The 57,671-nt window shown below is 46.4% G+C and carries 50 protein-coding genes and 2 pseudogenes (1 of these 52 running past the window's edge); 17 read left to right on the top strand and 35 right to left on the bottom strand.

The window, feature by feature from the left end; genetic code table 11:
• The 3 genes and pseudogenes from ACVA54_RS14310 to ACVA54_RS14300 all read right to left on the bottom strand — a co-directional run.
• On the bottom strand, nucleotides 1-1,556 hold the 5' portion of the coding sequence (locus ACVA54_RS14310; RefSeq protein WP_446642507.1) for an integrase. It extends 856 nt beyond the left edge of the window; the window shows 1,556 of its 2,412 coding nt (coding positions 1-1,556); the start codon lies at nucleotides 1,554-1,556; its stop codon lies beyond the left edge, outside the window.
• Nucleotides 1,550-3,895 (bottom strand): hypothetical protein, encoded by a 2,346-nt coding sequence (locus ACVA54_RS14305; protein ID WP_446642506.1) that lies wholly within the window; start codon nucleotides 3,893-3,895, stop codon nucleotides 1,550-1,552. The genes ACVA54_RS14310 and ACVA54_RS14305 overlap by 7 nt, the downstream gene beginning before the upstream one ends.
• Nucleotides 3,896-4,043: 148 nt before the next feature.
• Nucleotides 4,044-4,958, bottom strand: a pseudogene (locus tag ACVA54_RS14300) (YifB family Mg chelatase-like AAA ATPase); the annotation flags it as partial.
• Nucleotides 4,959-5,420: 462 nt separating this feature from the next.
• On the opposite strand from ACVA54_RS14300, the gene ilvG reads away from it, so the two are divergent.
• Genes ilvG through ilvA form a run of 5 tightly spaced genes read left to right on the top strand, consistent with a single transcriptional unit; the run spans nucleotide 5,421 to nucleotide 11,720 of the window.
• Entirely contained in the window at nucleotides 5,421-7,067 is a 1,647-nt protein-coding gene (gene ilvG / locus ACVA54_RS14295) for an acetolactate synthase 2 catalytic subunit (protein WP_099080474.1), read from the top strand.
• Nucleotides 7,068-7,078: 11 nt separating this feature from the next.
• Entirely contained in the window at nucleotides 7,079-7,363 is a 285-nt protein-coding gene (gene ilvM, locus ACVA54_RS14290; RefSeq protein WP_099080475.1) for an acetolactate synthase 2 small subunit, read from the top strand.
• Between the two features lie 12 nt (nucleotides 7,364-7,375).
• Nucleotides 7,376-8,314, top strand: a complete 939-nt coding sequence (gene ilvE, locus ACVA54_RS14285; protein ID WP_099080476.1) for a branched-chain-amino-acid transaminase — start codon at nucleotides 7,376-7,378, stop codon at nucleotides 8,312-8,314.
• A 13-nt stretch (nucleotides 8,315-8,327) separates the two neighbouring features.
• Nucleotides 8,328-10,169, top strand: a complete 1,842-nt coding sequence (gene ilvD / locus ACVA54_RS14280; protein ID WP_099080477.1) for a dihydroxy-acid dehydratase — start codon at nucleotides 8,328-8,330, stop codon at nucleotides 10,167-10,169.
• A 3-nt stretch (nucleotides 10,170-10,172) separates the two neighbouring features.
• A complete protein-coding gene (gene ilvA / locus ACVA54_RS14275; RefSeq protein WP_119464600.1) occupies nucleotides 10,173-11,720 on the top strand; it encodes a threonine ammonia-lyase, biosynthetic in 1,548 nt (515 codons plus the stop codon).
• Nucleotides 11,721-11,757: 37 nt separating this feature from the next.
• On the opposite strand, the pseudogene ACVA54_RS14270 reads toward ilvA, so the two are convergent.
• The 24 genes and pseudogenes from ACVA54_RS14270 to ACVA54_RS14155 all read right to left on the bottom strand — a co-directional run.
• Nucleotides 11,758-11,991 (bottom strand): annotated as a pseudogene (locus ACVA54_RS14270) (LysR substrate-binding domain-containing protein); the annotation flags it as partial.
• 111 nt (nucleotides 11,992-12,102) lie between these two features.
• A complete protein-coding gene (glmU, locus tag ACVA54_RS14265; protein ID WP_446649703.1) occupies nucleotides 12,103-13,464 on the bottom strand; it encodes a bifunctional UDP-N-acetylglucosamine diphosphorylase/glucosamine-1-phosphate N-acetyltransferase GlmU in 1,362 nt (453 codons plus the stop codon).
• A 147-nt stretch (nucleotides 13,465-13,611) separates the two neighbouring features.
• Entirely contained in the window at nucleotides 13,612-14,034 is a 423-nt protein-coding gene (locus tag ACVA54_RS14260; protein ID WP_099080480.1) for a F0F1 ATP synthase subunit epsilon, read from the bottom strand.
• 18 nt (nucleotides 14,035-14,052) lie between these two features.
• Nucleotides 14,053-15,456: a F0F1 ATP synthase subunit beta gene (gene atpD / locus ACVA54_RS14255; protein WP_099080481.1), complete on the bottom strand. Its 1,404-nt coding sequence runs from the start codon at nucleotides 15,454-15,456 to the stop codon at nucleotides 14,053-14,055.
• A 35-nt stretch (nucleotides 15,457-15,491) separates the two neighbouring features.
• Nucleotides 15,492-16,358: a F0F1 ATP synthase subunit gamma gene (gene atpG, locus ACVA54_RS14250; RefSeq protein ID WP_099080482.1), complete on the bottom strand. Its 867-nt coding sequence runs from the start codon at nucleotides 16,356-16,358 to the stop codon at nucleotides 15,492-15,494.
• A 44-nt stretch (nucleotides 16,359-16,402) separates the two neighbouring features.
• Complete coding sequence (gene atpA, locus ACVA54_RS14245) at nucleotides 16,403-17,944, bottom strand: F0F1 ATP synthase subunit alpha (RefSeq protein ID WP_099080483.1); 1,542 nt, start codon at nucleotides 17,942-17,944, stop codon at nucleotides 16,403-16,405.
• 13 nt (nucleotides 17,945-17,957) lie between these two features.
• Entirely contained in the window at nucleotides 17,958-18,491 is a 534-nt protein-coding gene (atpH, locus tag ACVA54_RS14240) for a F0F1 ATP synthase subunit delta (RefSeq protein ID WP_099080484.1), read from the bottom strand.
• 14 nt (nucleotides 18,492-18,505) lie between these two features.
• The gene (gene atpF / locus ACVA54_RS14235) at nucleotides 18,506-18,976 is read right to left on the bottom strand and encodes a F0F1 ATP synthase subunit B (protein WP_099080485.1); all 471 of its coding nucleotides are present in this window, start codon (nucleotides 18,974-18,976) and stop codon (nucleotides 18,506-18,508) included.
• 56 nt (nucleotides 18,977-19,032) lie between these two features.
• Entirely contained in the window at nucleotides 19,033-19,290 is a 258-nt protein-coding gene (gene atpE, locus ACVA54_RS14230) for a F0F1 ATP synthase subunit C (RefSeq protein WP_005372317.1), read from the bottom strand.
• Between the two features lie 55 nt (nucleotides 19,291-19,345).
• A complete protein-coding gene (atpB, locus tag ACVA54_RS14225) occupies nucleotides 19,346-20,158 on the bottom strand; it encodes a F0F1 ATP synthase subunit A (RefSeq protein ID WP_010444751.1) in 813 nt (270 codons plus the stop codon).
• Nucleotides 20,159-20,166: 8 nt separating this feature from the next.
• A complete protein-coding gene (locus ACVA54_RS14220; RefSeq protein ID WP_099080486.1) occupies nucleotides 20,167-20,556 on the bottom strand; it encodes a F0F1 ATP synthase subunit I in 390 nt (129 codons plus the stop codon).
• Between the two features lie 190 nt (nucleotides 20,557-20,746).
• Nucleotides 20,747-21,628, bottom strand: a complete 882-nt coding sequence (locus tag ACVA54_RS14215; protein ID WP_099080487.1) for a ParB/RepB/Spo0J family partition protein — start codon at nucleotides 21,626-21,628, stop codon at nucleotides 20,747-20,749.
• 23 nt (nucleotides 21,629-21,651) lie between these two features.
• Nucleotides 21,652-22,425, bottom strand: a complete 774-nt coding sequence (locus ACVA54_RS14210; protein WP_099080488.1) for a ParA family protein — start codon at nucleotides 22,423-22,425, stop codon at nucleotides 21,652-21,654.
• Nucleotides 22,426-22,435: 10 nt separating this feature from the next.
• Nucleotides 22,436-23,071: a 16S rRNA (guanine(527)-N(7))-methyltransferase RsmG gene (rsmG, locus tag ACVA54_RS14205; protein ID WP_099080489.1), complete on the bottom strand. Its 636-nt coding sequence runs from the start codon at nucleotides 23,069-23,071 to the stop codon at nucleotides 22,436-22,438.
• A complete protein-coding gene (gene mnmG, locus ACVA54_RS14200; protein WP_099080490.1) occupies nucleotides 23,071-24,966 on the bottom strand; it encodes a tRNA uridine-5-carboxymethylaminomethyl(34) synthesis enzyme MnmG in 1,896 nt (631 codons plus the stop codon). Before mnmG ends, rsmG begins: the two co-directional genes overlap by 1 nt.
• A gap of 476 nt (nucleotides 24,967-25,442) precedes the next feature.
• Nucleotides 25,443-25,877: an FMN-binding protein MioC gene (gene mioC / locus ACVA54_RS14195; protein WP_099080491.1), complete on the bottom strand. Its 435-nt coding sequence runs from the start codon at nucleotides 25,875-25,877 to the stop codon at nucleotides 25,443-25,445.
• Nucleotides 25,878-25,982: 105 nt separating this feature from the next.
• On the bottom strand, nucleotides 25,983-27,344 hold the full coding sequence (gene mnmE, locus ACVA54_RS14190; RefSeq protein ID WP_099080492.1) for a tRNA uridine-5-carboxymethylaminomethyl(34) synthesis GTPase MnmE: 1,362 nt from the start codon (nucleotides 27,342-27,344) through the stop codon (nucleotides 25,983-25,985).
• 133 nt (nucleotides 27,345-27,477) lie between these two features.
• Complete coding sequence (yidC, locus tag ACVA54_RS14185) at nucleotides 27,478-29,100, bottom strand: membrane protein insertase YidC (RefSeq protein ID WP_099080493.1); 1,623 nt, start codon at nucleotides 29,098-29,100, stop codon at nucleotides 27,478-27,480.
• Between the two features lie 2 nt (nucleotides 29,101-29,102).
• On the bottom strand, nucleotides 29,103-29,360 hold the full coding sequence (gene yidD, locus ACVA54_RS14180) for a membrane protein insertion efficiency factor YidD (protein ID WP_099080494.1): 258 nt from the start codon (nucleotides 29,358-29,360) through the stop codon (nucleotides 29,103-29,105).
• The gene (gene rnpA / locus ACVA54_RS14175; protein WP_241214344.1) at nucleotides 29,327-29,650 is read right to left on the bottom strand and encodes a ribonuclease P protein component; all 324 of its coding nucleotides are present in this window, start codon (nucleotides 29,648-29,650) and stop codon (nucleotides 29,327-29,329) included. The genes yidD and rnpA overlap by 34 nt, the downstream gene beginning before the upstream one ends.
• A 46-nt stretch (nucleotides 29,651-29,696) precedes the next feature.
• A complete protein-coding gene (rpmH, locus tag ACVA54_RS14170; protein WP_005378825.1) occupies nucleotides 29,697-29,831 on the bottom strand; it encodes a 50S ribosomal protein L34 in 135 nt (44 codons plus the stop codon).
• Nucleotides 29,832-30,074: 243 nt separating this feature from the next.
• Nucleotides 30,075-30,812 (bottom strand): amino acid ABC transporter ATP-binding protein, encoded by a 738-nt coding sequence (locus ACVA54_RS14165; RefSeq protein WP_446645841.1) that lies wholly within the window; start codon nucleotides 30,810-30,812, stop codon nucleotides 30,075-30,077.
• Nucleotides 30,809-31,480, bottom strand: a complete 672-nt coding sequence (locus ACVA54_RS14160; protein ID WP_099080497.1) for an amino acid ABC transporter permease — start codon at nucleotides 31,478-31,480, stop codon at nucleotides 30,809-30,811. The genes ACVA54_RS14165 and ACVA54_RS14160 overlap by 4 nt, the downstream gene beginning before the upstream one ends.
• Nucleotides 31,481-31,583: 103 nt before the next feature.
• On the bottom strand, nucleotides 31,584-32,345 hold the full coding sequence (locus ACVA54_RS14155; protein WP_099080498.1) for an amino acid ABC transporter substrate-binding protein: 762 nt from the start codon (nucleotides 32,343-32,345) through the stop codon (nucleotides 31,584-31,586).
• Nucleotides 32,346-32,790: 445 nt separating this feature from the next.
• Here ACVA54_RS14155 and dnaA point away from each other — a divergent pair, with 445 nt between their 5' ends.
• From dnaA to ACVA54_RS14130, 5 genes are all read left to right on the top strand, one after another.
• Nucleotides 32,791-34,197, top strand: a complete 1,407-nt coding sequence (dnaA, locus tag ACVA54_RS14150) for a chromosomal replication initiator protein DnaA (RefSeq protein ID WP_099080500.1) — start codon at nucleotides 32,791-32,793, stop codon at nucleotides 34,195-34,197.
• A gap of 63 nt (nucleotides 34,198-34,260) precedes the next feature.
• Entirely contained in the window at nucleotides 34,261-35,361 is a 1,101-nt protein-coding gene (dnaN, locus tag ACVA54_RS14145) for a DNA polymerase III subunit beta (protein ID WP_099080501.1), read from the top strand.
• A gap of 9 nt (nucleotides 35,362-35,370) precedes the next feature.
• Nucleotides 35,371-36,450 (top strand): DNA replication/repair protein RecF, encoded by a 1,080-nt coding sequence (gene recF, locus ACVA54_RS14140; protein WP_099080502.1) that lies wholly within the window; start codon nucleotides 35,371-35,373, stop codon nucleotides 36,448-36,450.
• Between the two features lie 13 nt (nucleotides 36,451-36,463).
• Nucleotides 36,464-38,881 carry a DNA topoisomerase (ATP-hydrolyzing) subunit B gene (gyrB, locus tag ACVA54_RS14135; protein WP_099080503.1) on the top strand — a complete coding sequence of 806 codons (2,418 nt, stop codon included), beginning with the start codon at nucleotides 36,464-36,466 and terminating at the stop codon, nucleotides 38,879-38,881.
• 523 nt (nucleotides 38,882-39,404) lie between these two features.
• Nucleotides 39,405-39,842, top strand: coding sequence for an Hsp20 family protein (locus tag ACVA54_RS14130; protein WP_099080504.1), 438 nt, complete (start codon nucleotides 39,405-39,407; stop codon nucleotides 39,840-39,842).
• Between the two features lie 122 nt (nucleotides 39,843-39,964).
• Here ACVA54_RS14130 and ACVA54_RS14125 read toward each other — a convergent pair whose 3' ends face one another.
• The 4 genes from ACVA54_RS14125 to glyQ form a co-directional block, all read right to left on the bottom strand.
• Nucleotides 39,965-41,218 (bottom strand): valine--pyruvate transaminase, encoded by a 1,254-nt coding sequence (locus ACVA54_RS14125; protein WP_099080505.1) that lies wholly within the window; start codon nucleotides 41,216-41,218, stop codon nucleotides 39,965-39,967.
• A gap of 229 nt (nucleotides 41,219-41,447) precedes the next feature.
• Nucleotides 41,448-43,532 (bottom strand): alpha-amylase, encoded by a 2,085-nt coding sequence (locus ACVA54_RS14120; protein WP_446649702.1) that lies wholly within the window; start codon nucleotides 43,530-43,532, stop codon nucleotides 41,448-41,450.
• Between the two features lie 218 nt (nucleotides 43,533-43,750).
• Complete coding sequence (glyS, locus tag ACVA54_RS14115; RefSeq protein WP_119464605.1) at nucleotides 43,751-45,817, bottom strand: glycine--tRNA ligase subunit beta; 2,067 nt, start codon at nucleotides 45,815-45,817, stop codon at nucleotides 43,751-43,753.
• A 13-nt stretch (nucleotides 45,818-45,830) separates the two neighbouring features.
• Nucleotides 45,831-46,748, bottom strand: coding sequence for a glycine--tRNA ligase subunit alpha (glyQ, locus tag ACVA54_RS14110; RefSeq protein ID WP_099080508.1), 918 nt, complete (start codon nucleotides 46,746-46,748; stop codon nucleotides 45,831-45,833).
• 483 nt (nucleotides 46,749-47,231) lie between these two features.
• On the opposite strand from glyQ, the gene ACVA54_RS14105 reads away from it, so the two are divergent.
• Both ACVA54_RS14105 and ACVA54_RS14100 read left to right on the top strand, forming a co-directional pair.
• Nucleotides 47,232-47,786 (top strand): TMEM165/GDT1 family protein, encoded by a 555-nt coding sequence (locus tag ACVA54_RS14105; RefSeq protein ID WP_099080509.1) that lies wholly within the window; start codon nucleotides 47,232-47,234, stop codon nucleotides 47,784-47,786.
• A gap of 159 nt (nucleotides 47,787-47,945) precedes the next feature.
• Nucleotides 47,946-48,206: a hypothetical protein gene (locus ACVA54_RS14100; RefSeq protein WP_099080510.1), complete on the top strand. Its 261-nt coding sequence runs from the start codon at nucleotides 47,946-47,948 to the stop codon at nucleotides 48,204-48,206.
• Nucleotides 48,207-48,256: 50 nt separating this feature from the next.
• Here ACVA54_RS14100 and tusA read toward each other — a convergent pair whose 3' ends face one another.
• Nucleotides 48,257-48,505, bottom strand: a complete 249-nt coding sequence (gene tusA / locus ACVA54_RS14095; RefSeq protein ID WP_099080511.1) for a sulfurtransferase TusA — start codon at nucleotides 48,503-48,505, stop codon at nucleotides 48,257-48,259.
• A 132-nt stretch (nucleotides 48,506-48,637) separates the two neighbouring features.
• On the opposite strand from tusA, the gene ACVA54_RS14090 reads away from it, so the two are divergent.
• Together ACVA54_RS14090 and ACVA54_RS14085 are read left to right on the top strand one after the other, a co-directional pair.
• Complete coding sequence (locus ACVA54_RS14090) at nucleotides 48,638-48,820, top strand: hypothetical protein (RefSeq protein WP_005458692.1); 183 nt, start codon at nucleotides 48,638-48,640, stop codon at nucleotides 48,818-48,820.
• Nucleotides 48,821-48,986: 166 nt separating this feature from the next.
• Nucleotides 48,987-49,928: a LysR family transcriptional regulator gene (locus ACVA54_RS14085; RefSeq protein WP_099080512.1), complete on the top strand. Its 942-nt coding sequence runs from the start codon at nucleotides 48,987-48,989 to the stop codon at nucleotides 49,926-49,928.
• 87 nt (nucleotides 49,929-50,015) lie between these two features.
• Here the strand turns inward: ACVA54_RS14085 and acuI are convergent, their stop codons facing one another.
• The 3 genes from acuI to fadB all read right to left on the bottom strand — a co-directional run bounded on the left by acuI (nucleotide 50,016) and on the right by fadB (nucleotide 54,615).
• The gene (gene acuI, locus ACVA54_RS14080) at nucleotides 50,016-50,996 is read right to left on the bottom strand and encodes an acrylyl-CoA reductase (NADPH) (RefSeq protein ID WP_099080513.1); all 981 of its coding nucleotides are present in this window, start codon (nucleotides 50,994-50,996) and stop codon (nucleotides 50,016-50,018) included.
• A 257-nt stretch (nucleotides 50,997-51,253) separates the two neighbouring features.
• Nucleotides 51,254-52,429, bottom strand: a complete 1,176-nt coding sequence (gene fadA / locus ACVA54_RS14075) for an acetyl-CoA C-acyltransferase FadA (RefSeq protein ID WP_099080514.1) — start codon at nucleotides 52,427-52,429, stop codon at nucleotides 51,254-51,256.
• A 14-nt stretch (nucleotides 52,430-52,443) separates the two neighbouring features.
• Nucleotides 52,444-54,615, bottom strand: a complete 2,172-nt coding sequence (gene fadB, locus ACVA54_RS14070; RefSeq protein ID WP_446649701.1) for a fatty acid oxidation complex subunit alpha FadB — start codon at nucleotides 54,613-54,615, stop codon at nucleotides 52,444-52,446.
• 267 nt (nucleotides 54,616-54,882) lie between these two features.
• Here fadB and ACVA54_RS14065 point away from each other — a divergent pair, with 267 nt between their 5' ends.
• Genes ACVA54_RS14065 through hemG form a run of 3 tightly spaced genes read left to right on the top strand, consistent with a single transcriptional unit; the run spans nucleotide 54,883 to nucleotide 57,547 of the window.
• The gene (locus ACVA54_RS14065; RefSeq protein WP_099080516.1) at nucleotides 54,883-55,506 is read left to right on the top strand and encodes a YigZ family protein; all 624 of its coding nucleotides are present in this window, start codon (nucleotides 54,883-54,885) and stop codon (nucleotides 55,504-55,506) included.
• Between the two features lie 46 nt (nucleotides 55,507-55,552).
• Nucleotides 55,553-57,010, top strand: a complete 1,458-nt coding sequence (locus ACVA54_RS14060) for a TrkH family potassium uptake protein (protein WP_099080517.1) — start codon at nucleotides 55,553-55,555, stop codon at nucleotides 57,008-57,010.
• Nucleotides 57,011-57,019: 9 nt separating this feature from the next.
• Complete coding sequence (hemG, locus tag ACVA54_RS14055) at nucleotides 57,020-57,547, top strand: menaquinone-dependent protoporphyrinogen IX dehydrogenase (protein WP_446644468.1); 528 nt, start codon at nucleotides 57,020-57,022, stop codon at nucleotides 57,545-57,547.
• The last annotated feature ends 124 nt before the right edge of the window (nucleotides 57,548-57,671 follow it).

Here is a 57,671-nt window from a genome sequence, read left to right as displayed (position 1 = left end):
AGGTTGCCATGTGACTTCAACTTGATTAATTCATCTTGTCTTCGAGCCATGATGGCACCCACCAAGAGTTGTATTGCACCTTGCAGTACCGAGAACAAATCAAACAGGCTCTCATTAGCTCGAATCCGCTCAAAGCGATTTTCAACGCTATCAGCAAAGCCTTGAACCTGCTTTATCCCTTTTTTCAGATATTCACTACTCAGGCAATTGATTGCATCCTTTTTAAACCAGTAACCTCGCTCCGTGCTAGACATCTCTCGATGCAACTCTTCATTCCAAGCTAGAGAGTGTCGTTGTGGGCGGAGTGTGTTGGAGTCTTTTGCCGCAGATTTGCTTCTTGCTGTAGACAGCAGCGTTAACGTTTCGTCTAGCAAAGTAACAGCACCTTTGTCGGTAGGTAGATGCTCTTTGGCAAACTCATAGCACTGACGAATTAAATTAAACACAAAGGTTGGCGGCAAGGTGCGGGTACGTCCTGCTCTTTTTAAGCTAACTAACTGGCTAATGTGACCTGAACTGACACGCCCGGACAAGATCGAAGGACTTGCCGCATCTTCACGCTCAAGGTTGGTATGAATCAATCGAATTGCTTCAATGTAGCCCGAGATAGTCTTTTGACTCGTACCTGTTGAGGTGTCTTTATTATCAACTGCACGATACTCTGAGTTTCGTTTTGGCGCTTTGAGATGAAGTTCTGCGTAATCGGGAATATTAATGCCGTGGTAAAGCATCTTACCTTTAAATAACAACTCACCCAGTACAGCACTGCTGCCAGTGTATTTTATGCCTTCTCCAGCGTGATAATAGCCTTGTTCAAAAAGCCAAGCACACGCCTTTTCTCTCTCTACTAGAAATAAGAAATTTTCATCTTGCGCAATATCTTGAATAACGTAGGGATACTTCTCTTTAAACGTATGTGCGTCTGTATCAGAAACACTTTGACAAGCGTTATTAAGCAATGCCTGAGTGCGCTTATCAACCTCATACACACCTTGAAAATTTCCATGTTCAGCGTATTTGGTCAAGATGTTCAACCAAAAGTCATCATTCACATTCAGAAGGTGATATTTTGCTAATTTCAATTCTTTCGAGTGCAGCAAGACCGCATTGATGAGAGCGATAACTTTGATAACTTTTTGATAAGCGGTTATTGGACTGATAATCTTCCCACCGTTTTCAAGTGGATTATCTGCCGCTGTGATCCAGTATTTAAAGCTGTTTAACAACTTTTGGTGTTTTTTATCCGTGAGTTTCTTTCCGTCATCCAAATACACACTATCCCAATGGATTGTTTTTGCCGTTTTACCGAATGTTATTGTCCATTTAGGTGCAGTAAATTTGGACTCCAACCACTCAGGCTGTCTGTCATCATAGCTGTAGATGCCTGTATGGAAATTCGTAATGATATCTAATGCTCGATAGTCATCATTTGCTACTGAGAAATTGATAATATCTTCAAGAGTCTCGGCACTTAGACCATTCAAAAGCGCATGGTCTAGCACGATGCTTTCAATGAGGTTAGCAATTGAGGTATTGTCGATAGCAACACTTAACATAGCAGCGCTCCCTTAATCGAGTCAGTATCTAGTTTGTTATTGGTTGCAATATCAAGCATTCCCATCAAATCATCATCAGCACTATGCTTACCTGAACTTAGGGTTTCTAAAACAAACACTGCTGATTGATACCAGTGAGCCACTATATCTAAAAAAGATTCCTCATCATCACTACTCTCAACAACAAGGCGTATCGCCATTAATAACTGCAAAAGAGAGGTGGAAATGGTGTAGGTCAACTGGTCGAACGCTAAGGATTCAGAGGTTTCATTATCAGTTGCGGTCTTTTGAACAAAACCGTGGTCGAAATGCTCTGGAATATTACTGATACCGTGATTGTTTAAGAATTCCTCAATGTCCTCTGTACTCATATTAACGGCATCAAGTCGATGCACTGAATCTTTCATGGCTTCAAGTAAAATGGCGTTCTGAAACTGACGAACCCAACGTGCATTAAAGAAGTCCATGAGTGGTTTAGGAAGATAAGAAGTCAGTAGGTTGGCATCCTTCTTTTCATGACCCAGTGCCTCAGCAACCGCATCCATTGAACGTGTTTCCAAGTAAATTTGAAAACCTCGGTGTCGTCTGATTGAGCGTAATGAATGGATGTCAGAAATGGCTTTGGCATCTTTCAAGGTGATATCACTGCTCTTATCAAAGAGCGATTTTTCTTGAAGCCAATCATAAAACTCATTTGCTGAGTGAAGAGTGTTATTGAGGTTGCTTGGGTGCACCGCATTGGTAGAAGTTGCAGTTAAAATCATCTTTCGCCAATCGTTATTCCCTTTCTGCTTCAGGTGTTCACGCGCCATGCGTGTATACTGTATCAAGAACTCTACTATAGATTTAGAAAACTGATTAAGCACTACTTCTTGCTGCGCATTGGCTGAACCTTTGCGTGATTTGTAACTGACAGCAATATGCTGATTACCCACCTGCTTGTAGCCCACCTTATTGCCTTGAGCGTCAAACAACTCCCAGCTTTGTAGCCAAGAGGGTGTTATCAAAGGATGTTCTATCACAAGCAGCGTCAAAAGAACGTTCAGTGGTGATTTGTTTGGTAAATTTAACTCTGTATTGAGTTGGCTGGCATTACCGCTAAATCCCAAAAAACTTAGGTAGCCTGTTGTGTCTTTTGCAGCGATGCCATGCGCATAAAAGGTCGCTACGGTATTGTCTAACTTATCTGCACCGACAAAGTCATTATATTGTGTATAGCCTCGCGTGCCGCTCAATGGTTTAACTAAGCCTGTGCTCTGAAAAGCTCTATTTCTCTCCTCTCGCTCTAAAAGCTCCTCAAATTTCAAGAGACACACATGCCTGATGTGCGCCATATCTCGCTCTACACGTTGCTGAATAATTAAAACCGCCTCTTCATCTTTAATTTTAAGCGGAATGTTAGCAAACCATCGAAGGTTTTCTGGCTGCGTAGCATTGCCACCAATTGAAAAGGTAGGCGCTGCCTCTTTTGGGTCTTTCCAGTCTGGAACGATGAATGGTTTGTGAGGCTCAGCAAAAACACCCGTGTTGATAAAGCACTCGGTATAATGGTTAATGGTATCTCGCCACTTAGCATGAAAATGCTTTGGGCAGTGCTGAGCAGCTTGGGAGCGCACAAATAGCACTTTAAACACCTTGTGAAAGAATAGCTGCACATGATTACGACTGAGAAGGGCTTCTATTGATAGTCCGTCTCTGCCGTTATAAACCGTGGAGAAACCCACAAAAAGTTGTCTAAGGAGTTTTAATGCCTGAGCAAGAGATGATGATTTTTGTGTAAAAGCATAGTTTTTTAGAGCAAGATGAACCTTATTGGTAAAATCTTCGCCAAAATTCACATAAAGCGTATCAAGATAAGCCTCATATTCTTTGCCTTCTTTTGATAGCACCTGCCAACCATTAAGGTAGTCCGCTTTTGTTTTATCTATATTAAGCTTTCGGAATTGAGCTAGGCAGCTCTGGGCATCTTCTGAAATTTTGTCTTTTGACAGTTTTACGTCTTCGAGAATGAGCTGCTTATCATTGGCAATGTAACGGAAAAGGTTTTTGAGGTGAGTGCCTAATCTATACCTGTTAATGATAGTGATATCATCATTGCTATAAACAAAGCCAATGAGCGACTGGAAATGTGCATTAAGTGAACTTGAATCATTCAGTATTTCCAATGCACTGTAGTTGTCTTGTCCAATCAAGTAGCAGTAAGCTGCATAAAAATTCAATGCTAACTGTATTCTACTTGGGGAGACTGAGGATTCAGCAGCAAGTGTTAGGTAGTTAGAGTATTCGACTGACAGTGCAGTTTTTAATAAAGAAAGCTCATTTAGTGCTTTTACATTCATAACCAAACCCTATAAATTGACAACTCACAACCACATTAGTTGTCATATCGATTATTGTCAATGTAGATTAAAGGTATTGATTGGCATTTTAAGTATTGCAATCCAAAAAGTTAGTTTGGTTTTGATAATTTATAATTATTGGGATTACTGGCATCTCATCTAAGAACAATAAGCCGTTATGAGCTAACGAGATCTCTCCCGGCCTTGGGATGGAGCCTCCGCCAACCAATGCCGCCATGGAGCTAGAGTGATGCGGCGCGCGAAGTGGCCTTGTCTTCCAGTTGTGTTCATTGATTTCACTTTGAGTTAGCGATGCAACAGCGGCCGTTTCCATCGCTTCTTCATCGCTCATTTCAGGTAATAAGTCACACAAGCGAGAAGCCAACATGGTCTTGCCGGTACCTGGAGGGCCAAGAAAAAGGAGATTGTGATTCCCTGCAGCTGCAATCTCCAGCGCTCGCTTACCCTGCGGCTGACCAATAATGTCCTGCAAGTCACGACTGTGTGTCTTGACCTCTTTTTTCTTAAGTGTTTGGTACAAATTTAATTGATGTTGGCCACAAAGCTCAGCACAGACTTCCAATAATGATTGAGCTGATTTGTGCTGATCTTTACCGACTAACGCCGCCTGATCGCCATTGGCATGGGGCACCACTAAACAGCGCTGTTTCTTATTCGCAGCAAGCGCCGCTGGCAACACACCTTTTACCGCTCTCAATCCACCAGAAAGCGCTAATTCACCGACAAACTCGTAACTTTTGAGCTTATCTGTCGCGATCTGCTCTGAAGCAGCCAAAATCCCTAATGCAATCGGCAGATCAAAGCGCCCCCCTTCTTTAGGCAAATCCGCTGGTGCCAGATTGACCGTAATACGCTTGGCAGGAAACTGAAAATTTGAATTGACGATCGCACTGCGAACGCGATCTTTCGATTCTTTTACTGTGGTTTCTGGTAATCCAACCAGCGTAAAGCCTGGCATCCCATTACTGATGTGAACTTCCACGCTAACTGACGGCGCTTGCACACCCACACTTGCCCGACTATGAATGATTGCCAGCCCCATAAATTCCTCAATTTTGTATACGTTATATGATCATAGATTACCTATCTGGATAGGTTATATAGCGCGTACAGATTGGAACTAAATGTGAAAAAAGAATGAGTTTTTGCTTGTCATGCAGCAGATTTGTGTGTTACCACTAGTGACGCAAACATTTTCGTAGAACATTACACAATACTTTTTAACGAAAACAGAACGACAGACAGATGAACTTAATCGCTCACATCAACTCACTGCTAGCCCTGATTATCGTGGTCATTATTGGCACCGCACGGGGTATTGTGGGCGAAGGATAACCACAAATTACAAAAAACCCCCGCACTGAGAAGTCCGGGGGTTTTTTTACAACTACACGTTGTCATCTGTCTAACCCTCAGACAGCTTAACGGGAAGAATGGGAGTGCACATGAAGTGCAAAACGCATGGCGATAGCTACGAGCCACAACGTAGCAAAGGAGGTTTACGATGACCGGTGCAGAACTAGTCGTAGCCGCTTTAAGGCAGCAAGGTATCAAGACGGTGTTTGGGTATCCGGGGGGAGCCATCATGCCAATCTACGATGCGTTGTATGACGGAGGTGTCGAGCACATCTTATGCCGTCATGAGCAAGGGGCTGCGATGGCCGCTATCGGGATGGCTCGCGCGACACAAGACGTTGCGGTTTGTATGGCCACTTCCGGCCCAGGCGCCACCAACCTTGTTACTGGCCTTGCCGATGCCTTCCTCGATTCCGTTCCTCTCGTCGCCATCACAGGTCAGGTTGCTAGCTCTCATATCGGTACCGACGCATTCCAAGAAATAGATGTGATCGGAATATCCCTAGCTTGTACCAAACACAGCTATCTAGTGACCGACATTAAAGACCTTGCCCCAACACTCGCCGAAGCGTTCGAAGTGGCAAAAGCCGGTCGCCCGGGCCCTGTGATTGTCGATATAGCCAAAGACGTTCAGCTTGCACAGGCGCCAACCGAGCTCCTGCCTCCATATATTCCACCAGCTATCCCTCAAGTGAGCGATAAAGACATCAAACGCGCACAACAAGTACTGGCCGCTTCTACCCGCCCTGTATTATACGTCGGCGGTGGTGTTCAGCTAGCGAAAGCAACAGGAGCAGTACGTGAGTTCCTACGTTTAAACCCAATGCCAGCGGTAAGCACGCTAAAAGGCTTAGGGACAATTGAACGCCATGACCCGCACTACCTGGGTATGTTGGGTATGCACGGCACCAAAGCGGCTAACCTTGTAGTTCAAGAATGTGACCTTTTGATTGTGGTTGGGGCTCGTTTTGATGACCGCGTGACAGGTAAGCTTGATACCTTTGCCCCACATGCGAAAGTGATTCATATCGATATCGATGCGGCAGAAATCCATAAGCTGCGCCACGCCAATGCACCACTGCGCGGCGATATCAATACCATTCTTCCTCAGTTAGAATTAACCCAAGATATTTCACCTTGGGTGCATCACAGTGAAAGCCTACGTAGCGGATTCAAATGGCGCTACGACCACCCAGGCGAACTTATCTACGCACCGTTATTACTTAAGCAACTGTCAGATATGATGCCGGATAGCTCAATTGTCTCAACCGACGTAGGTCAGCATCAGATGTGGGCTGCACAGCATATCCAACCGCGAGCTCCACAAAACTTCATAACCTCTGCTGGTCTTGGCACCATGGGGTTTGGCTTACCAGCTGCGATGGGCGCAGCTGTCGCTCGAGCGGATGATCAGTCTATTCTTATTTCTGGTGACGGCTCATTCATGATGAACGTGCAAGAACTCGGCACGCTGAAACGTCGTCAGATCCCCGTGAAGATTGTTCTCCTCAACAACCAGCGTCTTGGCATGGTTCGTCAGTGGCAGTCATTGTTCTTTGATGGTCGCCACAGTGAAACCATTCTTGATGACAACCCAGACTTCGTCATGCTGGCAAAAGCGTTCGATATTCCGGGGAAAACCATCACCAAGAAAGAAGAAGTCGAACCGGCGCTCAAAGAGATGCTGGAAAGCAAAACTTCATACCTGCTTCACGTTTTGATCGATGAAGAAGAGAACGTGTGGCCACTTGTACCACCTGGCGCATCAAACAGTGATATGTTGGAAAACACCTAGGAGACCATCACATGGACAGATATTTACTCGACATCAAAGCCGATGACAAACCGGTACTGTTAGAGCGCGTTCTTCGTGTGATTCGTCACCGAGGCTTTGTGATCAAACAAGTGGCTGCAACGCAAAACCACGCAAGCAGAGTCGCCAGCGTAGAGATCATCGTCGACAGCGATCGACCGATCTCTTTTTTGGTCAATCAAATTGAGAAGTTGTGGGATATCCGTACTGTTGAAGTACTTAAGATCTGCAACGATGAACTCCCAAATCACAACTTACAACAACACGTGAGTGCATAAGGAAGGCAATAAATGGCAATGAACACTGCAGATTTTATTTGGTTTAATGGTGAGATGGTTCCGTGGGCAGAGGCGAACGTTCACGTTCTTACTCATGCGATGCATTACGGCACCTCTGTTTTTGAAGGCGTACGCTGCTACAACACGCCAAAAGGGCCAATTGTCTTCCGTCACCGTGAACACGCACAACGTTTAAAAGACTCTGCCAAGATCTACCGCTTCCCGATCCCATACTCCGTAGAAGAAATCATGGAAGCAACACGCGAAACACTACGCCAGAACAAACTCGATAGCGCTTACATTCGCCCATTGGGTTTTGTCGGTAATGTCGGTTTGGGTGTGTGCCCACCTGTTGGTACAGAGATGGACCTAATCATTGCAGCGTTCCCTTGGGGTTCATACCTAGGCGAAGAAGCGTTAGAAGCAGGCGTTGATGCAATGATTTCTAGCTGGAACCGCGCCGCACCAAATACCATCCCTACCGCAGCAAAAGCAGGCGGCAACTACCTTTCCTCACTGTTGGTTGGTGGTGAAGCGCGTCGCCACGGTTACGATGAAGGCATTGCTCTAAGCGTTGATGGTTATCTATCGGAAGGTGCCGGTGAAAATATCTTTGTCATCAAAGATGGCGTGATCACCACACCACCAGCAACCAGCGCGATTCTCCCGGGCATCACTCGTGACTCGATCATGACCATTGCACGCGATAAAGGTTATGAAGTACGTGAAGCGAATATTGCTCGTGAAGCACTTTACCTTGCCGATGAAGTATTTATGACAGGTACCGCGGCCGAAGTTGTGCCAGTGGCAACCATCGACAAAATTGAAGTGGGCACTGGCAAACGCGGCCCAATTACTAAAGAACTGCAAACGGCCTACTTTGGCCTATTTAACGGCACCACCGAAGATAAGTGGGGTTGGTTAGACTATGTGTACCCAGAGCAAAAGTAAGAAGGATTAGGAAATGCCAAAATATAGATCAGCTACCACCACACATGGTCGCAACATGGCGGGGGCGCGTGCATTATGGCGTGCAACAGGCGTAAAAGATGAAGACTTCGGTAAGCCAATCATTGCCGTCGTAAACTCGTTTACTCAATTTGTTCCGGGTCACGTACATCTCAAAGACATGGGTCAACTTGTTGCCCGTGAAATCGAAAAAGCAGGCGGTATCGCCAAAGAATTCAACACCATCGCGGTAGATGATGGTATCGCTATGGGTCACGGCGGCATGCTCTACTCGCTGCCATCTCGCGAACTGATCGCAGACTCTGTGGAGTACATGGTTAACGCGCATTGTGCCGATGCAATGGTGTGTATCTCTAACTGTGACAAAATCACTCCGGGAATGTTAATGGCATCCATGCGCCTCAACATCCCTGTCATCTTCGTGTCTGGTGGTCCAATGGAAGCGGGTAAAACCAAGCTTTCTGATCAGATCATCAAGCTAGACCTTGTTGATGCAATGATCCAAGGCGCGGATCCAAAAGTGTCTGATGAACAAAGCGAGCAGATCGAACGCAGCGCATGTCCAACCTGTGGATCGTGTTCAGGAATGTTCACGGCAAACTCAATGAACTGCCTAACTGAAGCGCTGGGTCTATCTCAACCAGGTAATGGTTCAATGCTAGCAACTCACGCTGACCGTGAGCAGCTATTCCTTAATGCAGGTCGTCGCATTGTTGAACTGACTCGTCGTTACTACGAGCAAGATGACGAATCGGCATTGCCACGCAACATCGCAACCTTTGATGCCTTTGAAAACGCAATGGCACTGGATATCGCGATGGGTGGCTCAACTAACACCATTTTGCACCTATTGGCAGCCGCACAAGAAGGTGAAGTGGATTTCGATATGGAAGATATCGATCGTCTGTCTCGCCAAGTACCACACCTATGTAAAGTAGCACCATCCACGCAAAAATATCACATGGAAGACGTACACCGCGCTGGTGGTGTCATGGCTATACTTGGTGAACTAGACCGTGCAGGTCTACTACACAATCAAGCTCGCACTGTACTTGGTCTTTCAATGAAGGAGCAGTTAGCGAAATACGACATCATCCAAACGGAAGATGAAGACGTACTAAAGTTCTTCCGAGCAGGTCCTGCTGGCATTCGTACCACTCAAGCTTTCTCACAAGATTGTCGCTGGGATCGCCTTGACGACGATCGTGTAGAAGGTTGTATTCGTGCCATCGATCATGCCTTTAGCCAAGAAGGCGGTCTAGCGGTTCTATCAGGCAACATCGCATTAGACGGCTGTATCGTTAAAACCGCAGGCGTTGATGAGAGCATTCTTAAATTCACTGGCCCTGCAGTGGTATTTGAAAGCCAAGAAGATGCGGTAGAAGGCATCTTGGGCGGTAAAGTCAAAGCTGGCGACGTGGTTGTTATCCGTTACGAAGGCCCTAAAGGTGGTCCGGGCATGCAAGAGATGCTTTACCCAACCACTTACCTAAAATCGATGGGACTTGGTAAAGAGTGTGCGCTTCTGACTGACGGTCGTTTCTCTGGTGGTACATCTGGTCTGTCTATCGGCCACGCCTCTCCTGAGGCTGCCAACGGCGGAGCTATTGGCTTGGTTAAACAAGGCGACATGATCGCAATTGATATCCCAAACCGTTCGATTTCACTCGAAGTGTCGGAACAAGAACTTGCTGAGCGCCGTGCAAAACAAGACGAATTAGGCTGGAAGCCAGTTGACCGTCAACGTGAAGTTTCATTTGCACTCAAAGCGTACGCAAGTATGGCGACCAGTGCTGACAAAGGTGCAGTACGAGACAAATCTAAGCTAGAGGGCTAGCTTATGACCGACTCTCTATTTTCAGGGCAAGAGCCTCAAACTGGCGCAGACTATCTGCGCCAAATCCTCCGTGCGCCGGTGTATGAAGTCGCGACGGTGACACCACTACAAGATATGCCTCGCCTTACTGAGCGTATCGGCAACCATGTGCAAATCAAACGAGAAGATCGTCAGCCCGTGCACTCATTCAAGTTGCGCGGCGCATACAACATGGTGGCAAGTTTATCTGAAGCGCAAAAAACCGCGGGCGTGATTGCTGCATCCGCTGGCAACCACGCACAGGGCATGGCACTTTCAGGCACTAAGCTTGGCATCAAAACCACCATTGTGATGCCAAAGACAACACCTGACATTAAAGTCGATGCGGTGCGCAGTTTTGGTGGCAATGTGGTGCTGCACGGCAGCAACTTTGATGAAGCAAAAGCCGAAGCCGAACGCCTTTCAGGGCTACATGGTTACACCTTTGTTCCGCCATTCGACCATCCACTAGTGATTGCAGGTCAAGGCACCATCGGCATGGAAATGCTGCAGCAAAATGGTCACCTTGATTACATCTTCGTTCCTGTCGGTGGCGGTGGTTTAGCCGCTGGTGTTGCAGTACTGGTGAAACAACTAATGCCGGAAATCAAAGTGATTGCCGTAGAACCGGAAGACTCATCATGCCTAAAAGCGGCACTGGATGCCGGAGAGCCTGTCGTGCTTGACCAAGTCAGCATGTTTGCCGATGGTGTGGCAGTAAAGCGTATTGGTGAAGAGACATTCCGTTTATGCCAAAAGTACATTGATGGCCATATTGCGGTCTCCAGTGATGAAATCTGCGCGGCAGTCAAAGACATCTTTGAAGACACCCGTGCGATTGCAGAGCCTTCGGGAGCACTTGCTCTGGCGGGTTTGAAGAAGTTTGCAGAACAGAACAAACTGGAAGGCAAGAATCTAGGCACTGTGCTGTCTGGTGCCAACACCAACTTCCATGGTCTGCGTTATGTTTCTGAGCGTTGTGAACTTGGTGAGAAACGTGAAGGTCTGCTTGCGGTCACCATCCCTGAGCGTCAAGGCGCATTCTTTGAGTTCTGTAATCTCATTGGCGGCCGCGCGGTGACGGAGTTTAACTATCGCTACAACGATGACGCATTAGCAAATATCTTTGTCGGTGTGCGTTTGCAAGGCGGTCAGGAAGAGCTAGAAAACATCATTCATGATTTACGTGATGGTGGCTACCCTGTGGTTGACCTGTCTGAAGATGAAATGGCGAAGCTGCACGTACGCTACATGATTGGTGGTAAGCCATCTAAGCCACTCAAAGAACGCCTCTACAGCTTTGAGTTCCCGGAGTACCCAGGAGCACTGCTTAAGTTCTTAAGTACACTCGGAACCCATTGGAATATCAGCTTGTTCAACTACCGCAACCACGGTGCGGACTACGGACGCGTTTTATGTGGTTTCGAGTTAGATGAAAGCGATTTAGCTCAGTTTTCTGCGCATTTACGCGAACTTGGCTATCAATGTAAAGACGAAACAGACAACCCGTCTTACAAGTTCTTCTTGTCCTAGAACCAACAAAGCCACTTTCCTTGAAAGTGGCTTTTTATTAGTACTGTAACCAATCTTGATGTAACTGGTTTGGAGCACCTAAGTAATCCACCATCCATTGGATCAACTTATGGTTGTCATCTTTACGCCATACCAAACAACACTGGCTTAGTGGCTTGTCATCCTGCAGCACCTTTTCCACCAGCACACCCTCATGGATAAGAGGCATAGCAATAAGACGTGGCATATAACCGACCCCGACCCCATTTTTTAAACATCCAATCGTAGTAAACCGTGCATTAGCGAGTGCGAAGCAAAGTGCAGCAAGCGCTGCAGTGATGGCACCTTATATAGACAACAAAGCCGCTCATAATGAGCGGCTTTGGTTTATATTGTTAAAAACTTACTTCTGTTTTACTGGTCGCTGCCAACCCGTAATTTTGCGCTCTTTCACGCGAGTGATCACAAGCTCACCTTCTCCCACGTCTTTGGTCAACGTGGTGCCAGCACCAATGGTTGCGCCATCAGAGATAGTAACAGGAGCCACTAACTGGCTATCAGAGCCGACAAACACATCGTTACCAATGATGGTTTTAAACTTGTTTGCACCATCGTAGTTACAAGTGATGGTACCCGCACCAATGTTAGTACGTTGACCGATCTCTGCATCCCCGAGATAAGTGAGGTGATTGGCTTTAGAACCTTCGCCGATACGTGCATTTTTCACTTCAACAAAGTTACCCACGTGAGAGTCATTGCGCATCTCAGCCCCTGGACGAAGGCGCGTAAATGGACCAACGGTACACTCTTCACCGACGGTCGCCCCTTCAATCACACTGTAAGGGCGAACGATGGTATTGTCATCGATTTCGCAATCTTTCAATACACAACCAGTACCGATGACGACGTTATCACCTAAGGTTACTTTGCCTTCAATAATAACATTGACATCAATTTCACAATCCATACCGCATTGCAGTTCACCACGCAAATCAAAGCGAGCTGGATCACGCAGCATCACGCCTTGCTCTAACAGTTTTTGCGCTTGCATTGACTGGAATGCACGCTCTAGACGAGCCAATTGTGCACGGTCGTTCACACCTTCCACTTCAATTGGATTGACTGGATGTACCGCCTCGACAGCACGGCCTTCATCATGCGCAGCGGCAATGACGTCCGTTAAGTAATATTCGCCCTGTGCGTTTTGGTTGTTTAAGCCTGACAACCAACGCTTCAGATCGCCACCGGTCGCAACCATCACGCCCGTGTTGATCTCTTTAATTAATTTCTGCTCATCTGTCGCGTCTTTTTGCTCGACGATTGCAATCACAGGCCCATTTTTACGCACGATGCGGCCATAGCCCATCGGGTTGTCTAATACCACCGTCAATAAGGCAATGCCACCCGTTGGCTGTGCATCCAGTAGCCCCTCCAGTGTCTCTTCGGAGATCAATGGCACATCACCGTAAAGTACTAAGATCTTTTCATCATCTTCAAATTGAGATGATGCTTGATCAACGGCATGACCCGTACCCAGTTGCTCAGCTTGCAGTACCCAGTTTACCGACTCTTCTGCCAGTGTTTCCTGCATCTGATTCCCACCGTGACCGTAGACCAAATGAATATTCTGCGCGCCTAATCCATTGCAGGTATCAATTACGTGTTTCACCATTGGCTTGCCAGCTAAAGTGTGCAACACCTTCGGTTTATTGGAATACATGCGAGTCCCTTTGCCCGCTGCGAGGATAACCGCACTAAATTTCATTAAGTAACCTATACGTTGTATAAAAACTGGGGCTATTTTAGACACTAATCGTCAATTAGTTAATTGCAGAGGAAAAATTTCCGTCAAAAAAAAAGCAAAAAGGCGGTCATATGACCGCCTTTATCACTATTGAAACAACGCTGTTGATTAACGACGCTGTTTTGTCAGCTCGATAACTCGTAGCTGAGCAATGGCTTTAGCCAGTTCGCTGGCCACTTGTGCGAAGTCCATGTCACCATGCTGATTCTGGATTTGCTCCTCAGCGCGGCGCTTGGCTTCTTCAGCCTTAGCTGCGTCTAGATCTTCACCACGAATCGCTGTATCAGCCAGTACTGTCGCAGTACCAGGCTGAACTTCGACCATACCACCAGAGACATAAATGAACTCTTCGTGGCCGTGCTGTTTCACAATACGCACCATACCAGGCTTAATAGCGGACAACAGCGGAGTGTGGCCATGGAAAATACCCAGCTCACCCTCGCTACCGGTCACCTGGAACGTTTCAACGCGACCAGAGAAAATTTGTTTCTCTGCGCTTACCACGTCTAGGTGAAAGGTTATTGGTGCCATATCGCCTCCTAGTTAGCCTTATAGCTTCTTCGCATTCTCGATAGCATCGTCAATCGTACCGCAGTACATGAACGCTTGCTCTGGAATGTCATCGTATTCACCAGCTAGTAGACCTTTAAAGCCACGTAGAGTCTCTTTAAGAGGTACGTAAATGCCTGGGTCACCAGTAAATACTTCCGCTACGTGGTAAGGCTGAGTTAGGAAACGCTCAATCTTACGTGCACGAGATACGACTTGCTTATCTTCTTCAGAAAGCTCGTCCATACCTAGGATCGCGATGATGTCTTTCAGCTCTTTGTAGCGCTGAAGCGTCTGCTGAACACCGCGAGCCACGTCGTAGTGCTCTTGACCTACAACCAATGGATCTAGCATACGAGATGTAGAATCTAGTGGGTCGATCGCTGGGTATAGACCCATCGCTGCGATGTTACGGTTAAGTACAACCGTTGCATCCAAGTGCGCGAACGTGGTTGCTGGAGACGGGTCAGTCAAGTCATCCGCAGGTACGTATACCGCCTGTACAGACGTGATAGAACCTTGCTTAGTTGACGTGATACGCTCCTGAAGTACACCCATCTCTTCTGCTAGCGTTGGCTGGTAACCTACCGCAGAAGGCATACGACCTAGCAGTGCTGATACCTCTGTACCTGCAAGCGTGTAACGGTAGATGTTATCAACGAACAGAAGTACGTCACGACCTTCGTCACGGAACTTCTCTGCCATTGTTAGACCCGTCAGTGCAACACGTAGACGGTTGCCTGGTGGCTCGTTCATCTGACCGTAAACCATCGCTACTTTTGATTCTTCAGGCTTCTCAACGTTTACAACGCCCGCTTCCTGCATTTCAAAGTAGAAGTCGTTACCCTCACGAGTACGCTCACCAACACCAGCAAATACTGATAGACCAGAGTGTTGAAGTGCGATGTTGTTGATAAGTTCCATCATGTTAACGGTCTTACCTACACCTGCACCACCGAATAGACCGATTTTACCACCCTTAGCGAATGGACAAACCAAGTCGATTACTTTAACACCGGTTTCTAGAAGTGCTGTTTCGTTTGATTGCTCTTCGTAGCTTGGCGCTTCACGGTGAATAGAGTAAGTCTCTTCTGCACCGATCTCACCACACTCATCAATCGCGTCACCTAGGACGTTCATGATACGACCTAAAGTTTTAGTACCTACTGGTACTGAAATTGGAGCGCCAGTGTTAACCACTTCAACTCCACGACGTAAACCATCAGAGCTACCCATTACGATACAACGAACTACGCCACCGCCTAGCTGTTGTTGAACTTCAAGAACAAGACGCTCTTTTGAGTCCGTTACGTTTAGAGCGTCATATACACTTGGTACATCGCTCTGTGGGAACTCTACGTCGACTACCGCACCGATGATCTGTACGATCTTACCTGTAGCCATCGTTAATCCTCTAAACTGTTTCGTTTTACCTAAGCTTAAACCGCAGATGCACCACCAACGATTTCCGATAGTTCTTGTGTGATCGCAGCCTGACGGGCTTTGTTGTACACAAGTTCTAGATCTTCAATCAAGTTGGTTGCGTTATCCGTTGCAGCCTTCATCGCAATCATTCGAGCCGCTTGCTCACAAGCAAGATTCTCTACCACACCTTGGTATACCTGAGACTCTACGTAACGCACTAGTAGCGTATCCAGTAGAGGTTTTGGCTCAGGCTCATAGATGTAGTCCCATGAGTGCTCACGCTGCATCTCTTCGCTGTCCGATTTAGGCAAAGGTAGCAATTGATCGATCGTTGGTTGCTGAACCATGGTATTTACAAATTTGTTGAATACCACGTATAGACGGTCCAGTTCACCTTCATCGTATTTCTTAAGCATTACGCCAACAGAACCAATGAGGTCTTCTAAGCTTGGGTTGTCGCCAAGACCAGAGACCTGTGCCGCAATTTTTGCGCCACCATGTCGGAAAAAGCCAGTTGCTTTAGAGCCAATCACTGCTAACTCAACTTCAGCACCTTTCTCTTTCCATGCTTGCATGTCTGTTACGGCTTTTTTGAACACGTTAATGTTCAAACCACCACACAGACCGCGGTCTGTTGAAACGATGATGTAACCAACACGTTTAGCTTCACGCTCTTCTAGGTACGGATGACGGTACTCTAGATTTGCGTTCGCCACATGACCGATCACTTTACGCATTGTTTCAGCGTATGGACGAGAAGCTTGCATTGCGTCTTGAGAACGACGCATTTTTGAAGCTGCTACCATTTCCATCGCTTTCGTAATTTTCTGCGTGCTTTTAACACTACCGATTTTATTACGTATCTCTTTTGCGCCGGCCATCGTTACTCTCCGTTAGTTGGTGGCAGAACCTGCCACCGACCTAATTACCAAGTTTGGGTTGCTACAAAATCGTCGGTCAGCTTCTTCAACTGAGCTTCGATTTCATCGTTGTATGCACCCGTCTTGTCGATCTCAGCTGCCAATTCAGCGTATTGACCGCGAGCGAACGATAGTAGAGCCGCTTCAAAATCTAGCAGTTTGTTCAATTCAACATCTGCTAAATAGCCGCGCTCTGCCGCGAAGATAACTAGCGCTTGGTCAAATACAGACATAGGAGCGTACTGCTTCTGCTTCATTAGTTCTGTTACTTTTTGACCATGGTTTAGCTGTTTCTTCGTTGCTTCATCAAGGTCAGATGCGAACTGTGCAAATGCTGCTAGTTCACGGTACTGAGCTAGAGCAGTACGGATACCGCCAGATAGCTTCTTGATGATTTTCGTCTGAGCTGAACCACCTACACGAGATACTGAGATACCAGGGTCAACGGCTGGGCGGACACCCGCGTTGAATAGCTCAGTTTGTAGGAAGATCTGACCATCGGTAATCGAGATTACGTTAGTCGGTACGAATGCTGAAACGTCACCTGCTTGAGTTTCGATGATAGGAAGCGCAGTTAGAGAACCGGTCTTACCTTTCACTTCACCATTAGTGAAACGCTCTACGTACTCTTCGTTTACACGAGCTGCACGCTCTAGTAGACGCGAGTGTAAGTAGAATACGTCACCCGGGAATGCCTCACGGCCTGGTGGACGTTTTAGTAGTAGAGAGATCTGACGGTAAGCTACCGCTTGCTTAGATAGGTCATCGTAAACAATCAGTGCGTCTTCACCGCGATCGCGGAAGTATTCACCCATCGCACAACCTGCGTATGGCGCTAGGTATTGTAGCGCTGCAGATTCAGAAGCAGATGCAACAACAACGATAGTGTTTGCTAGCGCGCCGTGCTCTTCTAGTTTGCGAACTACGTTAGCGATAGTCGATGCTTTCTGACCGATTGCTACGTAGATTGAGAAAATACCAGAGTTTTTCTGGTTGATGATCGCATCGATCGCCATTGCTGTTTTACCAATCTGGCGGTCACCGATGATAAGTTCACGCTGACCACGACCGATTGGGATCATTGAGTCAACAGACTTATAACCAGTTTGCACAGGTTGATCTACCGATTTACGGTCGATTACGCCTGGTGCGATCACTTCTACAGGTGAAGTCAGTTTCGCTTCGATTGGACCTTTACCATCGATAGGCTCACCCAGCGTGTTTACTACGCGGCCTAGTAGTTCTGGACCAACTGGCACTTCAAGAATGCGGCCAGTACCTGTAACTTTCATGCCTTCCTTAAGGTCAGCATATGGGCCCATTACTACCGCACCAACCGAGTCACGCTCAAGGTTAAGTGCTAGTGCATAACGGCCACCCGGTAATTCAATCATTTCACCTTGCATCACGTCCGCTAGGCCGTGGATGCGGATGATACCATCGCTTACCGATACGATAGTACCCTCGTTACGAGCTTCACTAACAACGTCGAAAGATTCGATACGTTGTTTGATCAGATCGCTAATTTCCGTGGAATTAAGTTGCATGCTCCAATCCCCATTAAGACTGCAATGCATCGCTCAGGCGGTTCAAACGACCACGTGCTGAGTTATCGATGACTAGGTCTCCGGCTCGAATAATAACCCCACCAAGTAGGGTCTCATCTACACTGCAATTCAGCTTCACTTTGCGTTCAAGACGCAGTTCAAGTTTGCTGCTGATGTTTGCTTGTTGTTCATCAGAAAGCTCGCTTGCTGAAATGACTTCAACATCGATTTCTTTCTCATGCTCTTGTTTCAGAGCAAGGAACTGTTCACAGACATCAGGAAGGGCCGCTAAACGACCATTCTCAGCCATCACCTTAATCAGGTTTTGACCGTGCGCATCAACTTGTTCACCGCAAACGGCAACAAAGATTTCTGCCATTTTCTCGGCAGAGATAGAGCCAGTTAACAGCTCTTTCATTTGTTCGTTCTTAGCTACTTCTGCAGCAAAAGACAGCATTTGACCCCATTGGTCTAACTGATCTTTGCCCACTGCAAAGTCGAAGGCTGCTTTAGCATAGGGGCGTGCGATTGTAGTCAAATCAGACATATGCGCCCCCAGACTTAAAGTTTTGCAGTAATGTTGTCGAGAATATCTTTCTGAGCGTCTTTATCGATCGCACGCTCTAGGATTTTCTCAGCACCAGCTACAGCCAGAGTAGCAACTTGTTTGCGCAGATCATCGCGTGCACGATTACGTTCAGCTTCAAGTTCTGCTGCTGCTTGCGCTAGGATTTTCTGGCGTTCTGCCTGAGCTTCCTCGCGTGCTTCATCAATAATTTGAGCTTTGCGTTTATTCGCTTGTTCGATGACCTCAGTTGCTGTGCGCTTCGCTTCTTTCATCTGATCAGAAGCGTTGGCTTGTGCCAGATCCAAGTCTTTCGCAGCACGTTCAGCTGCTTGAAGACCATCAGCAATTTTCTTCTGACGTTCTTCAATCGCTTGCATGATAGGCGGCCATACATACTTCATGCAGAACCACACAAACAGTGCGAACGAGATTGCTTGACCTAGCAGAGTTGCGTTTATATTCACAACAGCTACTCCCTTTTAAGAATCAACTACAAAAATACAATTAACAGAGTTGTTAATTAGCCTGCTAGTTGACCCACAAATGGGTTTGCGAAAGTGAATAGTAGCGCGATTACGATACCGATCATTGGAACCGCATCAAGTAGACCCGCGATGATGAACATCTTAACTTGTAGCATAGGAGCCATTTCTGGTTGACGTGCTGCACCTTCTAGGAATTTACCACCTAGCAGTGCGAAACCAATCGCTGTACCAAGAGAAGCAAGACCGACGATAATACCTACGGCGATTGCAGAAAAGCTCAGTAAAGTTTCCATTACTATCTCCAATTTATAGTTGTTGGCTTAGTGCCCAAATAAAAAGCTTAAAAAATTAATGATCAGAATCTTCGTGTGCCATTGACAGGTAAACAATTGTCAACATCATAAATACGAAGGCTTGAATCGTAATAACCAAGATATGGAAGATTGCCCACGGTAGTGAACCCATCCATTGCAAGTACCATGGTAGCATTGCCGCACAAAGAATGAATACAACCTCACCCGCAAACATGTTACCGAATAAACGCATACCAAGAGAAAGAGGTTTCGCCAATAGCGATACCACTTCGATTAGTAGGTTAAACGGAATCATCAGTGGGTGATTGAATGGATGTAGTGCAAGTTCTTTTGCGAATCCACCTAGACCTTTCACTTTGATGCTGTAGTAGATCATCAATGCAAAAACGCCTAGAGCCATAGCCATGGTGATATTCACATCAGCAGACGGTACAACCTTAAGATAAGGGATACCTAGCCAATGCTCTGCTGGGTAAGGCAAGAAGTCGATCGGGACTAGGTCCATCACGTTCATCAAGAATACCCAACAAAAGATAGTCAGTGCTAAAGGCGCGATCAGTGGGTTGCGTCCATGGAACGTGTCTTTGACGTTTTCCGCGACAAATTCAACGATCATTTCTACAGCACACTGAAGCTTACCCGGTACACCTGCTGTTGTTTTCTTTGCTACTTTGTAAAAAATTCCAAGGAAAATTAAACCCGTAAACCAAGAAAAAAACAGGCTATCGATATGTACGTTCCAGAAACTTGCTTCATCCGCTACCAAGCCTAATTTCGCAAGCGATAGGTTTGATAAGTGGTGGGCAATGTATCCGGACGATGTTAGCGCTTCACCTGGCGCAGCCATAACTCATCCTATTTTTTGTTGTTAATGAATAGCACTGGTGCACAGATATTAATACCTAGTACCAGCAAATAGGTTAGTTTGAGGGGAACAAGTTCCACCTGCATATACATGTAGGCAACATAGAACAGTGCAACCGTGATAAGGATTTTCAGTACTTCACCCATGTAGAATGATGCCGCGACGCGCTTGGCAGCACGAGCTCCACTAAACATAAAAGCACAAAGCGCGAATACTGCATTGGCAACGACAAAAATACCGCCACCAACCAACGCTGAAAGTCCCCATACAGGATTCACGGCCACCGCCATCCCTGCCGCCACAAAAATAACCGCGCCAGACTGGATCATTAACAATTGCTTTGCGAGCTCTCGTCCTGGTCTAGCTAACGCAGCTACCATGTATTCGTACCTCTAGTAATATCCACTTTGCACTAAATCTCGATGTGCAGGGGAATTGGCGAAAATTATACGGTCAGAGCAACTGAATGCAATTATATTGCAGCAAAAACTTACAGTTTTGTTTACAATCCGACAACTTTCACACAAAATTCGATTTATTTAATTAATTGACCTAAATCAATTATCTCATTTAGGCCTCGAGCTTGGCAATTAGTTGCTCTAATTTGTGAGGCTCATCAATACTTATCGTTAGTTTGGCTTTTCCGCCAACCGAGCGGGTCAAAGAAACCTTTGCATCAAGCAGCTGACTCAATTTATGCGACATTTGCTTTGCTTCGATATCTTCTTGTTGGGCTTTTTGTTCATTTTGTGGCGCTAAGCACTTTTTTACTAACTGTTCGGTTTGGCGAACGGTCATTTTCTTCTTAGCGACTTGCTGAGCAACTTCGATCTGCTGCTCACCTTCAAGTGCCAACAGTGCTCGAGCATGACCCATTTCAAGCTTTTTATCCGCAACCAGACCCTTTACATCCGTTTCGAGCTGATTTAGGCGTAATAAGTTACTTACCGTGGTTCTTGATTTACCAATCACATCCGCAACTTGTTGATGAGTCAGGGTGAATTCATCTTGCAGACGCTCAAGCGCTTGCGCTTCTTCAATCACATTCAAGTCTTCACGCTGAATGTTCTCAATCAACGCCATGGCAATCGCAGCACGGTCCTCAACCTTTTTCACCAAACAAGGGACTCGCTTAAGACCGGCTTGTTTGGCAGCACGCCAACGACGCTCACCGGCAATGATTTCAAATTGACCGCTCGCCACTTGGCGCACCACGATCGGCTGAATAATGCCTTGTGATTGAATCGATGCAGCAAGCTCTTCTAGCCCTTCCGGTGTCATATCTTTACGTGGTTGGTACACACCCGGTTGCAACTGACCGATCGATAAGTCAATCAACTCACCGTCTGCCGATAATGCCTGACTATGCGATGCAATATGCTGTTTTTCACGTGCTAACGAACTGGTCGACAGCAACGCATCCAGTCCTTTTCCTAGACCACGCTTAGACATGGGATGAATTCCTTAGAGTAGAGTTAAACTGGGATTTCTTCGCGGCGGAGCATTTCGCCCGCTAGAGCAAGATAGGCTTTGGCGCCTGCGGAGTACTTGTCGTAGTACATCGCTGGTTTACCGTGACTTGGCGCTTCAGCCAAACGCACATTGCGTGGGATCACGGTACGGTAAACTTTACTGCCAAAGTGTTTTTTTAGTTGATCGGATACTTCATTAGACAGGCGGTTACGTGGGTCGTACATGGTACGTAGTAAACCTTCGATTTTAAGGTTCTCATTGACCACGGCCGCTAACTTGCTGATGGTATCCATAAGAGCAGTTAAACCTTCTAACGCAAAGTATTCACATTGCATCGGCACCAGCACAGAGTCAGCTGCAGCCATCGCATTGATTGTAAGAAGGTTTAGAGATGGAGGGCAATCAATAAAGATGAAATCATAGTTATCGCGAACGGACGCAAGCGCGTTCTTTAAACGCACTTCACGAGCGAACACTTCCATCAATTTGATTTCTGCAGCGGTCACGTCGCCGTTCGCTGCAATGAGATCGTACTTTCCTGTGGTCTGGGTGCAGACCACTTGATCAAACGGGGTATCTTCTACCAGAAGATCATACGCCGTGGCATCAACCATATATTTGTCGACGCCACTGGCCATAGTAGCATTGCCTTGAGGATCGAGATCGATCACCAAAACCTTGCGCTTTGTTGCCGCCATCGAAGCTGCTAAGTTAATGCACGTTGTTGTTTTGCCGACCCCACCTTTCTGGTTGGCGATTGCTACAATTTTACCCACGATTACCTCGCTAATTTTCCTTGCGCGATAAGATTACTAGATGACGATCGCCTTCTAACTCAGGAACAGCTAAAGATATGATCTCTGTCACACTGCACCATTCAGGAAGCAGATCCATTTCATCTTTAGGGTGTTGTCCTTTTAGCGCTAGGAACACCCCATTATCTTGTTTAGGCAGATGATGACACCATTCCACCATATCGGTCATTGAAGCAAAAGCTCGGCTCAGAACGCCATCAAATTTTTCTTCTGGTTGGAACTCTTCAACGCGACTTTGAATTGGTGTCACATTTTTCAGTCCTAAGCTATGCACCACTTGCTTGATAAAGCGAATACGCTTACCGAGGCTATCGAGCAAAAAGAAAGTCTTCTCTGGGTTCATGATCGCCAGCGGAATACCCGGCAATCCAGGGCCAGTCCCTACATCGATAAAACGTTCACCTTGCAAGTGAGTACTAACCACTATGCTATCAAGGATATGTTTTACTAACATATCAAGCGGATCACGAACCGATGTGAGGTTATAGGCTTTGTTCCACTTGTCGAGCAGTTCGACATAACCGACCAACTGCTCACGCTGTTTGTCTGAGACTTCCAAATCAGTTTGTACGATCAGCGAGTCCAGTTTAGTGCGTAATGCGCTCATTATTCTTCCTCACCTTTTTTCAGCAAACCGTGCTTCTTCAGGTGAACAAGCAGAATGGAAATCGCGGCAGGTGTAATACCCGAAATGCGTGATGCAATACCGATGCTTTCTGGTTTTGCGTCTGTCAATTTTGCGACGACTTCGTTAGACAGGCCTTTCACGTCTTTGTAATCCAAATCGACGGGCAGCTTGGTGTTTTCATGACGTAAAGACTTTTCGATTTCTTCTTGCTGACGCTTGATGTAACCATCGTATTTTACTTGAATTTCAACTTGCTCAGCGGCTTGTTGATCTTCCAGCGTCGGAGCAAAAGCATCCAGTTGCGTCAATTGTGAATAAGTGATCTCTGGACGACGCAAAAGATCCTCACCGCTTGCTTCACGCGCCATTGGGGTTTTTAACAACTTGTTTAGTTCGTCAATACCTGCCGAGTTTGGATTCATCCAAGTCGACTTCAGACGCTGACGCTCGGTTTCCATGTTGTTAATTTTCTCGTTGAAACGCGCCCAACGAGCATCATCAATCAAACCAAGTTCACGCGCTTTTTCTGTCAGACGTAGGTCGGCATTGTCTTCGCGCAGCAACAAACGGTATTCCGCACGAGAAGTGAACATACGGTACGGTTCTTTGGTACCCATGGTCGACAAATCGTCAATTAACACCCCCATGTAGGCTTGGTCACGACGAGGACTCCAACCTTCTTTGTCTTGGCTGTGCAAACTTGCGTTTAGGCCAGCCATCAGACCTTGTGCTGCCGCTTCTTCGTAGCCGGTTGTTCCGTTGATTTGGCCAGCAAAGAACAAACCGCTAATGAATTTCGTCTCGTAAGTGTGCTTCAAATCGCGAGGGTCGAAGAAATCGTACTCAATCGCGTAACCAGGACGAACGATATGTGCATTCTCAAAACCTTTCATTGAGCGCACAATTTGCACTTGAACGTCAAACGGCAAACTGGTGGAAATACCATTTGGGTATAACTCATGCGTCGTTAGGCCTTCTGGCTCGATGAAGATTTGGTGACTGTTCTTATCCGCAAAGCGCATCACTTTGTCTTCGATAGACGGGCAGTAGCGCGGGCCAATCCCTTCGATCACACCAGCATACATTGGGCTGCGATCAAGATTATTACGGATCACTTCATGCGTTTGCTCATTGGTGTGCGTAATGAAACACGGAATTTGGCGTGGATGATGATCACGTTTCCCCATGAAAGAAAACACAGGGGTTGGATTATCACCATGTTGAGCTTCAAGCACTGAGAAATCAACGCTGCGAGCATCAATGCGTGGCGGTGTACCCGTTTTTAGACGATCCACGCGGAACGGAAGTTCTCGCAGTCGATCCGCTAACGCGATCGATGGTGGATCACCAGCACGGCCACCAGAAGAGCTTTCTAAACCAATATGGATCTTACCGCCCAAGAAGGTGCCCACGGTTAATACTACGGCTTTTGCTTGGAATTTAAGCCCCATTTGAGTAACGACACCCACGACGCGATCCTGCTCGATGATGAGATCGTCCACCGATTGTTGAAATAGCGTTAGGTTTGGTGCATTTTCAAGTGCATCACGCACGTAAGCTTTGTATAACGCGCGATCAGCTTGAGCACGTGTTGCTCGAACTGCTGGCCCTTTTGAAGCATTGAGTGTTCGAAATTGAATACCTGCGTGATCAATAGCTTGCGCCATCAAACCGCCCATAGCATCCACTTCTTTAACTAAGTGACCTTTACCAATACCACCAATGGCTGGATTACAAGACATCTGGCCTAATGTATCGATGTTATGGGTAAGGAGAAGTGTTTTTTGTCCTGTGCGTGCAGATGCAAGTGCGGCTTCCGTTCCTGCGTGTCCGCCACCGACAACAATGACGTCAAAGTTTTCGTGATAAAGCATGAACTGACCTCAGGTATTCAAAGGATTTAATAGACAGATAAAAAAGAGCGGCATTTTACCTTTTTTCTCTGTAGGAGAGAATTGTTTTCTCTCTTTTCATATTTTAGTCTTCAAGATTATATATATAAGATCTATATATATGATCTTTTATTAGATCTATTATTAGGATCGAGTGCTTCTGTGGATAAGTGGAAAATGATCAACAAGAACATGGATCTTTTTTGGATCATATCTTGTGATCATGGTTTGATCTACATGCGAGTATCCTGGGATCAAAATCGGTAGTTATACACAGGGGGAGGACGAGGACAAAGTTGTTAGTTGGATAACTAAAGGAAATTAACCGGATCTTACTATACTTATCCACAGTTCGATTGGGTGAATTTTGAGCGGTTGAGCATTAGGTTTTGCAAAAAGTTATTCACTCGGTTGGGAATAGAGCCGCAAAGCGACTCTGAAAAGAGGGTGTTTGGCCGTTAGAAGCGATCGATATGTTCGTTTAGCCATGCTTCAGCGGCGTCTTCAGGTACGGCATGACTGAGTACATCAATCTTTAAGCAATCTGCGATTGGTGTTGCACCAATGTCTTCTAGCAGGTCATGCGCGTGTTGGCCTGCAGCACAGAAGGTATCGTAGCTTGAATCACCAATTGCAATCACTGCAAACTTCACGTCTGCCATCTTAGGTGGTGTGTTCTGCAGTGCCGCAATGAAAGGCTGGATGTTATCTGGGTAATCTCCGGCACCGTGCGTGGAAGTGATTACTAGCCATGTGCCTTGGTTGTCGATTGAGGCCAATTCTGGTTGGTTGTGGATCGTGGTTTCAAATCCCTTTTCATTGAGTAGATCACTAAGGTGATCACCGACGTATTCTGCGCCACCTAGTGTACTACCTGTAATAATATGGATCATATTTCTTCCTTATAAAGCTATACCAACGCCTTGTCGGTTTTACGCTTAAGCGTCAGTACAAAAAGAAACGCGGTGGTAAGCTTTAGCCTAACACCGCGCGTTTTATTATTTACCGATACAGAATGAGGAGAAGATTCGGCCGAGGAGGTCATCAGAGCTGAATTCACCGGTAATCTCATTCAAGTGCTGCTGAGTAATACGCAGCTCTTCTGCCAAAATTTCCCCAGCCATATAGCCTTCAAGCTGCTCTTGGCCGATTTGAAGATGCTGAGCAGCACGCTCTAGCGCATCTAGATGGCGACGGCGAGCCATAAAGCCGCCTTCTGTATTGCCTGAGAAGCCCATGCACTCTTTTAAGTGAGTGCGTAAAGCATCCACACCCGCGCCTGTTTTCGCAGAAAGGCGAATCAACGTTGGAGCATTCACATGGCAGATCCCCATCTCTTCACCGGTTTGATCCGCTTTGTTGCGGATCACTGTCATGCCGATGTTGTTTGGCAGGCGATCAACAAAGTCAGGCCAGATGTCCTTTGGATCCGTTGCATCAGTTGTCGTGCCGTCTACCATGAACAGTACACGGTCAGCTTGAGCAATTTCATCCCATGCGCGTTCGATACCGATTTTTTCAACTTCATCTGAAGCGTCACGCAGACCTGCAGTGTCAATGATGTGCAGCGGCATACCATCAATATGGATGTGCTCACGTAGCACGTCACGGGTGGTACCCGCGATATCCGTGACGATAGCCGACTCTTTGCCTGACAGTGCGTTCAGTAGGCTCGATTTACCCGCATTAGGACGGCCAGCAATCACGACTTTCATGCCTTCACGCATGATAGCGCCTTGGTTTGCTTCTTTGCGTACTGCATCGAGGTTATCGATGATCATTTGTAGGTCGCCAGACACTTTACCATCGGCCAAAAAGTCGATTTCTTCTTCAGGGAAGTCAATCGCAGCTTCCACGTAAATACGTAAGTGGATCAGCGATTCCACCAGCGTTTGGATGCGTTGTGAGAACTGACCTTGCAGTGATTGCAGTGCTGATTTTGCTGCTTCTTCTGAGCTTGCATCAATCAGGTCGGCAATCGCTTCTGCTTGAGTTAGGTCCATCTTATCGTTCAGGAAGGCGCGCTCTGAGAACTCACCAGGACGAGCGGCACGTACGCCATCAATGCCGAGAATACGCTTCATCAGCATGTCCATTACCACTGGGCCGCCGTGACCTTGCAGCTCAAGCACGTCTTCGCCTGTGAACGAGTGTGGGTTAGGGAAGTACAGTGCAATACCTTGGTCCAGTACGGAGCCATCTTCTGCTTGGAATGGCAGATACTCTGCGTAGCGAGGCTTTAGCGTTTTACCAGTGACTTCTTGCGCCACTTGATTGGCCTTAGGGCCAGAAACACGAATAATGCCAACACCGCCACGACCCGGTGCGGTTGCTTGAGCGACAATCGTATCTGTAGTCATAATCTTGCCTTTTGAGCTAGGCTATAGGGTTTACACCCCTAGGGAGCCAGAACCAATTAATTAGCTGAATTGTAATCAGCCAAAAACAAAAAGGCGACCTTTTGGCCGCCTTTCTTATGCTTTTCTATCAAGGTTACTTAGTGTGTAAGCCTTTTTTCTCCAGTGCTTTGTAAATCAAAGTCTGCTGGATAAGCGTAACGATGTTCGACACCAACCAGTATAGAACGAGGCCTGATGGGAAGAACAAGAAGAAGAAGGTAAACATAACCGGCATAAAGGTCATGATCTTCTGCTGCATTGGATCCGTTACGGTTGTTGGACTCATCTTCTGGATTAGGAACATAGACGCACCCATCAGTAGAGGCAGGATGTAGTATGGGTCCTGCGCTGAAAGGTCATGAATCCAACCGAAGAATGGTGAGTGACGTAGCTCAACCGATTCCATTAGTGCCCAGTATAGTGCGATGAAGATAGGCATCTGTAGAAGAAGAGGTAAACAGCCACCCAGTGGGTTTACTTTCTCTTTCTTGTACAGTTCCATCATTTCTTGGCTCATGCGCTGACGGTCATCACCGATGCGCTCACGCATTGCTTGCAGCTTAGGCTGTAGCATGCGCATTTTGGCCATAGATGTGTATTGCGCTTTTGTTAGTGGGTACATGGCACCACGAACAATGAATGTCAGTAGAATAATCGCCACACCCCAGTTGCCAACAAAGCCGTGAATCGTATCGAGCAACCAGTGTAGTGGCTGAGCAATAAACCATAACCAACCGTAATCTACGGTAAGGTTAAGATTAGGTGCGACTTGCGCCATCTGGTCTTGCAGTTTTGGACCAACCCAAAGTGTCGCAGTAAAGTTTGCACTGCCACCATCTGCGATAGTCTTATTCGGCATGCGAATACCGATATCACCCAGATTACCAATCACTCGAGTGTAGATAGTCGTACCTGGCTCATCACGTGGGATCCAAGCTGATGCAAAGTAGTGTTGAATAATAGCAGCCCAACCTTGTCCATTTGGTAGATTTACCGACAGATTGCGATCTCGCATGTCATCAAAGCTGTACTTTTCGTACTTAACATTTTCTGTTGAGTAAGCGCCACCAAGGTAAGTTGGCATGGTGATACTACCACCCGCGTCCATTAAGTTATGGCGTAAATGCGCGTACATACCTAGTGCCGCATTGTTGCCTGACTTATTGACAATATCGTACTCAACGTTCATGGCATAGCTACCACGTTTAAGTACGTAAGTCTTGGTATAGTCTATGCCATTTGCAGTAAAGGTCATTGGAACGCGCAGTTCGTCTTGGCCTTCAGCGAGCGTAAAGCTATCTGCACTCACGTTGTAGTGAGGGCGGTTAGTGCTGCTAACATCGATACCTTGAGGGCCCACGAGACCGCTTTGAGCGATATATTGGTGACCTTGGGTATCTTGTAACAGAACGAATGGGTCTGATGAGTCGAGCTCAGCAGCGTATTGGTTTAGATCGGCATGTACCACATCGCCACCAATGGTGTCGATCGACAGAGTTAAAACATCAGTCGTTACTGTGATAGTTTTTGCTGATGCTTGTTGTTGACCCGGAACTGGATCAAGCTCATCCGCAAAAGATGGTGCAGGTAGAGTACTGCTTGATTGAGCCTGTTCAACCGCTTGAGGTGCTGGATTCTTTGCGACTTGCCATTGTTGGAATAGCAAGAAAGAAACCAGTGCCAGAGCGATGAGCAGGATATTACGTTGAGAATCCATCGTTATTTATCTCTGTCTTGTTTTTGGACTGGTGGAATGGGGTCATACCCCCCTTCATTCAAAGGGTGGCATTTTAATAGACGTTTGCCTGATAACCAACACCCTTTTACAAAACCGTGAGCTCTCAGAGCTTCTAAAGCATAAGTTGAGCAGGTTGGAGTAAATCGGCATCGAGGACCAATCAGAGGGCTTATAAACCAACGGTAGAGATAAATGAGCCCAATGGCTATCCACGAGAGGGGCGAGACAGGCGATGCCATAGCTTATCAAACAACTTTAAAATTTCCTCATTGCTTAAATCTTGCGCGCTTTTCTTAGCAATCACAACAAAATCTTTGTTTGGAAGCTGATGTTGTTTGTTACGAAAGCTTTCACGAGCCAAACGTTTAAAACGGTTTCGGCCAACGGCGGTTTTGATTTGCTTTTTCGGAACGGCTAAACCTAGTCGAGGATGAGATAGGTCGTTATTACGAGCAATGATGGTGAAATGAGGCGAACCAGCACGATGAGCTTGCTGGAAGACGTTTTGATAATGCTCGGGAGTTAACAAACGTAACTCCCGATTAAACGCGAACGTGTTCAAAATAAACTAATGATTATTTTGATAGGCGCGCACGGCCTTTTGCACGACGTGCGTTAATAACTTTACGACCGTTCTTAGTTGCCATGCGAGCACGGAAGCCGTGAGTACGCTTGCGCTTTAGAACTGTAGGTTGAAAAGTGCGTTTCATGATAATTACCTTTACTGATCAGTAGTTTTAGGTTCTTGTTAAACCCGGCGTGGGCAATATGCTTTCTTTATATAAAGAAGCTCTTTATATAGAGAAGAACAACCGACGCCTCTCAACAAAGAGGCGGAATTGTAATCACACTCACATAATGTGTCAATGACTCATGAGTATGAAATTCCGGCCGGGCGATTATACGTAGTGTGAGTAAAATCTCAAGGATCGATTGATCTTGATGCTTGATCTTTACTCGATTCCCCCTTGGTTAAGGAATTTTTGTAATCTTGGATCCTGTGGATTGTCGAAAATATCCTGTGGAGAACCTTGTTCGACAATGTTACCCTCAGCCATGAAGATCACTCGATCCGCGACCTCTTTAGCGAATTGCATTTCGTGTGTGACCACTAGCATGGTTTGGTGCTGATTGGCTAACTTCTTCATTAATGACAATACTTCGCCAACCCACTCAGGGTCGAGTGCGGAGGTCGGTTCATCAAAAAGCAACAGTTCTGGTTGTAAGGCCATTGCGCGACCAATACCGACACGTTGCTGCTGACCACCTGAAAGGGCGGCAGGGTAGCTATCTCCTTTGCTCCCAAGACCGATATCATCGAGGATTTGCTGGGCGCGCTTCATTGCTTGGTCTTTTTTCCAACCGCACACCGTGATCAAGCCTTCAGCGATGTTCTGACGCGCATTCATATGAGAAAATAACGCATAATTCTGGAAAACAAACCCAGTGCGGCGGCGCAGAGCTAATACTTCGGCTTTGGTATGCTTTTGTGTATCAACTGAGATGTCATCGATGGTGATGCGACCTTCATCCGCTTGCTCAAGGAAGTTAATGGTGCGCAGCAGTGTCGATTTACCCGTACCGCTAGATCCGATAATCACAATGATCTCACCTTGTTTAATATCGAGATCAATGCCTTTGAGTACTTCAGTCTCGCCAAAGCGCTTGTGGATATTTTCTAATTTGATCATCGTACGTATGCCTTATTCAATTTCACTTCTGCCCAAATTTGCACGCGAGTCAACACCACCACGACGCCCCAATAAATCAGTGCGACAGCTAAGAAGGCTTCAAAGAAACGGAAACTCGATGAGGCTTCCATTTGTGCTTTGGCCATGATTTCTGCCACACCAAGTGTGAAGGCGAGGGATGTCGACTTAATCATATCAATGAAGTAATTCATTAATGATGGCAAAGCAACGCGTGTCGCTTGAGGCAAAATGACGCGGCGCATCGCTTGTGTGGTCGTCATACCCACTGACAAGCTGGCTTCCATTTGGCTACGATCAATGCCGATAATAGCGGCACGAATACTCTCTGCCATGTAAGCGGCAAAGTGTAGAGTTAAGCCAATGACCGCCGCAGAAAAGGCATCGAGTCCGACCATGAAAGGGAACACTTGCGGCAAGCCATAGTAAAGCAAAAACAGTTGCACCAACAACGGAGTGCCACGGAAGAAACTGATATATAGCTGACTCAATTGATCAAGAACTGGGAGCTTAAAAACACGAATATTGGCTAAAATGACGGCTAAAATCAGTGAAAAGATTAACCCCCATGTGGCCATTTCCATGGTTGTGCCAAGGTACTTGAGTAGTATCGGCAGTAGCTCTAACATGTAATTAAAATCAAATCCCATACGACTTACCTTGAGAAAAGAAAAGGTGGAATACGAAGTTCCACCTTGTCATTGAGTTAAAAGGATGCGAGATAAAGCGCTGCGTCCTACAAAGAAGAGAAGTTTATTTCGTGATGTCAGCACCAAACCATTTCACCGAAATCTTCTCTACTGTACCGTCGGCACGCATTTCAGTGAGCGCTTTGTTGACGTGTTCCTGTAGAGTACGACCTTTCTCGTTGTCGACGAATGGCCAAGCATTTTCAATGGTTTCAAACGGTTCGCCTGCTAGTTCTAGTGGCAGACTAGTTTTCTTAATCAACTCTAACGCAGACAAGCGATCCATGATGAAGGCATCAGCGCGGCCAAGTGCGACATCGTGCTCGATACCCGTGTCGTAAGTTTTGATATTGATCTTGCCGTCTTTATCGTGGCTTCGTAATAATTGCTCAAAGTTTGAACCTAAATTCACCGCGACGGTTTTTCCTGCTAGATCTTCGATGCCTTTGATGTTGTCGTTACCTTTACGTACCGTAATTTGTGCACCATCTACCACATAAGGGTCTGCGAAAAGATATTTGGCTTTACGTGCGTCGGTCATGGTTATTTGGTTTGAGATGGTATCAATGCGGCCCGTTTCTAACAGGCCAAATAACCCGGAAAAGTTCGCAGTCACGTACTCGATCTTGTAGCCGTTACGTTTACCAATCTCATCCCACATATCCACTTCAAAGCCTTGAAGCTTGTCTTGTTTAACAAAAGTGAATGGGAAGTAGCGACCTGACATACCCACTTTAACTTCCGTCGCGGCAGTATCGACAGCGGCTTGAACGGTGGCAGCAGATAAAGCGAAGGCGGCGACGGCAACCTTAATCCAGTTTTTCATAATGCATCTCCAAATTTTTATAGTTGGAAATACTACTGGTAATGTACTCAGTTAGATAAATAACCAAGTGAAATATCCTATAAGTTAGAGTAATAAGCTGCTTTTTATGGTTAAAAATCAAACCGAGGAAATGTTAGAGATTTAAGGGGTCCCCTACTTGATGTGATACAACAATCCAGTAAAAAAGCTCGAACGATCGATCTGCTGAGAAAATTCATGCACAGAGTTATCACCAATTTGATGATCGACGGCTTTATGCCCAAATGTGGATCATTGTGTGGGCAACTATGGGGCAAGGTGTGTTGATCTCATCAAGTTTGGGGGAATAATTGTGAATAAGTTAGATCTTATTCACTGGATCACCGATCAATTGCTAGCGATCTTGGTTATCAACAGGTAAAATTGCCAGTCTTTTCCGATAATTCAAATATTCAGTGGGGGCACCGTGTCATCTTCGCTTTGGTTGCAATGTTTGCAGCAGCTTCAAGAAGAGCTACCAGCTACAGAATTCAGCATGTGGGTTCGTCCGTTACAAGCGGAGCTCAATGACAATACTCTCACTCTTTTTGCGCCTAACCGCTTCGTTTTGGATTGGGTTCGTGATAAGTACTTAAACAGTATTAATCGTCTGTTGCAGGAATACTGTGGCAACGATATTCCTAATCTGCGTTTTGAAGTGGGCAGTCGTCCTGTGGCTGCACCAAAACCGGCACCGACACGTACTCCGGCGGATGTTGCTGCAGAATCGTCAGCGCCAGCACAACTGCAAGCGCGCAAACCTATCCATAAAACGTGGGATGACGATGCTCAAGCGATCGCAAACATCAATCACCGCTCGAACGTCAACCCAAAGCATAAATTTAATAACTTTGTTGAAGGTAAGTCCAACCAACTAGGTTTGGCCGCTGCGCGTCAGGTATCGGATAATCCAGGCGCGGCGTACAATCCACTATTCTTATATGGCGGTACGGGTTTAGGTAAAACCCACCTTTTACACGCGGTAGGTAATGCGATTGTGGATAACAATCCTAACGCCAAAGTGGTGTACATGCACTCTGAGCGTTTCGTGCAAGACATGGTGAAAGCACTGCAAAACAATGCGATTGAAGAGTTCAAGCGCTACTACCGCAGTGTGGATGCGTTACTTATCGATGACATTCAATTCTTTGCCAATAAAGAGCGTTCACAAGAAGAATTCTTCCATACTTTCAACGCGCTACTGGAAGGCAATCAACAGATCATCCTGACTTCTGACCGTTATCCAAAAGAGATCAACGGTGTTGAAGATCGTTTGAAATCTCGTTTTGGTTGGGGCCTAACGGTTGCGATCGAGCCGCCTGAGCTTGAAACGCGTGTAGCGATCTTGATGAAGAAAGCCGAAGACCACCAAATTCATCTCGCGGATGAAGTGGCGTTCTTTATTGCTAAGCGTCTGCGCTCTAACGTTCGTGAGCTGGAAGGGGCGTTAAACCGCGTTATCGCCAACGCGAACTTTACTGGTCGTCCAATTACGATTGATTTCGTTCGTGAAGCGCTGCGTGATTTGTTGGCTCTGCAAGAGAAGTTGGTGACTATCGACAATATTCAGAAGACGGTTGCGGAATACTACAAAATTAAAGTGGCCGATCTGCTGTCTAAACGTCGCTCTCGCTCGGTTGCTCGTCCTCGCCAGCTGGCCATGGCTCTAGCAAAAGAGCTGACCAACCATAGTTTGCCGGAAATCGGTGATGCATTCGGAGGTCGTGACCACACCACGGTACTGCATGCTTGTCGCAAGATTGAGCAGCTGCGTGAAGAGAGCCACGATATTAAAGAAGATTACTCTAACTTGATTCGCACCCTGTCTTCGTAATCGGTTAGAATGAGAGTATTCTAAGCAAATCATTAATTGAGCTGACAGCGTAAAGAGCCAAGCATGAAATTTACCATTGAACGTAGCCATTTAATCAAACCGCTACAACAGGTTTCGGGCGCACTAGGTGGCCGACCAACCCTGCCAATTTTGGGTAACCTACTGCTTAAAGTAGAAGAGAACGTGTTATCCATGACCGCGACCGATTTGGAAGTGGAATTGGTGAGCAAAGTGACTCTGGAAGGGGATTTTGAAGCAGGCAGCATTACGGTTCCTTCTCGTAAGTTTCTCGATATCTGCCGTGGTCTACCAGATGATGCCATCATCACCTTCGTATTAGAAGGCGATCGCGTGCAAGTTCGCTCTGGTCGTAGCCGTTTCTCTTTGGCAACCCTACCAGCGAATGATTTCCCGAACATTGAAGATTGGCAAAGTGAAGTCGAAGTCTCACTAAGCCAAGCAGAACTGCGCACTCTGATCGACAAGACTCAGTTCTCAATGGCGAACCAAGACGTACGTTACTACCTAAACGGTATGTTGTTTGAAATCGATGGTACGACACTACGCAGTGTTGCAACCGACGGTCACCGTATGGCGGTATCTCAAACTCAGTTGGGTGCGGATTTTGCGCAGAAGCAAATCATCGTGCCACGTAAAGGTGTGCAAGAGCTGGTTAAGCTTATGGATGCACCGGAGCAACCTGTTGTGCTACAAATCGGTAGCTCAAACGTACGCGCAGAAGTAAATAACTTTATCTTCACTTCTAAGCTTGTTGATGGGCGTTTCCCAGATTATCGCCGCGTAATGCCGCAAAGTACCAACAAAACACTAGAAGCAAGCTGTGATGAATTACGTCAAGCATTCTCACGCGCCGCGATTCTTTCAAACGAAAAATTCCGTGGTGTACGTGTGAATCTTGCGGGTAGCGAAATGCGCATTACTGCCAACAACCCAGAGCAAGAAGAAGCAGAAGAAATGCTCGACGTGACCTTTGAAGGTGACGCGATCGAAATCGGCTTTAACGTAAGCTACGTACTTGATGTGCTCAATACACTGCGCTGTGAAAATGTGCGCGTGTCGATGTCGGATGCCAACGCCAGTGCGTTGATTGAAAATGCAGACGACGACAGTGCCATGTACGTGGTGATGCCAATTCGTCTATAAGCCATCTGAATGCCACTTTCTCGTCTCATCATTCAGCAGTTTCGAAACATTAAAGCCTGTGATATTGACTTATCAGCAGGCTTTAACTTTCTTATAGGGCCAAACGGCAGTGGAAAAACCAGTGTCTTAGAAGCCATTTACTTACTCGGACACGGTCGATCGTTCAAAAGTTCACTGACCGGTCGAATCATCCAAAATGAGTGTGCAGAGCTGTTTGTCCATGGTCGTTTTTTGAACTCAGATCAATTTGAGCTACCTATCGGCATTAATAAGCAGCGTGATGGCTCAACAGAGGTTAAAATAGGCGGCCAATCTGGACAAAAATTGGCACAACTCGCACAAGTTTTGCCTTTGCAGTTGATACATCCGGAAGGGTTTGATCTACTAACGGATGGCCCAAAACATCGTCGTGCATTCATCGATTGGGGCGTGTTTCACACCGAGCCTGCTTTCTATGATGCATGGGGACGTTTCAAGCGTCTTAACAAGCAACGTAATGCACTGCTTAAAACTGCCAGAAGTTATCGCGAACTCAGTTATTGGGATCAAGAAATGACACGTTTGGCGGAAAACATCAGTCAATGGCGAGCACTATACATCGAACAGATGAAAACCGTAGCGGAAGCCATCTGTCAGACATTTTTGCCAGAATTTGAGATCCAATTGAAGTATTATCGTGGTTGGGATAAAGACACGCCCTACCATGAGATACTAGAAAAGAATTTTGAACGTGATCAGTCATTGGGTTACACCTTTAGCGGTCCAAACAAGGCTGATTTGCGGATTAAAGTGAATGGAACGCCCGTTGAAGACGTTCTGTCCCGCGGTCAATTAAAGCTCATGGTGTGTGCACTGCGTGTGGCGCAAGGGCAACATCTTACCGAGATGACCGGAAAACAATGTATTTACCTAATTGACGACTTTGCGTCGGAATTAGACAGCCAACGTCGAAAGCGTCTTGCGGACTGCTTTAAAGAGACGGGCGCACAAGTATTTGTAAGCTCTATCACTGAAAGCCAAATCGCCGATATGTTAGACGATACTGGCAAAGTGTTTCATGTGGAACATGGCAGGATAGAGTCAAACTAAAAGAGAGAAACTCATGTCTGAAAATTACGATTCATCGAGTATTAAGGTACTGAAGGGTCTGGATGCGGTACGTAAGCGTCCAGGTATGTACATCGGCGACACGGACGACGGCACCGGTCTTCACCATATGGTTTTCGAGGTGGTGGATAACTCAATTGATGAAGCGTTGGCAGGTCACTGTAAAGACATCGTTGTGACAATTCATGAGGACAACTCGGTTTCAGTTACAGATGATGGTCGTGGCATTCCAACAGAAATGCACCCGGAAGAAAAAGTATCAGCAGCAGAAGTTATCATGACGGTACTTCACGCGGGTGGTAAGTTTGATGATAACTCATACAAGGTATCAGGCGGTCTTCACGGTGTCGGTGTCTCGGTAGTGAACGCACTGTCTGAGAAAGTAGTGCTCACTATTCATCGTGGCGGCCACATTTATACCCAAACTTACCATCACGGTGATCCTCAAGCACCGCTTGCAGTGGTTGGTGATACAGATCAAACGGGGACACAAATTCGTTTCTGGCCAAGTGCCGAGACTTTCACCAATATTGAATTCCATTACGATATTCTAGCGAAACGTCTGCGTGAGCTTTCTTTCCTAAACTCTGGTGTTTCTATCAAACTGATTGATGAGCGTGAAGCAGACAAACATGATCACTTCATGTTTGAAGGTGGTATCCAAGCATTTGTTCAGCACCTAAACACCAACAAAACGCCAATTATCGAGAAAATCTTCCACTTCGACTATGAACGTGAAGATGGCATCGCCGTTGAAGTGGCAATGCAGTGGAACGACGGCTTCCAAGAGAATATCTTCTGTTTCACTAACAATATTCCACAGCGCGATGGTGGTACTCACCTTGCAGGTTTCCGTGCGGCATTAACGCGGACGCTAAACACCTTCATGGACAAAGAAGGCTTTTCTAAGAAAGCAAAAACAGCAACATCGGGTGATGATGCACGTGAAGGTCTGACTGCAGTTGTTTCGGTTAAAGTGCCGGATCCAAAATTCTCAAGCCAAACCAAAGACAAGCTAGTTTCTTCTGAAGTGAAATCAGCGGTTGAATCAGCGATGGGTGAAAAACTGTCTGAGTTCCTAGTAGAGAACCCATCTGAAGCGAAGATGGTATGTTCAAAAATCATCGATGCAGCTCGCGCTCGTGAAGCCGCGCGTAAAGCGCGTGAGATGACTCGTCGTAAAGGCGCACTAGACCTAGCAGGCCTGCCTGGTAAACTTGCAGACTGCCAAGAGAAAGACCCTGCGCTTTCTGAACTCTACATAGTGGAGGGTGATTCGGCAGGCGGCTCCGCAAAACAAGGCCGTAACCGTAAAAACCAGGCAATCCTACCGCTAAAAGGTAAGATCCTGAACGTAGAAAAAGCGCGTTTTGACAAGATGCTTTCTTCTCAAGAAGTCGCAACACTGATCACCGCACTAGGGTGTGGCATCGGTCGTGACGAGTACAACCCGGACAAACTGCGTTACCACAACATCATCATCATGACCGATGCTGACGTCGATGGTTCGCACATCCGTACGCTACTGTTGACTTTCTTCTACCGTCAAATGCCAGAGCTTATCGAGCGTGGCTACGTGTACATCGCTCAGCCACCACTGTACAAAGTGAAGAAAGGCAAACAAGAGCAGTACATTAAAGACGAAGACGCGATGAACCAGTACCAAGTGGCATTGGCACTGGATAACGCATCGCTACACGTAAATGCTGAAGCGCCAGCACTGGCAGGTGAAGCGCTAGAGAAACTGGTTCAGCAATACAATGCAGGCATCAAGCTAGCAGACCGCATGAGCCGTCGTTACCCAAGTGCATTGGTTCACGAGTTTATCTACACGCAGCGTCTAACGGCAGAGCAATGCCACGATGCAGCAGCAGTCGAAGCATGGACTAAGCAGCTTATTGAGCAGCTAAATGCGAAAGAAGTGGGCGCAAGCCAATACAGCTTCGAAGTTGAACAGCATGAAGAGCTAGGTTTCAGCTTGCCTAAGATCATTGTTCGTACTCACGGTGTGACACACAACTACGTACTGAGCGCGGATCTATTGAACTCAAAAGAGTACGCTAAGCTAGCGGATCTTTCTGAAGCATTAGATGGCCTGATTGAAGAAGGTGCTTACATCAAGCGTGGCGAGCGTACTCAACCAGTAGCAAGCTTTGCATCTGCACTTGAGTGGCTAATCAAAGAGTCGCGTCGTGGTCTAAGCCTACAGCGCTACAAAGGTCTAGGTGAGATGAACCCAGATCAGCTTTGGGAAACCACCATGGACCCAGAAACTCGCCGCATGATGCAAGTAACGATTGAAGATGCCGTTGGTGCCGATCTGCTGTTCACTACATTAATGGGTGATCAAGTAGAACCGCGTCGTAACTTTATCGAAGAAAACGCGCTTAAAGTAGCGAACCTAGACGTGTAGTCGATAAGACGCTGTCAAACATAATGAAAAACGCCATCTCGTAAGAGGTGGCGTTTTTTAATGGTTTGAATACCGAATACGGAGCGCTGCGCTAACCGAATACAGAACAGCTTGACGCGACTGAAAGGCAAACAGACGATAATCCGTAATCCGTAATCCGTAATCCGTAATCCGTAATCCGTAATCCGTAATCCGTAATCCGTAATCCGTAATCCGTAAAAAGTTTTTAGTTCCCCCTTGAAAGCCCATTTTTCGACCTTATATCTAGTTATGAAGAGGGATAGCTAGCTTGCTCAACAAGAGAAGAATAGCGCCTCAGGGATCGCTAAACGAGATCGCTCAGGAGAGGATACTCAGTATTGGCACACAACTTGACCCTAGATTCGACATCATGTCCCTGAACCTAAAGAGTAGGTCAGAGGAATGCATCATCGGATCCCTTAGCTCGGCGTTTTCTTGCATAAATGCGCCACGTGGATGACCTTCATCCGGGCTAAGACTATTGCTTAAAAGAGGATAGATTATGCGTAATGTAGATTTCTCACCACTATACCGTAATGCAATTGGCTTCGACCGTCTGTTCAACCTGATGGAAGCAAGCTCTGCGAAGAATACTTCTGGCGGTTACCCTCCATACAACATCGAGAAAAAAGACGAGCACAACTACCGTATTACTATGGCAGTGGCAGGTTTTGCTGAAGATCAGCTCGAGCTGACTCAAAACGAAAACATGTTGATTGTGAAGGGCGAGCGTAAAGCAGAAGAAGGCAAAAGCTACGTCTACCAAGGCATTGCTGAACGCGATTTTGAACGTAAATTCCAACTAGCGGATTACGTAAAAGTCGTTTGTGCATCAATGGAAAACGGCCTACTTCATATTGATTTAGTTCGTGAAATTCCAGAAGCAATGCAACCACGTAAGATTGCTATCGGTGGTAACAACCTGATTGAAAACAACTAATCAGTAAACCACCCGGATTATAGAATGAGAAAGAGCGCCTTCCATGATGGAAAAGGGCGCTCTTTTTAGTTTGGGCTTTCAACGTCACCATTCCAAAGAGAAGAGCGACTGAACTAGAAAATCTATTTACCTTCGCGATAAGCCTTTTCTACTTCTTCTGCGATAATTGCAATGCCTTTCTGCATCATCTCATCGTCTTGAACGTAGTTCATGCGTAAGCATTGATGAGCATGATCCCATTCGTCTTTCTGACCAATAAAGAAGTATTCACCCGGGACAATCAATACACCACGCGCTTTTAAGCGTTGGTACAACGCCATCGTGGTGATTGGGAGTTCATCAAACCATAACCACAAAAAGATAGCACCTTCCGGTTTGTGGATGCGGAATCGCTCATCGGTAATCGCTTCTTGGAGCAGTTCAACCGCACGTTGCGACTTCTGCTTGTAGAACGGCTTAATCACCTCTGAACTCAGTTTAAGCAGTTCTCCTTTACCAATGATGTGGTTTGCCAGTGCTGGGCCGACACTGCCCGGTGCTAGGCTGATGATGCCGTTCATGTTGGTTAACGCTTGAGTGATTTCTTCACTCGCAATCACAATCCCACAACGTACACCTGGCAGACCAAGCTTAGATAGGCTCATGCACAGGATAGTATTTTCATTCCAGAATGGTTCGACATCTTCAAAAATGATGTTCGGAAACGGTAGGCCGTAGGCGTTATCGATGATCAGCGGGATGTTATTGTCACGTGCCAGTTTATCCAACTTACGCACTTCTTCGTCTGTCAGTACGTTACCCGTAGGGTTAGTTGGGCGAGATGCACAGATCGCTGCAACAGAGTCATCGACTTTTAGCTGCTCAAAATCGACATGGTATTTAAATAGCCCATTCTCTAACAGCTCGATTTCTGGGTGGTAAGAGACAAAGATATCTTCATCAATCCCTGCATCACCGTAGCCGATGTACTCAGGCGCGATTGGTAGCAGGACTTTCTTGTGTGAACCATCGGGCTGTTTACCTGCCAGTAAATTGAACAAGTAGAAGAAGCCACTTTGGCTACCGTTAGTCAGGCTGATGTTCTTCTCACTGATGTCCCAGCCATAAGTTTCACGGAATAACTGAGCCAGTGCTTTAACAAACGCATCTTTGCCCTGCGGACCATCGTAGTTGGCGAGGGCGGCGACGAGCTCCCCACTGGCGAGCATTTCTTCACTGGCTTGGCGAAAGTAATCGAGCATGACAGGAATGGCGGCTGGGTTACCCCCACCGAGCATGATGGCACCTGGTGTGCGCAGACCATCATTCAAATCGTCCATTAACTGCGTGATACCGGAATACTGATTAAATTTTTCACCAAACTTAGAGAACTGCATTTGTCGTTATACCTAATTCATTGTGATTGCTTTGTGTATGTTTGTGCCGATGTTTTATCGGCTTATCGAGTAATCCTTGACCTTACCTCAATGCGTAATTAACGCAAAGTGTGAATTAAGCCGAAAAAGAAAAAAGTGTGTCATCAGACCAGGGGTACGAGAGAAAAAGGCAAAAAGAGCAATAAAAAAGGGAAGCTTATACTTCCCTTGCTGGTGGAGAGAGTGTGAGTTACTCACCGGTGTAAACAATCAGTACCTTATCGTCTTGGTATTGACGCTCGAACGCGTAGTAACCTTCTTGGTTACGAGTGATGTGCTTACCTTGAGCAACCGCTGGGTGGCGTTTACGGAATTCGCCTAGCTTTTGCCAATGTTGCAGGAGATCTTCACGCTCGCCATGAATCTTTTCCCATGGCATATCAGAGCGAGTGCCTTGATGAGCATCTGAGCCGGTAACGCCGAAGTCACGAGCGATCTCATCACCGTAATAGATTTGTACAGCACCTGGCGCCAACATCAGTGCATTGGCTGCACGAGCTTGATCGTCAAAGCTACGACTGCGTGCCGACCAGAACAATTGAGTATCGTGTGAAGACAGGTAGCTCAGCACGTTGAACTCAGGATCGGTATTGATGCGTTCTGCGTAGCGACGGTAGTCACCATCAAGCTGAGCGAAACACTTCAATGCTTTTGGTGCAACATCGGATTGGAACTCGAAGTTGATGATGGAATCGAAGCCGTTATCAAAATACGGGCTCTTCACCACGCTGTGCGCCCACACTTCACCTGTCATCCAGAAAGGAAGGTCATCTAAGGCTTTGTCTGGGTTGTTTTGCTTCCATTCAGCAAGGGCTTGAGTGGTGCTTGCTTTCAGCTCTGCCCAGGCTTTCATTTCAACGTGTTTGGCGGTGTCGACACGGAAACCATCAATGCCGTAGTCACGTACCCAATCGGATAACCAGCGAATGAGGTGTTCACGTGGGGTTTGCAGTTCAGCTTGCGCATTAGTGTCTTTATTGCGGAAGAAGTTTGGTAATCCGGTTTTCTGTGTTGATTCGGTTTTGAGATCCGGCAAATAGTTCAAAGACATGGTGATGTCGTTGTAGCCCGGCGCATCGTAATCACCGATATCGGTGCGAAGCCAATCTTTGCCCCACCATTTCTCCCACGCTTCGCTATCACCGTATTTGATGTAGTCGTTGAAGCTGTGCCAGCTTTGTCCCGATTTTGGTTGCCAGTCGGTCCATTTCTCACCAAGGATTTCTTTCGCTTCTTGGTCATCAAGGTAAAGCTGACCAAATCCGAATTCCTGCATGTCTGCTAATGTCGCGTAGCCGGTGTGGTTCATGACCACATCCCAAATCACGCGGATGCCTTTTTTGTGCGCGGTATCGACGAAGGCTTTCAGTTCATCTTCGGTACCCATGTTGGCATCTAATTTTGTCCAGTCTTGATGGTAGTAGCCGTGGTAGCCGTAGTGCTTAAAGTCGCCTTTATCACCGCCTCCAACCCAACCATGGATTTGTTCCAGTGGCGAGGTTATCCAAATTGCATTCACACCAAGGGATTCGATGTAATCGAGTTTTTTGGTCAGGCCTGCTAAGTCACCACCGTGGAAGGTACCTATCTCGTATTGGCCGTCCTTGCTACGACCGTAGCTGTTGTCGTTGTCTGGGTTGCCGTTATAGAAACGGTCGGTCATAACGAAGTACACCGTCGCGTTATCCCAGCTGAACGGTTTCTCGGCTTGCTGCTCAACTTCTTCTAGCAATAACAGGCCTTGGCTCATAGGACCAGGCTGCATGGTCACACTGCCATTAGTTACCGTGGCTTCTTGTCCGGTTAATGCATCACGAACGACAGTGCCATCAGTAAAGGTTTGGGTAACGTCGATGGTTTTTGGCGTATCAGTCGCTACAGGACAAGAGTAGGTGATGTCCTGATTCTGTTTGGGCTTTAGTTTAACCGTTAGCTCGTTAGTGTTAGGGTTAAGCGCAAATTGATAGGTATTGGCTTTGAAGATGCGTAGTGGCATGTTCGCATCTGTGGCACAGTTATCCATTTTTAATGGACGATTGAACTTGATGCGGTTTTCTTCTGCTAGGGCAAAGCGACTGCCACAGCTTTGTTTGCTGTCGGCAATGGTAAAGGTGTAGCTGCCTTTTTCTAGTTTTTGCTCTGCGACAAGTAACCCTTCAGAGTTTTTTTCGAACACGGTAGTGTCGTCACCAACGGTTAATACGATGGCATTTTCTGGTATTTGGTTACAGGCGCTCAGTAGACCGATAGACAGTGCGAGAATTGTTTTTTTCATTGTGTCCTTCTCCCGAATAAACAGCCTAGTTATAGCAAAACAGTGCCTCTACAATCCGAGCTCTGCACCGATAAGTTAAACGCATCTCACCCTACAAATTTTCGTATTGTTCACAAAATGAATAATAAATGCTGCTCACATCAGTTTGAAGACAACAAAAAAGGGAAGCATCAGCTTCCCTTTTACTTATCTCTTGATTACTTCTTTAGAGTAATGAATTACTTTTGCAGAAGCGAGATGTCTGCGATCTGTAGGAACAGGTTACGCAGGTTGTTCAGTAGTGTCAGACGGTTCTTCTTAAGTGCTTCGTCGTCTGCCATTACCATGACGTTGTCGAAGAAAGCATCTACGGACTCACGTAGGTCAGCAAGTTTGCTTAGGGCTTCTTGGTAGTTACCCGTTGCAAATGCAGGCTCTAGCGCTTCTGTCATTACTTCAACGTTTTCAGCTAGGGTTTTCTCAGCGTCTTCTTGTAGTAGCGCAAGATCGATCTCTGCGGCTAATTCACCGTCGAATTTCGCGAGGATGTTACCTACACGTTTGTTCGCTGCGGCTAGCGACTCAGCGGCTTCTAGCTCACGGAAGTGAGAAACCGCTTTAACTCGTTGGTCGAAGTCTGCTGGTTTAGTCGGACGACGCGCGAGTACCGCTTGGATGATATCTACGCTGAAACCGGCATCTTGGTACCATGCACGGAAGCGACCTAGCATAAATTCGATCACGTCAGTTTCGACACTTTCGTTGGTTAGCTTGTCGCCAAACTGTACTTTCGCTTCGCGGATAAGGTCAACAAGGTCTAAGTTGTAACCATTTTCAACGATGATACGTAGCACACCTAGTGACGCGCGGCGCAGTGCGAATGGATCTGAGCCTTTCGGCGCTTGACCAATGCCGAAGATACCAACAATCGTGTCTAGCTTGTCAGCCATCGCAACCGCTGAAGAGACGCCGTTTGATGGCAGTTCATCACCCGCGAAACGAGGCATGTACTGCTCGTATAGCGCCAGAGCGACTTGCTCATCTTCACCATCGTGACGTGCGTAGTGCATGCCCATTACGCCTTGAGTATCCGTGAATTCGAATACCATTGACGTCATCAGATCACATTTTGCCAGTAGGCCAGCACGTGTTGCTTTATCGACATCCGCATCAATTTGCTTAGCGATGTAGCCCGCTAGAGCAGCAATGCGATCGGTTTTGTCTTTGATCGTCCCCAGTTGCTTCTGGAAGATCGCTTGTTCTAGTTCAGGTAGACGGTCGATAAGCGGACGCTTACGGTCTGTATTGAAGAAGAATTCAGCATCAGCAAGACGAGGACGAACCACTTTCTCGTTACCTTCGATTACGTAGCGAGGTTCTTTCGATTCAATGTTTGATACGAAGATGAAGTTAGGAAGTAGCTTCTTATTCTCGTCATACACAGGGAAGTATTTTTGGTCACCTTTCATGGTGTAAACCAAGGCTTCAGAAGGTACTTTTAAGAACTCTTCTTCGAACTTCGCTGTTAGCACGACTGGCCATTCAACCAGAGACGTGACTTCTTCTACTAGGTCATCTTCTAGATCAGCGATACCACCAACTGCTGCGGCTGCTTTTTGTGCGTCAGCGAGAATGATCGCTTTACGCGCTTCGTAATCTGCCATTACTTTACCGCGCTCTTCTAGGATCGCAGGGTATTGCTCAGCAGAATCGATAGTGAACTCTCGCTCACCCATGAAGCGGTGACCACGAATAGTGCGGTCAGATGCGACACCGAGGATTTCACCCTCGATTAGGTCGCTGCCCATTAGCATGGTTAGCGTTTTTACTGGGCGGATAAATTGAGTCGTTTTGTTACCCCAACGCATTGGTTTTGCGATAGGCAGGTTTGCTAGTGCTTTCGCTGCAAGTTCAACTACGATCTCAGACGTTGGCTGACCTTTCACTTCTTGTTTGAACAGTAGCCATTCGCCTTTGTCCGTTACCATGCGCTCTGCTTGGTCAACCGTGATGCCACAACCACGCGCCCAGCCTTGAGCGGCTTTCGTTGCGTTGCCTTCTGCGTCAAATGCAGCAGAAACTGCAGGACCACGCTTTTCAACGATTTTGTCTGCTTGGCTTTCTGCTAGTGCTGCGACTTTAAGTGCAAGACGACGAGGAGCCGCGAACCACTTCACGCCTTCGTGAGCAAGCTCAGCGCCTTTTAGTTCTGCTTCGAAGTTTGCTGCGAATGCTTCAGCTAGAGTGCGAAGTTGCGTTGGTGGTAGCTCTTCTGTGCCTAGCTCGATTAGAAATTCTTTTGCCATGTTATTCTACCCCTTACGCTTGTTCTTTTTTACACATTGGGAAGCCAAGCGCTTCACGCGATGCGTAGTATGCTTCTGCAACGGCTTTCGTCAGATTGCGGATGCGCAGGATATAACGTTGACGTTCAGTTACTGAGATCGCTTTACGTGCGTCTAGTAGGTTGAATGCGTGACCTGCTTTTAGGATGCGCTCATAAGCGGGTAGCGGAAGTGGTTTTTCAAGCTCAAGCAGCGATTTACACTCTTTTTCACACTGTTCGAAGAAGCTGAATAGGAATTCAACGTCAGCGTGCTCGAAGTTGTAGGTTGATTGTTCTACTTCGTTCTGGTGGAAGATGTCACCATAAGTCACGTTAGAGCCGTCTGGTGCGACGTTCCAAACAAGATCGTAAACGGAGTCTACTTCTTGGATGTACATTGCTAGACGTTCGATACCATAAGTGATTTCGCCAGTGACTGGCTTACACTCAAGACCGCCAACTTGTTGGAAGTAAGTGAACTGAGTCACTTCCATGCCGTTTAGCCAAACTTCCCAGCCTAGACCCCATGCGCCTAATGTTGGGTTTTCCCAGTTGTCTTCTACGAAACGGATGTCGTGTACAAGTGGGTCAATACCAAGTATTTCTAGAGAACCTAGGTACAACTCTTGGATATTGTCTGGTGATGGTTTTAGCGCTACTTGGAATTGGTAGTAGTGCTGAAGACGGTTAGGGTTTTCACCGTAACGGCCATCAGTCGGACGACGTGAAGGTTGTACGTAAGCTGTCGACATTGGCTCTGGGCCAAGCGCTCGTAGACAGGTCATTGGGTGAGAGGTACCCGCACCAACTTCCATATCTAGAGGTTGAACAATGGTACAACCATTTTGAGCCCAATAATCCTGCAGCGCGAGGATCATTCCCTGGAAGGTTTTGATATCGTATTTTTGCATAAGTTTGGTTCGCGCGATTCTCTTATTACTCGTCAATTCGTCTCTTTTGCTGAGTTTTCTAACCTCAACAATGGCGATTAAGAGTAATTACGGTTGAATAAAATAACAATCAAGTATACCCAGATATTGAGTATGGGAGTAGCGCTAATCTTGATTAATTCGTGGACGATTTTCGCCTTTAATGAATTTTTACCACTTTATCTGCTGAAATTTTCTTAAAAGGGCGTTTTCGCTGAGTTTCACTCTTGAGGTGATGTTTAAACATGGCTAGAATTGCGCCTGTCTTTGGGGAGTAGCTTACTCGATGAAATGTCTGTTTCATCTCGTTCGTTCGTCAACATAATTGGTGCAAAATCACCATGGCGTTCGAGACTCATCAACCCGATGAGTTTAGCAAGACCTTAGACAAATTATCATGAACCGGGGTGGGGCGTGAGGTTTGTCTACGGTTAAAATAATTATCCCGCCCCCAATGAGCATGTCGTGAGCGTTTTAGCTATTTCAATTACTACCGTAGCGTTAGCAGAAATTGGCGATAAGACCCAATTGCTATCTCTATTACTTGCCAGTCGTTACCGTAAGCCGATTCCTATTATTGCAGCCATCTTTTTGGCAACCATTGCCAACCACGCTTTGGCTGCATGGTTAGGTGTGGTCGTCGCCGATTACTTATCGCCAGAAGTATTAAAATGGGTGCTGGTGGTCAGTTTTGTTGCCATGGCGGCTTGGGTTCTGATCCCAGATAAGTTGGATGATGACGAGCAAATTTCTAACCGTGGCCCTTTTATTGCCAGTTTTATTGCCTTCTTTGTGGCTGAGATTGGTGACAAAACACAGATCGCGACCTCGATTTTGGGTGCGCAATATGCGGATGCATTAAGTTGGGTCGTTTTAGGTACGACGATCGGCATGTTGCTGGCCAATGTGCCTGTGGTTCTGATCGGTAAATTATCGGCAGATAAGATGCCGTTAGATCTCATTCGTAAGATTACTGCGTTGCTATTTGTTGGTTTAGCGATTGCTGCTGCACTATTTTAATTTTACGTTTTCTAAATGCGGTGACGGAGCAATGACGAGTTAAGTGATGGGGTGGTCAAACTTTGCCTCAAAATCGTTCAGGAGCGTGACGGATGACGTATTAGTGTCATACTTGTCATGGTACTTTAATTGTGTGAATGATAGCGAGAGGGCAAGTTTATGCTGACACGTTACATGGGGATGACCCCAAAGAATCAGAGTTATTTATTCACCTTTGGTTTGGCATTATGCCTACTGGCGATGGTGTTAACTGACATGTGGTTGCCGATAGTCGCGGGATCTTTCATTCTTACCGGTTTGACGGTAGAAGCGTGGATTCGGGTCGCTCACATCATTCCGATGCATGAAGAAATGCGGGCGATGAAAAAGCAATTAAACAAGCTACAATCAGAAATTCGCACATTAGAATACGACGAATAGATAAACGGCAGCTCATTGAGCTGCCGTTTTTTTGGTTTGCAGAGTGGCGATTATTCCAAACCTTTCTTAATCAAGTACTGATATGGAAGCTGTTCCGTTTGTGCAGCAACCAGTTGGTGATCCATAAATCGGCAGAAACTCGGGATATCTCGGGTTGTGGACGGGTCGTCTGCTTTAACCAGCAATACCTCACCATCTTGCATATTTCGAATTGTCTTCCTGACCATCATCACTGGCTCTGGGCAGCGTAGTCCTTCCGCCTCTAACGTCGTTGTCGCCAGTTCAGGATTAAAATTCATAGTGTGATTCTCGTAACTTACTTAACGGTGAATTTTACTTTCGTTGAAAAAATATTCAATAACCACTTGGCAAACAGATTTTTTTGATTTACCTTAAATTAACAATTTGGTAACAACTGGCAAGGAGAGGCGATGTTAACCGCATTAGACAGACTTACGATATATTCGGTTTTATGCTTTATCTCGTTCTGCGCTTTAGTACTCAGAACGCCAGCTGAAACCTCATTAATGCCTCTTGCAGGCATGAGTGCAACGATTATTGGGATTTGGATTGAGATGCACAAATGGTCTGGTGCGTCCGAGCAAGAAAATTAGCGCTTCTTGCTTCAATCGAAACTTATAGACACTGCTCACTTATTTTTAACGACACTTAATTCCGACACTATCCCCAATTTTCTTGGGCTTCCCCGCTGAAAGGCGGGATTTTTTTTGCCTGAAGAGTACAATTTATCCAAATCCCCTACATGATAAGTGGCAAATCGTGGAATTAGAAGATATCTATCGTCGAGATCTTAACTTATTGGTCGCGTTGCGCGTGCTGATTGAAGAGAGCAGTGTCAGCAAGGCAGCAACGCGCTTGAATTTAAGCCAATCTGCGATGAGTCGTGTGCTCGGGCGCTTGCGCGACCTGCTCGGTGATCCGTTGTTTACACGCCAAGGTCAGCACTTGATCCCAACCCAAAAAGCGTTAGAAATCGATCGTTCCTTAGGCGAACCATTGGAGTCTTTACGTCAGTTGTTGTCGCCACGCGAGTTCGATCCACGTAATTGCGATCAAACCTTTAATATCGCCACCACCGATTACGCAATGCAGACGATTCTGCCTTTTGCTTTGCCGCGTATTTATCAAGAAGCGCCGAATGTGTCTTTTAATTTCTTGCCACTGCAACACGATCGTTTATCTGAACAGTTGACTTATGAGAGTGCCGATCTCGCTATTTGTCGCCCAACCGGTCCTGTTGAGCCACTGCGTAGCGAAGTGCTTGGCCGAGTCGGGGTGCTGTGTATGCTCTCCAAGCAACATCCATTAGCAGAGAAAGAGATGAGCTTAGATGATTACCTTCGCTATCCGCATGCGATGATTGCGATAAGTGATGGAGTCAAAGCGTTGATTGAGCAAGCCTTAATCGAAAAACCAAAACGTAAAATGGTGCTGCGTGCTTACCATTTGGAAGCGGCACTGGCGATCGTCGATACTTTACCAATCATCATTACCGTGCCTGCGGATTTGGCGTATTTGGTTGCTGACCGCTATGATTTGGTGGTGAAGCCATTGCCATTCCATTTCACCCCGTTTGAATATTCAATGATTTGGCATGCGCGCTGTGAACATTCGCCAGCTCAAGAGTGGTTGCGTGCGGTAGTACGAGAAGAGTGTAGTCGCCTGATCGTTAAGCGAATTGAGGATATGGGATTGGACTAGTTTTCCGAAAATCGAAATAGCAAATAGCAAAAAGCCGGGCAATGATGAATGGCCCCGGCTTTGTTTATTTTATAGAGTTGCTAGCGCTTATAGCTTGATAACCACACGACCAGTTACTTGGCCGTTAGTGATGTCTTCTGCGTATTTTGGTGCTTCTGCTAGTTCTACTTCAGTACACGCTTGTTCGAAGTAGCTGTCTGGTAGTAGTTCAACCAATTTTTCCCATGCTGCTGTACGTTTTTCAAATGGACATGAAACAGAGTCCACACCTTGTAGGCGAACGTTACGTAGGATAAATGGCATCACTGTCGTTGGTAGATCGAAGCCACCTGCAAGACCACAAGCGGCGACTGCACTGTTGTAATCCATTTGCGCCAATACTTTTGCGAGAACTTTGCTGCCTACGGTATCAATGGCACCTGCCCATACTTGCTTTTCAAGTGGACGAGCAGGTTCTTCAAATTCAACACGATCAATAATGCGGCTCGCACCCAGTTTCTCTAGTAATGGACCGTTTTGTTCAACACGACCTGTCACGGCAGCCACCTTGTAGCCAAGCTGAGCTAATAGTGTGACTGCGACAGAGCCAACACCACCACTTGCGCCAGTGACTAAGATTTCACCCGCTTCAGGTTTGATACCCGCATCTAGCAGAGCTTGAACACATAGCATGCCAGTGAAGCCCGCTGTACCAATCATCATCGCTTTCTTGCTGTCTAGACCTTTAGGTAGTGGTACTAGCCAATCCGCTTTTAGACGAGCACGTTGCGACATACCACCCCAGTGGTTTTCACCCACGCCCCAACCTGTTAGGACCACTTTGTCGCCAGTTTGGTAACGTGCATCTTCAGAGCTGACTACCGTACCTGCTAGGTCAATACCAGGCACCATCGGGAAGTTACGGATGATTTTGCCTTTACCTGTGATCGCAAGGCCGTCTTTGTAGTTTAACGATGAGTAATCAACGTCAATTAGAACGTCGCCTTCAGGCAGCTGTGTCTCATCGATTTGCTCGATGCTAGCGATAGTACGTTTGTCTTCTTGATTTAGAACTAGAGCATTAAACATAAGGTTCTCCGAATGTGCGGTAGCGTGACTCTGGGTCACATGCAGCAAGATATCAACTGGTACTGAGTGTATGTCTTCTTTGTTTATGAATAAAATGAAACTTGAGCATTTAATGCATGCTTTTTATGCATGTGGATAATATGGAGCAAAAAACAAAGGGCGACATCAGATGCCGCCCTTAAGTGTAATACTAAAACTTTTCAGTATTGGTTTATTTGCTTGTGATTGTTGGGTTGATCACGACGATCATCAAACAATTATGGACGTTCAAATACTGTAGCAATGCCCTGACCTAAACCAATACACATGGTTGCTAGACCATATTTTGCGTCTTTGTCTTCCATTAGGTTGATCAGCGTGGTTGAGATGCGCGAGCCTGAACAACCAAGTGGGTGACCTAATGCTATCGCACCGCCGTTGAGGTTGACCTTTTCATCCATTACTTCAAGCAAACCTAAGTCTTTCGCACACGGTAGTGATTGTGCAGCGAATGCTTCGTTGAGCTCAACCACGTCCATGTCTTCAATCGATAGACCTGCACGTTTAAGCGCTTTTTGCGTTGCAGGAACAGGGCCATAACCCATGATGGAGGGATCGCAGCCCGCAATAGCCATGCCTTTAATACGTGCGCGGATCTTTAAGCCAAGTTCGTTGGCTTTCTCTTCGCTCATGATCAACATAGCTGAAGCGCCATCAGACAGTGCCGATGATGTACCTGCAGTTACGGTGCCGTTTGCTGGATCGAACACAGGACGAAGTTGAGAAAGACCCTCTACAGACGTCTCAGGACGAATCACTTCATCGTAATCCAAGGTGAACAGGGTGCCGTCGGCTGCGTGACCTTCAATTGGTAGGATTTCATTTTTAAAACGACCTTCGACGGTTGCGGCGTGCGCTCGGGCGTGAGAGCGCGCTGCAAACTCGTCTTGTTGCTCACGGCTAATGCCATGCAGTTTACCAAGCATTTCAGCGGTTAACCCCATCATGCCGGCGGCTTTTGCTACGTTTTTTGATAGGCCAGGGTGGAAGTCGACCCCGTGGTTCATTGGTACGTGACCCATGTGTTCAACACCACCGATCAGACAGATTTCAGCATCGCCAGTCATGATCGCACGAGTACCGTCATGCAGTGCTTGCATGGATGAACCACACAGACGATTAACTGTTACCGCACCAACTTCAATTGGCAGACCCGCAAGTAGCGCCGCATTACGCGCAACATTGAACCCTTGTTCTAAGGTTTGTTGTACACAGCCCCAGTAGATATCTTCAATCTCGCTTGGATTCACTTGCGGGTTACGTGCCAGAATTCCTTTCATTAGGCGCGCAGACAGGTCTTCTGCTCGTGTATGACGGAAAGCACCACCTTTAGAGCGACCCATTGGAGTACGTAGACAATCGACTACGACAACATTTCTTGTTTGATTAGTCATTTTAGAATCCCTCCTTAGATAGAACCTTGCTGTTGTGTGCCGTAAAAGCTTTCGCCTTTCGCTGCCATATCAATCAGCATTTGCGGTACTTGGTACATTGCACCTAGCTCTGAGTATTGTTTTGCCATGGCAACAAACTCAGCGATGCCTACACTATCTAGGTAGCGGAATACGCCGCCGCGGAATGGAGGGAAGCCAAGGCCGTAAACCAGTGCCATATCCGCTTCTTGAGGAGTGGCTATGATGCCTTCTTGCAGACACAGTACCACTTCATTGATCATTGGAATCATCACTCGATTGATGATGTTCTGGTCATCAAAGTCCTGCTTATCGGCACAAACGTCAGCGAGTACTGGCAAGATATCTTCAGAGAAGGTTTTCTTAGGCTTACCTTTTTTATCAATGGTGTAGCTGTAGAAACCACTGCCATTCTTCTGACCGTATTTGTTTGCTTCGAATAGTGCATCGATCGCATCGCGACCTTGTTTGCCCATACGCTCAGGGAAACCTTGTGCCATTACTGCTTGTGCGTGATGAGCGGTATCAATACCAACGACATCGAGCAAGTACGCCGGTCCCATCGGCCAGCCGAATTTGCGTTCCATGACTTTGTCGATTTTCGTAAAGTCTGCGCCATCACGAAGTAGCATGCTGAAGCCACCAAAGTATGGGAATAGAACGCGGTTAACAAAGAACCCTGGGCAGTCGTTGACGACAATTGGTGATTTGCCCATTTTCGCTGCGTAGGCGACAACGCGATTGATGGTTTCATCTGAGGTGTGTTCACCACGGATAATCTCAACAAGAGGCATGCGATGCACAGGGTTGAAGAAGTGCATACCACAGAAGTTTTCTGGGCGTTTTAGCGATTTTGCTAATAGGTTGATTGGAATCGTTGAGGTATTTGAGGTGATAACGGTATCGTTACCGACATGCGCTTCCACTTCAGTTAGAACTGCCGCTTTTACTTTCGGGTTTTCAACTACGGCTTCAACAATCATGTCCGAGTCTTCAATACCCGCGTAATGTAAGCTTGGTGTGATAGACGCTAAAATGCCCGCCATCTTAAAGCCATCAATGCGGCCGCGAGATAAGCGTTTATTAAGCAGCTTAGAGGCTTCGGTCATTCCTAAGTCGAGTGATGGTTGTGCGATGTCTTTCATTAAGACTGGCACGCCTTTGAGTGCAGATTGGTATGCGATGCCGCCGCCCATGATGCCCGCACCAAGTACGGCTGCACGTTGTGTATCTTTACTTGCAGACCTAGCGGCTTTTTTAGCAATGCCCTTGATGTATTGGTCGTTAAGGAACAAGCCAACCAGTGATTTTGCTTCCTCTGACTTAGCCAGTTTTACGAAGTGCTTACGTTCAATGTCGAGTGCTTCGTTACGAGCAAAGCGAGCGCCTTCTTCAATAGTAATAACGGCTGTCATTGGCGCAGGGTAATGAGGCCCAGCTTTTTGTGCCACTAGCCCTTTCGCCATAGTAAAGCTCATCATCGATTCAATTTTGCTTAGTTTTAGCGGTGATGTTTTTTGCTTGCGACGTGTTTGCCAATCTAGCTTCTCATTAATTGCTGATGTCAGAGTTTGTAGTGCTGAATCATAAAGCGCATCAGTATCAACGATTGCATCTAAAAGACCAATCTTTAATGCTTCATCGGCGCGGCATGCTTTACCTTGAGTGATCACTTCCATGGCGCTGTCGGCACCGATGACACGTGGCAGACGTACACAGCCACCAAAGCCCGGCATGATACCCAGTTTGGTTTCTGGTAGACCGATGCTGGTGGTCTTGTCACCAATACGCATGTCAGTGGCAAGCACACACTCACAACCGCCACCCAAAGTGTGACCTTTTAGTACCGAGATCGTTGGGACGGGTAAGTCTTCTAGCTTGTTAAAAATGCTGTTCGCAAATTGCAGCCACTGATCGAGTTCAGCGTCTGTTTTAGCAAAAAGACCTAAGAATTCGGTGATGTCCGCACCAACAATGAACGCGTCTTTATCTGAGGTGAGCATCAAGCCCTTCAGTCCTTGGTGCGCAATCAAGGCATCAAGTGCTTTGTCGAGTGACTCTAGTGTTGCTAGGTCGAGCTTGTTGACGGATTTTGGAGAGCAGAAGCTAAGCTCTGCAATACCATTGTGTACTTCCTTTACCTGTAGGGTTTCGGCTTGGTAAATCATTGTCTATCTCCATGACATACAATCTTGGATTGTCTGTATACCGATTTGATGTTGGCTAAAGGCCGTGTGATACAACAAATAGATATAGAGGAAAGTCGTTTATTCTTATTCTGGTTAGACCAGTGAGATTAGTTTGGACCGCAGATTGGTTAATTTCAATACATTTTTCAAACAAGTGTTTAACATTGTGCGCTAGTGCAGATCTTATGCGACGTGTAAATCGGTCTCGTGATAGACTTTGAACAAAGAAAAAAGTGACCTAATTCTATGAATGACCAACCTTATCTGATCCCAGCTGAGCTTATGCAATTTGAAGAAGAGATCAAAAAGAGCCTCTTTATTACCTATTTGGCTCATACTCCTAGTGTAGAAGCGGCGAAAGCATTTGTGGAGCAGATAAAATCCAAACACTCTGACGCAAGACATAACTGCTGGGGTTTTGTTGCTGGCAGGCCAGAAGACTCAATGAAGTGGGGGTTCAGTGATGATGGTGAGCCCTCCGGTACCGCAGGTAAACCAATACTCGCTCAATTGTCAGGATCAGGTGTCGGAGAAATCACAGCCATAGTGACGCGTTATTATGGTGGTATTCGATTAGGTACAGGAGGACTAGTGAAAGCTTATGGTGGTGGTGTACAACAAGCTCTCAAGCAGCTTCAAACAATTGAGAAAAAAATAACCACAAAGCTCAGACTAGAGTTAGACTATGGCTTTATACCTATCGCACAGTCGTTAATGCCCCAGTTCGGTGCGGCTGAAGTCGACGCCGAATACAGCGATCAGGTGGTATTAATCGTGGAAATCGAGCTACGTGAAGTGAGCGCGTTTACCCAAGCTATCATCAACAAAAGTGGTGCAAAGGCAATTGTCACCCCACTAGACGGACAATAATGAAAAATAGGAAGCCACAGGGACAGCTTCGCTAGTCAATTAATCCATGCAATTTCGTTCAATTATTCGAATCGTCGGGCTATTGCTCGCGCTTTTTAGTGTCACAATGCTTGCGCCTGCACTGGTTGCGCTTATCTATAGAGATGGGGCGGGTGTACCGTTTGTCACGACATTTTTTGTTCTCCTTTTATGGGGAGGGGTATGTTGGTTTCCAAACCGAAGGCATAAGCACGAGCTTAAAGCACGTGATGGCTTTCTTATCGTTGTTCTTTTTTGGACGGTTCTAGGTAGTGCAGGTGCCATTCCTTTTCTGATTGCAGATCATCCAAATGTTTCTGTAACCGATGCCTTTTTTGAGTCTTTCTCTGCTTTAACGACCACTGGTGCAACGGTGATCGTCGGACTCGATGAGTTGCCAAAAGCGATTTTATTCTATCGCCAGCTTCTACAATGGTTTGGTGGTATGGGTATCATCGTATTGGCGGTAGCAATTCTTCCAGTTCTCGGCATCGGTGGTATGCAGCTGTATCGCGCCGAGATACCCGGACCAGTCAAAGACACAAAGATGACCCCTCGTATTGCAGAGACAGCAAAAGCATTGTGGTACATCTACTTAAGTTTGACTATCGCATGTGCTGTGGCATTTTGGTTGGCAGGCATGACGCCTTTCGATGCAATCAGCCATAGCTTCTCCACCATTGCCATCGGTGGTTTCTCCACGCACGATGCTAGCATGGGCTATTTTGATAGCTACGCCATTAACATGATTACCGTTGTCTTCTTGTTGATTTCGGCATGTAACTATTCTTTGCATTTCGCCGCGTTTGCGTCTGGTGGTGTGCATCCTAAATACTATTGGAAAGATCCAGAGTTCCGCGCGTTCGTCTTTATTCAAGTAGTCCTGTTCTTGGTGTGCTTCTTATTACTGTTGAATCATCACTCGTATGACTCGCCTTATGATGCCTTCGACCAAGCGTTATTCCAAACCGTGTCTATATCTACTACGGCAGGTTTTACCACTACTGGCTTTGCTGATTGGCCGTTGTTCTTACCAGTGCTGCTATTGTTTTCTTCTTTTATAGGCGGTTGTGCAGGTTCGACTGGCGGCGGCATGAAAGTGATCCGTATTCTATTGCTGACTTTACAAGGTGCACGTGAACTGAAGCGTTTAGTCCACCCTCGTGCGGTGTACACCATCAAAGTGGGTGGCAGTGCCCTACCGCAGCGTGTCGTTGATGCAGTTTGGGGATTTTTCTCTGCTTACGCATTGGTGTTTGTAGTATGTATGTTGGGTTTGATTGCAACAGGAATGGACGAACTAAGTGCATTCTCTGCGGTGGCCGCAACACTAAATAACTTAGGGCCAGGTTTGGGCGAAGTTGCACTTCACTTTGGCAATGTTAATGACAAAGCAAAATGGGTATTGATTGTTTCCATGCTATTTGGTCGTCTGGAAATATTTACCTTACTTATTCTACTTACGCCGACGTTTTGGCGTAGCTAAGGGGAAAACGTGGCAAAAGCATTATTTCTATACTCTTCACGTGAAGGGCAAACGAAAAAAATTCTTCACTATATAGATGAACAACTATCAGGCTTCGATTGCGAGTTGGTGGACTTACATAATGTAGAGACGATGGATTTCAGCCAGTATGACAGAGTATTGATTGGCGCTTCTATTCGTTATGGCCATCTTAATAAGAAGCTATACCAGTTTATTGAGCGAAATTTGACTCAACTCGAGCAACACAAAGTGGCGTTTTTCTGTGTCAATCTAACTGCTCGTAAAGAAGACCAAGGGAAAGACACACCAGAAGGTAGTGCTTATATTCGTAAGTTCCTGATTAAGTCGCCATGGAAACCAACTTTGATTGGTGTGTTTGCTGGCGCACTTTACTACCCACGTTATGGTTGGTTCGATAAAACCATGATTAAGTTCATTATGTCGATGACAGGTGGCGAAACTGATACAACGAAAGAAGTGGAATACACGAACTGGGAAAAAGTTGCTCTTTTCGCCGATAAGTTCAAATATCTGTAGGAATAACGTGCTCTTTTAAGCGTTTTTGCTTCAATTTTATTCGAACAATAAAAAAATCAAAAAAAACGTGAAAAAGGGCTTGCCAATGTGATCGCAATCTCTATAATGCCACCTCGCTGACACG

This window comes from Vibrio sp. PNB23_22_6, from assembly GCF_052877535.1.
Note: the sequence above shows the minus strand (reverse complement) of the source record. Positions and strands in the feature narration are given on the sequence as shown.

What these genes read in the sequence shown, in the direction of transcription:
- tusA (WP_099080511.1), bottom strand. Translation starts at nt 48,505, where the DNA reads ATGAATTTTAATCCTGAACTGGCGACAACGACGTTAGAGGCGGAAGGA.
- ilvE (WP_099080476.1), top strand. Translation starts at nt 7,376, where the DNA reads ATGGCAATGAACACTGCAGATTTTATTTGGTTTAATGGTGAGATGGTT.
- recF (WP_099080502.1), top strand. Translation starts at nt 35,371, where the DNA reads ATGCCACTTTCTCGTCTCATCATTCAGCAGTTTCGAAACATTAAAGCC.
- atpH (WP_099080484.1), bottom strand. Translation starts at nt 18,491, where the DNA reads ATGTCTGATTTGACTACAATCGCACGCCCCTATGCTAAAGCAGCCTTC.
- ACVA54_RS14260 (WP_099080480.1), bottom strand. Translation starts at nt 14,034, where the DNA reads ATGGCACCAATAACCTTTCACCTAGACGTGGTAAGCGCAGAGAAACAA.
- ACVA54_RS14165 (WP_446645841.1), bottom strand. Translation starts at nt 30,812, where the DNA reads ATGATCAAATTAGAAAATATCCACAAGCGCTTTGGCGAGACTGAAGTA.
- ACVA54_RS14100 (WP_099080510.1), top strand. Translation starts at nt 47,946, where the DNA reads ATGCTGACACGTTACATGGGGATGACCCCAAAGAATCAGAGTTATTTA.
- atpE (WP_005372317.1), bottom strand. Translation starts at nt 19,290, where the DNA reads ATGGAAACTTTACTGAGCTTTTCTGCAATCGCCGTAGGTATTATCGTC.
- ACVA54_RS14120 (WP_446649702.1), bottom strand. Translation starts at nt 43,532, where the DNA reads ATGAAAAAAACAATTCTCGCACTGTCTATCGGTCTACTGAGCGCCTGT.
- ACVA54_RS14155 (WP_099080498.1), bottom strand. Translation starts at nt 32,345, where the DNA reads ATGAAAAACTGGATTAAGGTTGCCGTCGCCGCCTTCGCTTTATCTGCT.
- rsmG (WP_099080489.1), bottom strand. Translation starts at nt 23,071, where the DNA reads ATGAGCGCATTACGCACTAAACTGGACTCGCTGATCGTACAAACTGAT.
- atpD (WP_099080481.1), bottom strand. Translation starts at nt 15,456, where the DNA reads ATGGCTACAGGTAAGATCGTACAGATCATCGGTGCGGTAGTCGACGTA.
- fadA (WP_099080514.1), bottom strand. Translation starts at nt 52,429, where the DNA reads ATGACTAATCAAACAAGAAATGTTGTCGTAGTCGATTGTCTACGTACT.
- mioC (WP_099080491.1), bottom strand. Translation starts at nt 25,877, where the DNA reads ATGATCCATATTATTACAGGTAGTACACTAGGTGGCGCAGAATACGTC.
- ACVA54_RS14215 (WP_099080487.1), bottom strand. Translation starts at nt 21,628, where the DNA reads ATGTCTAAGCGTGGTCTAGGAAAAGGACTGGATGCGTTGCTGTCGACC.
- ACVA54_RS14305 (WP_446642506.1), bottom strand. Translation starts at nt 3,895, where the DNA reads ATGAATGTAAAAGCACTAAATGAGCTTTCTTTATTAAAAACTGCACTG.
- yidD (WP_099080494.1), bottom strand. Translation starts at nt 29,360, where the DNA reads ATGGCATCGCCTGTCTCGCCCCTCTCGTGGATAGCCATTGGGCTCATT.
- ACVA54_RS14065 (WP_099080516.1), top strand. Translation starts at nt 54,883, where the DNA reads ATGAATGACCAACCTTATCTGATCCCAGCTGAGCTTATGCAATTTGAA.
- fadB (WP_446649701.1), bottom strand. Translation starts at nt 54,615, where the DNA reads ATGATTTACCAAGCCGAAACCCTACAGGTAAAGGAAGTACACAATGGT.
- ACVA54_RS14160 (WP_099080497.1), bottom strand. Translation starts at nt 31,480, where the DNA reads ATGGGATTTGATTTTAATTACATGTTAGAGCTACTGCCGATACTACTC.
- glyQ (WP_099080508.1), bottom strand. Translation starts at nt 46,748, where the DNA reads ATGCAAAAATACGATATCAAAACCTTCCAGGGAATGATCCTCGCGCTG.
- acuI (WP_099080513.1), bottom strand. Translation starts at nt 50,996, where the DNA reads ATGTTTAATGCTCTAGTTCTAAATCAAGAAGACAAACGTACTATCGCT.
- ACVA54_RS14125 (WP_099080505.1), bottom strand. Translation starts at nt 41,218, where the DNA reads ATGCAGTTCTCTAAGTTTGGTGAAAAATTTAATCAGTATTCCGGTATC.
- mnmG (WP_099080490.1), bottom strand. Translation starts at nt 24,966, where the DNA reads ATGCTTTATCACGAAAACTTTGACGTCATTGTTGTCGGTGGCGGACAC.
- ilvM (WP_099080475.1), top strand. Translation starts at nt 7,079, where the DNA reads ATGGACAGATATTTACTCGACATCAAAGCCGATGACAAACCGGTACTG.
- ACVA54_RS14220 (WP_099080486.1), bottom strand. Translation starts at nt 20,556, where the DNA reads ATGGTAGCTGCGTTAGCTAGACCAGGACGAGAGCTCGCAAAGCAATTG.
- glmU (WP_446649703.1), bottom strand. Translation starts at nt 13,464, where the DNA reads ATGAAATTTAGTGCGGTTATCCTCGCAGCGGGCAAAGGGACTCGCATG.
- rpmH (WP_005378825.1), bottom strand. Translation starts at nt 29,831, where the DNA reads ATGAAACGCACTTTTCAACCTACAGTTCTAAAGCGCAAGCGTACTCAC.
- glyS (WP_119464605.1), bottom strand. Translation starts at nt 45,817, where the DNA reads ATGGCAAAAGAATTTCTAATCGAGCTAGGCACAGAAGAGCTACCACCA.
- ilvA (WP_119464600.1), top strand. Translation starts at nt 10,173, where the DNA reads ATGACCGACTCTCTATTTTCAGGGCAAGAGCCTCAAACTGGCGCAGAC.
- ACVA54_RS14090 (WP_005458692.1), top strand. Translation starts at nt 48,638, where the DNA reads ATGTTAACCGCATTAGACAGACTTACGATATATTCGGTTTTATGCTTT.
- gyrB (WP_099080503.1), top strand. Translation starts at nt 36,464, where the DNA reads ATGTCTGAAAATTACGATTCATCGAGTATTAAGGTACTGAAGGGTCTG.
- ACVA54_RS14060 (WP_099080517.1), top strand. Translation starts at nt 55,553, where the DNA reads ATGCAATTTCGTTCAATTATTCGAATCGTCGGGCTATTGCTCGCGCTT.
- yidC (WP_099080493.1), bottom strand. Translation starts at nt 29,100, where the DNA reads ATGGATTCTCAACGTAATATCCTGCTCATCGCTCTGGCACTGGTTTCT.
- atpG (WP_099080482.1), bottom strand. Translation starts at nt 16,358, where the DNA reads ATGGCCGGCGCAAAAGAGATACGTAATAAAATCGGTAGTGTTAAAAGC.
- ilvD (WP_099080477.1), top strand. Translation starts at nt 8,328, where the DNA reads ATGCCAAAATATAGATCAGCTACCACCACACATGGTCGCAACATGGCG.
- mnmE (WP_099080492.1), bottom strand. Translation starts at nt 27,344, where the DNA reads ATGACTACAGATACGATTGTCGCTCAAGCAACCGCACCGGGTCGTGGC.
- atpB (WP_010444751.1), bottom strand. Translation starts at nt 20,158, where the DNA reads ATGGCTGCGCCAGGTGAAGCGCTAACATCGTCCGGATACATTGCCCAC.
- atpA (WP_099080483.1), bottom strand. Translation starts at nt 17,944, where the DNA reads ATGCAACTTAATTCCACGGAAATTAGCGATCTGATCAAACAACGTATC.
- ilvG (WP_099080474.1), top strand. Translation starts at nt 5,421, where the DNA reads ATGACCGGTGCAGAACTAGTCGTAGCCGCTTTAAGGCAGCAAGGTATC.
- dnaN (WP_099080501.1), top strand. Translation starts at nt 34,261, where the DNA reads ATGAAATTTACCATTGAACGTAGCCATTTAATCAAACCGCTACAACAG.
- ACVA54_RS14130 (WP_099080504.1), top strand. Translation starts at nt 39,405, where the DNA reads ATGCGTAATGTAGATTTCTCACCACTATACCGTAATGCAATTGGCTTC.